Here is a 56,123-nt window from a genome sequence, read left to right on the forward strand (position 1 = left end):
CGAACTCAGCGTCGCCCAGACCGTGCTGCGGGTGCACTCACGCGTGGCCGACCTCTACAACGACCCGATGGACCAGATCGAGCAGCAGCTCCGGCTCACCATCGAGGCGCTGCGCGAACGCCAGGAACACGAGATCGTCAACAACCGCGAGTTCGGCCTGCTCGCCAACGCCGACCTCAAGCAGCGCACCCACACCCGGTCGGGCCCGCCGACCCCCGACGACGTCGACGAGCTGCTGTCGCTGGTGTGGCGGGAGCCGTCGTACATCCTGGCCCACCCGCTGGCCATCTCGGCCTTCGGGCGGGAGTGCAGCGCCCGCGGGGTCTACCCGACCAGCGTCGACGTCGGGGGGCACCACTTCCCGTCGTGGCGCGGGGTGCCGATCCTGCCCTGCAACAAAATCCCGGTGACCGAGACCCGCACCTCTTCGATGATGGTGGTGCGCCTCGGCGAGGAGAAGCAGGGGGTGGTCGGCCTCCACCAGGTCGGCATCCCCGACGAATACCAGCCGTCGCTGTCCGTGCGATTCATGGGCATCGATGAGAAGGCCATCATCAAATATCTGGTGAGCGCCTACTATTCGGCCGCGATCCTCGTCCCCGACGCCCTCGGAATTCTGGAGAACGTCGAAGTCGGTCATTGACGAATGGTTCCCCCAGGGCGGCCCGTGCGTGAATTCCTCGGGCCGCCCTTTTGTTTACCATCAGCAAGGGAGTGGCGTGAACGATCAACTGAGCCTGGGCACGGCGGCGGCCAGAAAACTGGCCACCACCACCAAAACCGTCCCCCAGATGCAGGGCATCAGCAGCCGCTGGCTGCTCAAGGTCCTGCCCTGGGTCCAGGTCTCCGGCGGCGCCTACCGCGTCAACCGCCGCCTGTCCTACGCCGTCGGAGACGGCCGGGTCACCTTCACCGTCCAGTCGGGCCAGGTCAGGGTCATCCCGGCCGAGCTCACCGAACTCCCCCTCCTACGCGGTTTCGACGACCCCGAGGCGCTCGACGCGCTCGCGGGCCGTTTCTCCCAGCGTGACTTCGCCGCCGGTGACGTCATCGCCGGGCAGGGCGACCAGGCCGACGAGGTGATCCTGGTCGCCCACGGCAAACTCACCAAGGTGGGCACCGGCGCCTACGGCGGGGAGACCGCGCTCGGCCTCCTCGCCGACGGCGACCACGTCGGCGATCACGCCCTGCTCGCCCCGGGAACGTGGGACTTCACCGTGAAGGCCACGACGGCGGGCACGGTGCTGACGCTGGGCCGGCGCGCGTTCGAGGAACTGACCGACCGCTTCGAGACGCTGCGGGCGCACGTGGAGGCGTACCGTAGCAGCCCGGAGAAACCGCAGGACCGGCACGGACAGGCGGAGATCGCGCTCGCGTCGGGCCACCACGGCGAGGCCGCGCTGCCGGGCACGTTCGTCGACTACGAGACCTCACCGCGCGAATACGAACTCAGCGTCGCCCAGACGGTCCTGCGGGTGCACTCACGCGTGGCCGACCTCTACAACGACCCGATGGACCAGATCGAGCAGCAGCTCCGCCTGACCATCGAGGCACTGCGCGAACGCCAGGAACACGAGATCGTCAACAACCGCGAGTTCGGCCTGCTCGCCAACGCCGACCTCAAGCAGCGCCTCCAGTCGCGGTCGGGCCCGCCCACCCCCGACGACATGGACGACCTGCTCAGCCGCCGCCGCAAGACGCAGTATTTCGTGGCCCACCCGCAGGCCATCGCCGCCTTCGGCCGCGAGTGCACCAAGCGCGGCATCTACCCGACGAACGTGGACGTCGAGGGGGTCCGCCTGACGGCCTGGCGGGGCGTCCCGATCCTGCCGTGCAACAAACTGCCGATCAGCGAGGCCCGCACCACCTCGATCATGGCCATGCGCCTGGGCGAGGACAACCAGGGCATCGTGGGCCTGCACCAGACCGGCATCCCCGACGAATACCAGCCCGGCCTCAACGTGAGGTTCATGGGCATCGACGACCGGGCGGTGATCAACTACCTGGTCAGCGCCTACTACTCGGCCGCCATCCTGATCCCCGACGCCTTGGGCGTCCTGGAGAACGTCGAGCTAGGGCACCGATGACGACGACCGAAGCGGGGGCTCGCGACGTCGCGGAGGTGCTCGCGTGGAGCCGGGAGCTGGTTCAGCCGGCGATCCGGGCGGCGGTCGACTCGCTGCCCGCGTCGATGCGGCACATCTCCGGCTATCACATGGGCTGGTGGGACGAACGGGGCCGTCCGATCACCGTCGGTTCCGGCAAGTCGGTGCGCCCGGCGCTGGCCCTGCTGGCGGCCGAGGCGGTGGGCGGGTCGGCCGAGGGGGCGCTGCCGGCGGCGGTGGCGGTCGAGCTCGTCCACGACTTCTCGCTGCTGCACGACGACGTGATGGACGGCGACGCGACGCGGCGGCACCGGCCGACGGCGTGGCGGGTGTTCGGGGTGAGCCAGGCGATCCTGGCCGGTGACGCACTGGTGTCGCTGGCGTTCGCCCGGCTGGCCGAGAGCGGTCATCCGCTGGCCCACGAGGGGGCCGGGCTGCTGAACTCGACGGTGCTCGACCTGCTCGACGGGCAGAGCGCCGACGTCGGGTTCGAAGACCGGGCCGACGTGACCCTGTCGGAGTGCATGCGGATGGCCGGGTCGAAGACCGGCGCGCTCATCGCGTGCGCCTGCGCGCTCGGCGCCCTCTACGGGGGCGCCGACGCGAGGGCCATCGAGCATCTGCGCGCCTTCGGGGCCGAGCTGGGGCTGGCGTTCCAGCTGGCCGACGACCTGCTCGGCATCTGGGGCGACCCGGCGGTCACCGGCAAGCCGGTGTTCTCCGATCTGGCCAACCGCAAGAAGTCGCTGCCGGTGGTGGCCGCGCTCACGTCCGCGACCGGGGAGGCCGCGGAACTGGCCGCGATCTACCGGTCGGGCACCGTCCTGTCGGACGGCGAGCTGGCCAGGGCCGCCGAGCTGGTGGAGCGGGCCGGTGGCCGCGACTGGTGCCGCGAGACCGCCGACGGCCTGCTCGCGCGGGCCGCCGGTCACCTGGCGGAGGCGGGCTGCGCGCCCCGCCCGGCGGCCGAGCTCACCGGGCTGTCCACGCTGATGGCCCGGCGAACTCTCTAGCGGGACGCGGACGGCCGCCGGTCGGCTGTGAACTGCCCGACGGACACGAGACGGTGGGGCTGGGCGGCGACGAGGGCGCCCAGCACCCCGAACGTGCCGATCAGCCAGGCGGCGCTGACGATCGTGCTGAAGGTGTCGCCCCCGAGGATCGAGGCGGCCATCGTGACCGGGAACCACGCCCCGGCCAGCAGCGGCAGCCAGCACAGTACCCCCTGCAACCGTCCCTGGACGGCCATGACGACGCCGAGCACCAGCAGCAGCAACTGGCTGAGCGGCCAGCAGGCGTCGATCGCGGCCAGCCAGAGCGGGAAGTCGTCGTGTGACTTGTAGCCGAACGAGAGGGCGTTCAGCACGAACGCGCCGGTCAGCGTGGCCATTAGGACGTACGGCAGGAAGCGGGTCACCCCGTCGCCCGCCAGGCGCTGCTGGGCCACGAGCACGATCCAGGCGAAGACGCCGACGACGAACAGCATGCCGGTGACGGTGTCGAGGGTCTGGATGCCCTCGTAGATCTTGTCGCCGACGATCAGCGTGCCGATCGCCCACGCGGTGGCGCCGAAGGTGAGCAGCAGGCCCGCCGGGCGGACCTGGGCGGTGCGGGTGGAGACCATGAGGCCCTCCTGGTTGGGGAACGTGCGAAGCGACTCCAAGAGTGGTGATCGCCCGTCCCGGGCGCCCAGGGAGCAGGAGTCCCGTCTTTTCCGGGACGCCGGCCCCTGCCGGGAATGTCCGGTCGTGTGGCACGCTTTCCGGATGCTCCCCTCCCTCTCGCGCCGCACCGTGGCCGCGCTGTCGATCGCGGCGTTCTGCCTGGTCGCGGCGGTGCTGGCGGCGTGGGCGGAGATCCTCACGGGAGCGGTGACCCGGCCGGGCCCGATCTCGTTCTCCTCGTGGTCGTCGACCGTGCCCGGGGTGGCTCTGGCGGTCGCGGGGGCGGTGCTGGCGCTGCGGCTGCCCCGCCACGCGGTGACCTGGATCCTGCTCGCGGGCGGGCTGACCACCGCGCTGAACGGGCTGGGGGCGGCGTACGCGGGCTATTCGATCACCCACCACGGCGGCGCGCTGCCGCTGACCGCGCCCGCCTTCTACGCGGGGGCGCGGCTCGGGCCGTTCATGAATTTGGTGCCGGTGCTCGTCCTGCTGTTCTTCCCGGACGGGCGGCTGCCGTCGGCGCGGTGGCGCCGGCCCGCCTGGCTGAGCCTGGGCGGGACCGGCTTCGCGGTGCTGGTGTTCCTGGCCGTGCCGTGGCACATCGTGGAGCCGGGTGAAGAGTGGCCGGGGCTCGACGTCGCGTTCGTGCGGCTGCCCGACGAGGTGTGGCGGGTGCTGTTCGGGGTCGCGCCGGTGCTGATCGCGGTGACCCTGGTGGTCTCGGTGGCGGCGTTCGTCGCCCGGTTCCGGGGTGCCGACCGGGTGCGGCGGGCGCAGCTGCGCTGGATGCTGCTGGCCGGGCTGCTCAATGTGGTCCTGCTGGCCGCTCCCCTGGTGGCCGACTGGCTGCCCGACGACGCGGTGTTCGTGGCGGCGATCGTGGCGCTGGCCGCTGCGGTGCTCATCGCGGTCGGCCGGTATCGCCTCTACGACATCGATCCGGTTCTCGGCTGGACGCTCGTCTACGGCGCCCTGGCCGCCGCCGTCGTCGGCATCGACGTGACGATCTTCGCGGGCATGAGCGCCCTGGTCGAGGAGCCCGCGGCGGCCGTGCTCGCGGCCGGGGTGGTCGCGGTGCTCTACGGCCCGCTGCGCACCTGGATCCAGAAGAAGGTCGGCGGGGTGCTGCGCGGCGAACCCTACGACGTGGTCTCGGCGCTGGCCCGGCGGCTGGAGGAGAGCGCGGGCCCGGAGGAACTCCTGCTCGCGGTGGCCACCGCCGTGGCGTCGGCTTTCCGATCTCCTTTCGTACGAGTGGAGCTCGACCGCCCCAGCGGAGGAGTGGTGGCCGTCGAACACGGCACCCGGCGCGACGACGGGGTGGTCGTGCTGCCGTTCGCCTACCGTGACGTGGAGATCGGCCGGCTGACCCTGGTCCCCCGGGCCGGCACGAGGCTGGCCGAGGCCGACCAGCGACTGCTGGCCGACGTGGTCAGGCAGGCGGCGGCCGCCGTGCGGGCCACCGCGCTCACCGAAGAACTGCAGCAGAGCCGCGAACGCCTGGTCGGCGGGGTCGAGGAGGAACGCAGGCGGCTCCGCCGCGACCTCCACGACGGCCTCGGCCCGACCCTCGCGGCGGCGGCGCTGAAGGTCGAGGCCGCCGGGAACCTGATGGACCGCGACCCGGCGCTGGCCCGGGAGGCGCTCGGCCAGGTGCGCGGCGACCTGTCGACGGTCCTCAACGACGTCCGGCGGCTGGTCCACGACCTGCGTCCCCCGGCGCTCGACCAGTTCGGCCTGGCCGGAGCCCTGCGTCAGGCGGCCGAGCGCTTCGGCGAGGGCACGGTGGCGATCGTGGTGTCCACCGCCGGAGACCTGACGGGCCTCCCGGCGGCGGCGGAGGTGGCGGCGTACCGGATCGGGTGCGAGGCGATGGTGAACGTGACCCGGCACGCGCGGGCGGCGCGCTGCGAGGTGCGGCTGACCGCGACCGGCGGCACGCTGGAGGTCGAGATCGTGGACGACGGGCGCGGGCTGCGTACCGGAGAAGGAGTGGGAGTGGGCCTGCTGGCGATGCGCGAACGCGCCGAGGAACTGGGCGGCCGGTGCACCGTCACCGGGGGCGCGACCGGGACGAGGGTGCACGCGGTGCTGCCGCTGGCGGTACCCGCGTGACCCGGGTGCTGATCGCCGACGACCACCCCGTCTATCGCGACGGGCTGCGCATGATGCTCGCCTCCACCGGCGAGGTCGACGTGGTCGGCACCGCCGCCGACGGCGGCGAGGCGGTGGAGAAGGCGCTGGACCTGCGCCCGGACGTCGTCGTGATGGACCTCCAGATGCCCGTCATGGACGGCGTGACGGCGACCCAGCGGATCGTGGCCGAACTGCCCGGCGTCGGCGTGCTGGCCCTGACCATGCACGACGACGACGAGACCGTCTTCTCGGCGGTGCGCGCCGGGGCCCGCGGCTACCTGGTCAAGGGCGCCGGGCAGACCGAGATCCTGCGCGCCATCAAGGCCGTCGCCGGCGGTGAGGTGATCTTCGGCCCGGCGCTGGCGTCCCGGGTGACCCGGTTCTTCGCCCGGCTGCCCTCGGAACCGTTCCCCCAGCTCACGGCACGTGAGCGGGAGGTGCTGGCGCTGATCGCGGCCGGTCTGTCGAACAGGCAGATCGCCGATCGTCTCTTCCTGGCCCCGAAGACGGTCCGCAACAACGTGTCGAACGTGTTCGCCAAACTCCAGGTCGCCGACCGCGCCCAGGCCATCATCCAGGCCCGCGAGGCCGGTCTCGGCCGTCAGGTGTAGGTGTCGAACGCGAGCTTGACCGCCACGACCAGCCCCGCGACGGCGGTCAGGATCCGCAGCGACTGCCCCGGCAGCCGCCGGGCGATGAAGGGCCCGATCCAACCGCCGACGATCATCCCGATGGCCAGCGGCACGACCACGTCCCACCGCACCGGCCCGAACAGCACGAACCCGATCGCCGCGACGCCGTTGGACCCCATGGCGATCACGTTCTTGACCGCGTTCACGTGGGCCGGACTCTGGTCGAGCGCCGCCGACAGGATGGCGAACATGATCACCCCACCGGCCGCCCCGAAATAGCCGGTGTAGATCGAGACGACGTACACCCCGATCCAGAGGTTGGGCCCGTGCAGAGCCGCGGATCTGGGCGCCCGCAGCAGCACCAGCGACGCGCCCGCGACCAGCACGGGCGCGACCAGCTCGAACGCCCTCGGCGGCGTGAGCAGGAGCAGCGCGGCCCCCGTGGCCCCGCCGAGCGCCGTCGCCGTCAGCAGGCGCAGCACCAGAGGCGACTGCCCCTTGAGCTCCGGCCGCGACGAGACCGCCGACCCGACCCCGGTGAAGGTGAGCGAGACGGTGTTGGTGACGTTGGCGGCCAGCGGCGGCAGGCCGAAGGCGAGCAGTGCGGGATAGGAGACGATCGACGCGAGTGAGACGACCGTGCTCACAATCCCCGTCGCCACCCCCACCAGGGCAAGGACGAGGATTTCCACGCACCGAACTCAATCACAAGATCATTTCAGTACGCGCTCGGGGAGGACGCGACCGCCTTCGGCGTCACCCGGTGGTCGGTGAGGTGCAGGTCGCCACCGAGATCGGCCCGCAGCTTGTCGAGCGTCTCCCTGGTCCCGAGCACGGTCCAGAGCCGCCCCACGAGATGGGGGTTGTACTCGGGCGCCTGATCCATCCAGGCGTCCTTCCCCTTCTCGGTGGCGAAGGTGTTGACGAAGAAGTCCCCGGCCTTGGTCGAGCAGGCGCCGGTGCGAAGCTCTTCGGCATCGACCTGGATGTTCACCTTGCACCCGACCTTCTTCGCGAGTTCTTCGACGGTCGGGGCGGGCCCGGCGTCGACCTTGGCGGCCGCGACCGGAGCCGGGTCGGATTCCTGATAAGCCACCCCTGCGGGCGAGTCGCCACCCGAACAGGCGGACAGCGACACGACGGCCAGGGCGGCGACGGCAAGGGCGGCATGGCGCGAAACAGTCAGCACGCTCGGGGATACGCGGGGGAAAGAACGGAGGTTCAATCCGGTGAACCGAAGTGACCCCTGGGGCGTCCTGTCTGGCAAGGGAGGCCCGAATGAACGTCCTGGAAAACCTCCTGGACGGGGATCTTCGTTTGGAGCTCGTCCTCGTGGAGGCCCTCCATTGGGAAGCCGATCGGCTGGCCGCCCCAGCCGATCACTGAAAGGCACCACCGTCCCGCCCCCCGGCATGTGGGGGGCGGGACTCGCGCATGTAGGGCCCGTTTACGGGAAGTTCCTTCTGACCTGGCACGCTTCGAAGGAGTTTCACTGATGACACAGCAGGCCGACGTTGTCGTGGTGGGTGGAGGCGTCGTCGGGCTGACGACGGCGATCGCCCTGAACGAGGCCGGGATGCGGACCCTCGTCTGGACCGCCGAACTCCCCCGGCGGACCACCTCCGCCGTAGCGGGAGCGTTGCTCGGCGGCCCCGTCATGACAGAGCCCCGGGCCGACGCGATGCGCTGGCAGACCACGGGACTGGAGATCTTCAACGAACTCGCCGCGCGCCCGCACACCGGCGTCACCTCCGCACGGGGCCGCCTGGTGTCGAAGCTGGGCCCCGGGACCCCTCCGTGGGCCCGCGACCTGCCGGGCTTCGCCGAGTGCTCCCCTGAGGAGCTGGCGGGGTTCCCCAGCGGGTTCTGGATCACCAGCCCGGTCGCCGACATGCCCTGTTACCTCGACTACCTGGTCGACCGGCTGTGCCAGTCGGGCGGGGACCTCGAGGTGTGCACGGTCGCCTCGCTCGAGCAGCCGACCGCCGTCGCACCGGTCGTGATCAACTGCGCCGGCGTGGCCGGGGGGACGCTCGCGTGCGACGACTCGGTGACACCTGTCCGAGGGCAGCACGTGGTCGTCGCGAACCCCGGGTTGACCGAGTTCTTCTACGAGGGCGGCGCGGACGACGACTGGACGGGGTTCTTCCCGCACGGGGACCACGTCGTGCTGGGCGGGAACGCGCGCCCCGGCGACTGGAGCCTGGAGCCCGACGAGCGGCAGACGGCCGACATCATCAAGCGCTGCGCCGAGGTGGAGCCGCGTCTGGCCGACGCCCGGGTGATCAAGGTGGACGTGGGGCTGCGCCCCGGGCGTCCGTCGATCCGCCTGGAGGAGGAGAACGCCGACCAGGGGCGGTTGATCCACAACTACGGGCACGCGGGCGTGGGGGTCAGCATGAGCTGGGGCTGCGCTCTTGACGTGGTGAAACTAGTCTCAGCCTGAATCTACCGGAACCTGGATTAAGCAACATTCTGGGACAAACGGGTAGATCGATTCTCATTGTCATGCAGGCAGCAATTTTGTCAACGATGCCCAGGAGCAGGCGATACCATCCCGGCCATGGGGATCGTCAAGTTCTACAGACATGCATGGACACCTACTCCAGGAAAGGCGCTAGATCGAATCTTCCAGCGCGAGGAGTTGGACATTGCGATCAGCCTCGCCCGCGTCATAGCCGTAAACGGTATTTCCTCTGTCGCCGGCAACCCCCACGGATCTTATGATTCTTTGAGGCTTGAAGCCGAATTGCTGGCGACAGCACTCGACAACACGCAGATGAATGGCAAATTCCCATTACGCAGGACAAAAGCCTTCGACTGCTCATCCCTGCACATCAAGTCGTTCATTATCACCGCTGCAGGTCTCGGCCTATTGACCGCAAGCCTAGAAAGCCTGATTGTCAAAAATAAATTCAATCCACTTCAAATCAAACAATTCGACTTGATACCGGCCACGACGCCGAGGAAATCAAGTGGCAGAAATTCCAGGCCAGACCTGCTGATCAATTTACCCGGCGACCGCCAGTTGGTAGGTGAAGCAAAAGGCCGAAGAGACCATTCTGGACACTTCACCCAAGAAAAGAGGACATATCTTACCAAGCTGCATGAGTGGGCATCAAATAACGAGTTCAAAGGGTGTCCACTCGCACTGAGCTGGGCTTCAATTCTCGAGGACAGGACAATCTTAAGTCTTTATCATACCGATCTCACCAAGGAAGTGGAGCCCATACACGAAGAGCCCCGATACCAATATCCAAATTATGAGCCTCTCCCACCAACCACGGAGGCCTATCCGACAGCTCCGCCGAGAATGGCTCCAGAAGAGCTTGAGTGGGAGAGGTTGGTCAGCTCTCTGATCGAGCCAACTTTAGAGGAATCTGACGCAGATTCGCTGTGGTGGACCGCCCCGAACCCCAATCCCGACGATTACTTCCTTGCCGGTCTTCCCATTCGTGGCGAGTGGACAGCTCTCAGCGCAACCAGACGCTCTCTATTCGTTGGCGTGTTCAGAGAAACTCCTGAGGGCAGCACCTTGGAGAGAATCCGAAGGGCCTACATTTCCAGGCTTGAACGCAATACCGTCGCCCCTCTCGACATCGCCATGGAAGGACGACTCTTTTTCGCCGTAGCCCAGAATGAAGACCTTGCCACCTGGAGTTCCCTTCGCCGCGCCCTCGACTGACGGATGGGCCGACGGGCAGCGCTACCTCATTGCGATGACGACCTCGTCAAGCAAGCTTTCCAGCCCACTGCGCTGCCAGCCCATAGTCACAGTCGGTTAGGCCAGGTGGCGTTCGATGGAGGCCACCTTCTCCGCCATCCGGCCCGGCTCGCCGGTGCGGATGTCGGCCTTCAGGACCAGGCTGACGCGGTCACACTTCGCCTCGACGGCGGCGACCGCCGCGTGGACGACGGCCATCACCTGCTCCCAGTTCTCGCCCTCGATCGTGGTGAACATCGAGTCGGTGCGGTTCGGGAGGCCGGAGGCGCGGACCACGCGGATGGCTTCCGCCACGTACTCGCCCACCTCCTCGCCCTTGCCGATCGGGGTGACGCTGAAGGCGACAAGTACTGACATGACCTGACCTGCTCTCTTGGTAGCGTGGACCAACGTGGGCGATCTTGGGCATGAGCTGTGGTTCGGAGTGGGGCCGGAGCCCCGGGCGGACAGTCCGGCGTGGCTGGTGGATTTCGCCGTTCTCGCGGAGGAAGCCGGGCTCGATCTCGTCGCCCTCCAGGATCATCCTTATCAGCCTCGCCATCTGGACACGCTGACGGCCCTGGGTCAGATCGGCGCCCGTACCGAGCGGATCAGGTTGCTGCCCAATGTGGCCAATCTGCCCCTGCGGCCGCCGCAGATGCTGGCCAAGGCCGTGGCCAGCCTCGATCTCCTCACTAAGGGGCGCGTCGAGTTCGGGTTGGGCGCGGGGTTCTTCTGGGACGGCGTCGCCGCCTACGGCGGGTCCCGCCGGTCTCCCCGGGAGGCGGTGGACGCCCTCTCGGAGGCCATCGACGTCATCCGGCTGCTGTGGACGCCGGGCGAGCCCGTGAGCTACGACGGCGACCACTACCGGCTGGACGCCGCCCCGACGGGGCCGTTTCCGGCGCATCCGGTGGGGATCTGGGTAGGGGCGTACAAGCCCAGACTGCTCGAAGTCACCGGGGCCAAGGCCGACGGGTGGATTCCGTCGAAGGGCTATGTCTCCCGGGAGGAGCTCCCCAAGCTGAGCCGGATCGTCGACGAGGCCGCCGGTGGGCGCGCCGTCACCAAGGCGTTCAACATCAGTGGGAGTTTCGACCCGAGAGGCACCGGGTGGTTCGAGGGGCCGCCGGAGCTGTGGGCCGAGCAGCTCGCCGAGCTGGTGCTCGACCTCGGGATGAGCGTTTTCGTTCTCGGTACGTCCGACGAACGCCAGCTCAAGATCTTCGCCGCCGAGGTGGCGCCGAAGGTGCGCGAGCTCGTCGCGGCCGAACGTCCGGCAGCGGCTTCCACGATCACGACGCTCATCGACGACGCCTCCCGGCCTCGGCTGCCCAAGCGGGACCCTGCCCAGCTCTCGCGCCGGCAGCGGGAGATCGGCAACCGGCTCGTGCTGATCCACAACCACCTCCGGCAGGAGCTGGCCCGCATCGGGGAGGCCGTGGGGCAGGTCGCGGAGGGGCGGGCCGAGGCGGCGATGGTGCGGTCGATGATCAACGATCTGACCATGCGGCAGAACTACTGGACCCTGGGCAGCTTCTGCGCCTCCTACTGCCGGGTCCTGACCGCCCACCACTCGATCGAGGACGCGCACATGTTCCCCGGCCTGGTGGCGGCGCAGGCCTCGCTCGCGCCGGTGATCCAGCGGCTGGAGGAGGAGCACGAGGTCATCGCGGACATCCTCACCGGGCTCGACTCCGCCCTGGTGGCGATGGTGGAGGATCCGTCGGGGCTCGACGTGGTGCGCCGCCAGGTCACGACGCTGACGGAGGCGCTGCTGTCTCACCTGGCATACGAGGAGGAGGAACTGGTCGAGCCGCTGTCGAGACTGGAACTCGACGTCTGACCCGTCGCCCACGCCGCCAGCAGCACCAGTGCCACCACCACCAGCACGACCGCGCCCGCCCGCTGCCAAGCCAGTCCGAGCCCGCGTGCGGGCCGGGCGATCCGGGCCAGCATCTCCTCCCGCATCCCCGGCAGGAGAACAGGGACCAGCGCGGGGAGGTAGGGCCGCACCGCCTCCTCGGCTGTCTTCTCGCACGCCTCACACGCCCGCACGTGCCGATCGACGGCCAGCCGCACGGACCGTGTCAGCACGAATCCGTCCCATCCGTCCACGGAGAGGCAGTCCGGCGTCTCCCGGGCCAGGACGAGGAGGCGGAACCCGCCGGTCACCGTCAGGCGCAGGTCGCGCAGCATCAGGCCGGCCCGGGGCAGGTCCACGCAGAAGGCCTCGGCGATGTCCCGGCGGTCGGCGCCGCGGCGGATGACCATGTCGTAGAGCCGCCGATCTCTGGACGGCAACCCGGCGGCCACCTGGTCGAGGAGACGGCGGACCTGATCGTCGGAAGGGCCCCGCAGCGGCGCGCAGCCCTCGTGGTCGGACCACGGCGCCCAGGGCGCGTGGTCGTGGTAGGCGGCGATCAGGCTCTCGTGGAGGTCCTCGATGTCCACCTGGCCGCAGCGGCATGCGGCGATCCCCCGGACCTGCCGGTCGTAGATCGCGGTGAACGCGCGCTCGCGCGGGGATCGGTCCATCCCCACCAGGGTGGCCCCGGTCGACCAGGGGTTTCCGTTTCCGTACGAATCTTTCCGGCCTCAGCCGTCTTGGAGGACCGACAGGATGTTCCCGGCCGGGTCGGTGAACCAGGCGATCAACGGGCCGCCCTTGCGGAAGATCCCCTTCTCGTCGGTTCCGCCGTACACGAGGAACTCCACGCCCCGCCGGCGCAGTTCGTCGACGGCGGCCTCGATGTCGTCGACGGGGAAGTTGAGCACGGTGAACTCGGCCGGGACATGGTTGGGTTTCGGGTAGACCAGGATGTCGTGGCCGTCGGCGATGTGCAGGCGCAGCATGCCGTTGCTCTCCGAGACGCGCAGGCCGAGGATCTCCTCGTAGAACTTCCTGGCGGCGTCGGTGTCGACCACGGAGAACCCGCTGAAAGCCCGGGTGTTCTCGAACATGTGGCCCCCTCCAGTTCGGTACGGGTCGGGTTTCCACCCTAACCCCGGTGCGAAAAGAGGAAGATTGCGTCATACGCGCATGAAAGGAGTCCCCATGGAGGTCACACTTCGCCCGGTCCGGGCCAAGGATCTCGATCTCTTCGAGCGGGAACGCGCCGACCGGGAGGGCACCGGCCAATACCAATGGTTCGGGCACCGGCCGCCGCAGCCGTTCCACCGCGAATACGCCGAGAACGGGTTCCTCGGCGCCGACTCGGGCCGTCTCACCATCGAGGGCGACGGCGTCCCGGTCGGGTGGGTGACGTGGTGGATGAACTCGTGGGGGCCCGATCTGACCTCGTGGTGCTGGTCGACGGGGATCTGCGTGTTCTCCGGCTACCGCGGCAAGGGCATCGGCACGCAGGCGCAGGTCCAGCTCGCCACCTACCTGTTCGCGCACACCCGCGCCGAGCGCGTCCAGTCGTTCACCGACGCCGAGAACGTCGCCGAGCAGCGGGCGCTGGAGAAGGCCGGGTTCGTCCGCGAGGGCGTGCTGCGCCGGGCGCAGTGGCGTGAGGGGGCCTGGCACGATCAGGTGCTCTTCTCGGCACTGCGGCCCTGAAAGGCTCCGATGATCGTGTACGGCACCGCGAGCACGACGAACAGCACCCACGACGGCGCCAGCTCCGACCCGAGACCGTAGAAGGCGAAGGTCAGCACCGCCATGACCTCGGTGCCCAGCCCGGACATCGAGGTCACGGTCGCGCGTGAGCGGTCGGACAGGCCGTCCTGCAGCCGGGCGTCGGCCGCGGTGATCGCCCACTGGATGATCCCGAAGGCGGCGGCGACGAACACGAACCCCCACGGGCTGCGGACGGCCGCGCCGGCGATCAGGAACAGGCCGCCGGCGGCCGTGATCGGGCCCGTCCACCTGAGCCCGCGTCCGGCCAGGAAGCCGCCGACGGCGAACCCGGCCGAGACGAGCACCATCAGCGGCGGGACCGTCTCGTCGCCCACGCCGGTGCCCTGGGCGAGCAGCGGCAGATACTCGTCGAACGCCGACAGCCCGGTCACGGCCGAGACCAGAATCAGCCGTCTCAGCAGCTTCTTCGAGCCTCTGACCTCGCGGAACCCCGCTTTCAGGACGTCGAGGTAGCCGTCGTCCTCGTCGGGGTCCTCCCGGGTTTCCGGGAGCGTGCGGGCGATCAGGGAGGCGGCGACGAGGGTGGCCATGGAGGCGACGCCGACGGCCTGGTAGCCGCCCCAGGCCATGGCCGGGCCCGCGATCGCGCTGGCGATCATCATGGCGGTGGTGCCGATGGCCTCGGCGCGGCCGGTGACGCGGGGATAGGCGTCGGAGGCGTCGAGGCGGGCCAGTTCCTCGTAGACGAGGGCTTCCGACGTGCCCGAACTGATCGCGGTCGCCACGCCCCAGAGCACGAACCCGGCCACGAACGACCAGTAGCCCGGCAGGAACGTCCACAGGCCGAAGCCGGTGGCTGTGAGCAGGGGTGACAGCACCAGGAGGCGACGGCGGGAGAACGCGTCGGCCCAGGCTCCTGACGGGATCTCCAACAGGAACGAGGTCAGCGACCAGATGACGAAGAGCGTGGAGATCTGGCCCGCTGAAAGCCCGTTGTCGGCGAAGAGAAGCGCGTACACGGGATAGAGGAGAACGAACTCCTCGAAGAACACCATGGCGTAGAGACGCCGGGCGAATCGGGACTCAGGTGAAGATCAATGTCGCCAGTTCATGGCCACACCATAACGGACCCCCACGAACCGGCGCGCGTTGTTTTTTCGCGCGCCGCCGAAGGCTGATGCCCGCTCCACATTTCCGCGCCGCTGGTGGATTCTTTCTTTCCGTTACGGCTCCGCCTGGCCGGCACCGCCCGCCGCCCCACTACTCGCCGCATCCGGCGCCAACCGGTCGCAGCGGGTTCACCCCCGTGACGTCGCGGAGCGCGGCGGAAGCGGATGACCGGCGCCGGATACGGCGCGGGGCGGAGACGGCGGGCGGGGCCAGGGTGGGCGGAGCCGTAACGGAAGAAGGATTTTCAGGGTTTCGGGCGGGGCCCCGGGGCCCGGCGGAAGGCGAAGGGTTCGGGTTCTCTGCCGGAGACGGCGAACCAGCACTCCCCCGTGCCCTCGCCGGCCAGGAGCTTTTCGAAGGCGTCGACCACGTCCTCCACATCCATGATCGGGAAGCCGCCCGCTTCGAGCATCACCCGGCTGTCGCCGAGGATCGCGGTGTCGGCGAAGGACGGGCAGAGGGCCTGGACCCTGATGTTGTCCGGCTCCAGGGACACGCCCAGCGAGCGGACCAGGCCGACGACCGCGTGTTTGTTGGCGGCGTAGATCGGGTCGAGGGGGATGCCGACGATGCCGGCCATCGAGGCGGTCGCGACGATGGTGCCGCCGCCGGAGGCCTTCAGCGCCGGGATGGCCGCGTGGGCGCCGAAGATGACGCCGTCGAGGTTGACTCCCATCGCGCGGCGGTAGAGGGCCAGGTCGAAGTCGTCGCCGATGCCGCAGCCCGAGGCCACGCCCGCGTTGAGGAAGGCCAGGTCGAGGCGGCCGTGTCTCGCCATCACGTAGTCGACGGCTCTGAGGTTGTCCTCCAGGTTCGAGACGTCGCACTTCACGTCGGCGGGGTCGGCGATATCGGCGACGACCACCGTCGTGCCGGATTCTCGGAGGCGGCGGGCGACCCCCGCGCCGATGCCGCTGCTTCCTCCGGTGACCAAAGCGACCTTCACAGTGGGATTCACAAGGGGATTCACAGGGGGAGTCCTCCCGTCGCGGCCCTGGTCGAGCCGGTGTCACGATAGGCGGCGATGGTGCGTTCGGCGATGCGCATCTGGTGGATCTCGTCGGCGCCGTCGGCGAATCTGGCCCAGCGGGCGTGCTGGAACATGCTCGCCAGAGGGGTGTCGGTCGAATAGCCGAGCGCCCCGTGGACCTGGATCGCCCGGTCGACGATGCGGTTGAGGCTGTTGGCCACGAAATGCTTGGCCATCGACACTTCGGTGCGGAAGTCCTCGCCCTTGTCGATCTTCGAGGCGGCGTGCAGGACCATGAGTTTGCACTGGTAGAGCTCCATCGCCGAGTCGGCGATCAGCCACTGGATGCCCTGTTTGTCGGCCAGCAGCGAGCCGTGGCTGTAGCGGTTGAGTGCACGGTCGACCATCATGTCGAGCGCCGTCTCGGCCTGCGATATCCACCGCATGCAATGCGCCAGCCGCGCCGGGCCCAGGCGATATTGGCCCAGGCGGTGGCCGTTGCCTCGCCCGCCCAGGATCTGGCTCTCCGCCAGGCGCAGGTCTTCGATGACGATCTCGCTGTGTCCGGTCGAGCCGTGCATGGTCTCGACCTCGCGCACGTCGGTCCAGCCGGGGCTGGGGATGTCGACCAGGAACGCCGTGGTGGCGCCGCGCTGCCCTTCCGGGATGTCGAGTTCGGTACGGGCGATGAGGATCGCGAAGTTCGCCCGGCGCGCGTTGGAGATGAACCACTTGTGGCCGTTGACGACCCATTCGTCGCCGTCCTGTACGGCTGTGGTCCGGATCAGCGTGGGGTCGGAGCCGGCCACCTCGGGTTCGGTCATCGCGAAGCACGACATGGCCCGGCCCTGGAGCAGCGGCTTGAGGTATTTCTCCTTCTGGTCCTCGTTCGCCCAGTGGTGCAGCGTGTGCATGTTGCCCTCGTCGGGGGCCTGGCAGTTGAGCACCCACGGGCCGAGCCGCGTCTTGGCCGCCTCCGACTGGACCATCGCCAGCGCGACGTGGCCGAGGCCCATGCCGCCGACGTCCTTCGGCATGTGGGGCAGCCACAGTCCTTCGGCCTTGGCCTTCTCGCGCAGGGCGAAGATCGTGCGGAGGTATTCGTCGCGCGGCAGGCCCTCGGTCGTCGCCGGGACGATGACGTCCTGGACGAACGCGCGGACCCGGCGGCGGATCTCCTCGTGCTCGGGATCGAGCGTGAAGTCGATGGCCATACGCATTACATTAATGCGGTCGCCTTAATTCTGAAAGAAGGAGCCGTGCCGTGGTCGCCGATGGCCGCCTTCGTCTCGTCCTGGCCGCCGAGAAGCTGTTCGCCGACCGGGGCATCGACGCGGTGTCGCTGCGGGAGATCAACGCCGCCGCCGGGCAGCGGAACGCGTCGGCGCTGCAGTATCACTTCGGTGATCGCGAAGGGCTGCTGAAGGCCGTGATGGCGCGGCACCTGCCGTCGGTGGAGGCCGCTCGCCACGAGTTGCTGGACGCCTTCGAGGCGGCGCCGCCTTCGGAGCCGCTACGGCCGCTGGCGGGGGCGTTCGTGCGGCCGCTCGCGGCGAAGCTGGCCGATGAGGAGGGCCGGCGGTATCTGCTGCTGCTGGATCAGGTGGTGCGCCGGGCTTCGCCTGGCGTTCTGAAGGCTTCCATTCATGAGCCGACGAGTGTCAATCGGTGGCGGGAGATCGTGGGGCCCCTGCTGCCCGAGATCGCCGTGACGCGACTGCATCGGCGGTTCACGGCGATCCGGGTGACGTACACGGAACTGGCCCGCAGGGCCGAAACGGGCTCGCGGGACGAGCGGCTCTTCACCAGCCACCTGGTCGACGTCGTCGCGTCGGTGCTGGCGACGCCGGTGTCCGAGGAGACAGCGGCCCTGCTGGTCACGCGACCGGGATGAAGACGATCTCCTTTCCGTCGGCGATGACCTGGCCCGACTGCGAGAAGGTGACGCTCTCGGTGAACGGCTGCGCGGTGTCGTAGAACCCATATGACCGGGTTCCGGAGATCGCCACCTCGCCCTCCTCGATGGTCTGCACGACGACGGAGCCCGTCTCGTCCTGCACCACGTTGTAGAGGGGATATTTGACGATCCGCCAATCGAGATCGTTGAGCGAGTAGTAGCCGGTCGAGTAGGCGAAGGGGCAGCCCGCCGGAGCCGCCTCGGCGCTCTTGGCGCAGGCGTCGAGATGGCCGCGCAGCTGCTTCCCCACCGCGGTCCACGCAGCCTCCTGGACCTGCGGGCTCAGGGTCGCCGTCGACGGGAGGCCGCCGGCGCCCGCGAAGACCGTCACCGGATCGAGCCGCCAGATCGGGTGGACAGGCAGGGTGACCTCATATCCGCCGGGATAGGCGCCGAAGACGAGCGCCCGGCGTCCCGGCACCGTCGATCCGCCCACCGTGACGGAGTCGACCGCCCCGGCGTCGACGTCGAGCTGGGACACGGCGCCACCCGTGATCAGCCAGCCGTGGAAGAGACCGGCGGTGGCCTGCTCGTTCCTGACGAGGGTCAGCAGGATCTCCTGTTCGCTCCCGCGAATCGTGTACGCCGCCGCCACCGTCGCCCGGTTCTCGTCGATCACGGCGTCGACGACGCGGACCGACTCCGGCGGTGTGTACGCCTTCCCCACCATGGCCGCCATCCCGTCGTCCGCCGTGGTGGACTCGACGACGAAGGCGGCCGCCGCCACGGGATCGCGCCCGGCGAGCCCGGCGAAGAACGAGCGCACGGTCTCCTCGGGCCCGAAGACCTGCCGTTCCACGATCTTGAGGACCGCCACGGTCAGGCACAGGGCCAGGAAGACGGCCACACCGACCATGAACGACCGCCGGCGTCCGGGGACGTGACGGACGAAGATGTCGGGCTGGGCGAGATCGGTCGTCATGGCCGGACCACCGGCTCGAACGGGGCGAAGTCGTCTTCCGGGAGCGGGTAGTCGCGGCCGGGTTCCTCGATGCGTTCGAGCCGGAACTCGTTGGGCGGATGCGAGGCGCGCATCGCCTCGACCCAGCCGTTCCGGCCGCCTTCGAACGACCGGCGGAACCGGGTCAGGATCCGCCGCATGCCGCCCCGGTATCCGGCGAGCACCGCCCCCTGGTCGGCGCGGTATTCGGCCCGCCGCGAGTCGGCCGCCTGCATGGGCACCACCAGATGGCGGACCGTCACGAACACCGGCCAGAACACCGTCCACACGAGGAAGCGCAGCACGGGGCTCTTCGCCTGGGCCAGCAGCCGGCCGCCCACCGCCTGGACGAGATAGAGCGGGAACGCGACCCCGCGGATGAATGCCCCGGAAACCGGATCGCCGTTGCGCCAGTGGACCAGTTCATGGGTCAGCACGGCTGCGATCGCGTCGCGGTTGTAGTCGAATTCCTCAAGGAATCCCCGATTGATCACGATATGCCGGGTATATGCGAAGGCGTTCGGTTCGCCGGAATCGTCCACGAGCAATATCGGATGATTGGCTAGTTTCAGCCGTGCGGCGGCTTCCGCGATCAGCGGAAACAGCAGATCCGCCTCTCGGCGGCTGAGTCTTCTCGCGCCGGTCAGAATAAGGATTCGGTGTTCGAATATCGTCCGGTAAAGCGTGTAGAGAAGACCGGCCATGACGCCCAGCGCCGTGGTGCCGAGCACGGCCGCCGCTCCGTCGAGGAAGCCGTCCTGGAACGGCCCCAGGAACACGGCGACGAGCCCGTAGGTGAACCCGATGATCGCCCCGGCGATCGCGCCCAGCAGCGTCGCCCCCACGCCACCGCCCTTCACCAGCCAGCCCTGCAGCGCGTCGCCCAGAACCGGCGCGTCGAGCAGCAGCGCGGGCAGCGCCGCGTCACCGGTGACCGCCGTGTACGCGAACGCGCCCAGGCCGCCGACGATCGCCAGCGTGACCGAGAATCCCAGCGCGGCCGGAAGGAACAGCCAGGCGGCGACGAGCGCGGTCACCGTTCCGCGCGGATTGCGGAGAATACAGGTTTCCAGCCACATTAGTGGAATGGGGAATTCGGCGGGCCACCCGGGAGCGAGCCTGGCCAGCAGAGACGGCCGTATCTCGACGGGATCGGCCACCGCACTTTCAACGTTCACGAGCCACTCTCGCATTCACCGTAAACCCCGAGCGAATGGACAGTATGTCGCTAGTTTGCGATTAATCCGTATTAGCCGGACAAATAACTGGAGTCCCAGGTTAAAAGGCCCGCTCGACCGGCTCCTCTTCACCGGAGCCGGTCGCCATCGAGTAGCTGCTAACCGCCGATCCAGGCCTTCAGCCAGGCCTGCTGGACCGGAAGGTGCGCCTCGGCGCCGCCTTCGTGGTTGTTGAACTCGTACTCCTCCATGTGCTTGGCCGCGCCTGCGTAGGCGTTGTAGGCGCCGTAGACGGTCGAGGGCAGGCAGATCTCGTCCATCAGCCCGACCGAGAACAGCGCAGGGGCGGCGGCCCGCCGGGCGAAGTTGACGCCGTCGAAGTAGGACAGGGTGCGCTCGACCCGCGCCACCTCCGACCGGTGGACCTTCAGATAACGGGAGATCTCCGTGTAAGGATCTTTGGGGGTCAGCCGGATCGAACGCGGGAAGTCGCAGAGGAACGGCACCTCGGGCATGGCCGCCACCACGTCGGGGAGCAGCCCCGACACCGCCAGGGTGATGCCGCCGCCCTGGCTGCCGCCGGTGACCGCGACCTTGGCCCGGTCGACGAGCGGGTGCTGCCTGACGGTCTCGACGGCCCGCACCGCGTCGCTGAACACGCGGCGGTAGTAATAGGTCGCCGGGTCGCCGATGCCCCGGGTCATGTAGCCCGGATGCGCGGGCGCCGAGCCTTCGGGGTCGGGCGTCTCGCCCACGGACCACCCGCTGCCCTGGCCACGGGTGTCCATGACGAGGTAGGCGTAACCGGCGCTCGGCCAGTAGAGCCACTGGTGCGGCAGGCCCCGGCCGCCGCCGTAGCCCTGATACTGCACGACACAAGGGAGCGGGCCCTCGGCGTTCGCCGGGACCAGGAACCACGCGCGGACCGGCTGCCCGGCCCAGCCTTGGAAGACCACGTCGTAGACGTCGACCGTGACCAGCCCGGTGACGACGGGCGAGAAGACCGGGGCGAGCTCATGGGAACGGGTCTCGGACAGCGTCGCGGCCCAGAAGTCGTCGAAGTCGTCGGGCTCCGAGACGGAGGAGACGTAGTGGCGCAGGTCGGGCAGCGGAAGATCTGAGTAGGGCATACAGCCCATCATCTTGGACGTCCCGCAGCACTGGCGATCAGCCCGCAGCGAAGCCTGAAATTTCAGAGACGGAGGCGCCGTTCACCGAGTCCGGCGCGCCTCGTCGTCGATACGCACCTCGCGCATGTACGGGGACCGCACGAGCGAGAATGGACAGTGCTGATCATTCGCCTCGGGCGGCTCGCATGATCGCGCGTTGGATGGGTTCGTAGCCCGTGCACCGGCAGAGGTTCGAGCGGACCAGATCGGCCACGCGCTCCGGGTGGTCGCCGATCGAGGGGTCGTTCTCCAGGGCCCCTGCGGCCATCATGAGGAATCCCGGGGTGCAGAAGCCGCACTGCAGAGCGCGTTCGGCGCTGAAGGCGCGTTGCAGCGGGTGCGGTTCGCCGTCGCGGCCCGCCAGGCCTTCGACGGTGTGGATGGGGTGGCCGTCGCACTGGACGGCCAGCATCAGGCACGACCGCACCGCCTCGCCGTCGACCAGCACTGTGCACGCGCCGCAGACGCCCTGTTCGCAGCCCAGGTGGGTGCCGGTCAGGGCGCAGTCGTCGCGCAGGACGTCGGCCAGGACGCGGCGGGGTTCGACGTCGAGCGGGTAGTCATCGCCGTTGACCGTCAGGGTGATCTTCATCGGATCGCGGCCTCTCTCAGTGTTCGGGCGACCAGGACGGCGATGACGTGGCGGCGGTACTCCACGTCGGCGTGGGGCTCGGGCACGGGGGCCGCGTCCTGGTCGGCGGCGGTGCGGCCGGCGCGGGTGAAGGGGTGGTCGGCGGGGACGCGGGGGCCTCCCGGGCAGGCGATCTCGGCGCCGATCAGGGACTGTTCCGCCGCTTCGGCCCTGATCGGGCGGTCGGCGCAGTTGGCCAGGCCGATCCTCGCCTCGGTGACCACGCCTTCGCGGATGGTGATGGCGGCCCCCACGGCCACCTGGGCGAAGGAGAAGCCCGTTCGGCGGTGTTCCAGGAAGCCCACGCCGGTGTCGGGGCTGAGGAGGGGGAAGCGGATGACGGTGATGAGTTCGTCCGGGCGGCGGGCTGTCCGGAAGGGGCCGAGGAAGTAGTCGCGGGCCGCGATCGTGCGGGTGCCGTGGGCTGCGGCCAGGTCGATCTCGGCGTCCAGGGCCATGGCGAGGGCGCACCACTCCGAGGCGGGGTGGGCCCAGGCGAGGCTGCCGACCATGGTTCCCCGGGTGCGGATGGGCGGGTGGGCGATGTTGACGACGGCTCGGGCGAACAGGCCGCCGAGCGGGCCGGGGACGGCTTCCGGCGACTCGAAGACCTTGTGACGCACCAGCGCGCCGACCTCCACCCTTCCGTCGGCCACGTCCAGGTGGTCGAGTCCGGGGACGTGGTTGACGTCCACGACCAGGGCCGGGTCCAGGCGCTTCAGGTGCATCTCCAGGAGGAGGCTCTGGCCGCCGGCGAGCACCTGGGCTCCCTCGCCGAGCGCGGCCAGGGCCTCGGGCAGGGTGCGCGGGGCGAGGTAGTCGAAGGTGGCGGGTTTCATCGGGCTGCCCTCCAGACGATGTCGGGGGTCAGGGGCATCTGGAGCACGTCGGCGTCGGTGAGTCGCAGGGCGTCGGCCACCGCGTTGACGATGGCGGGTGGGGTGCCGATGCAGCCGGACTCCCCCGCGCCCTTCGCGCCGAGCTGGGTCCTCGGGCTGGGGGTGCTGGTCTCCCTCAGGTCGATGGGCGGGATCTCGGCGTAGGTCGGCAGGAGGTAGTCGAGGAGGCCGCCCGGCAGCTGCGGGACGCCGTCTTCGCCGAAGGGGATGTCCTCGTAAAGTGCCTGGCCCAGGCCTTGGACGGCGGAACCGAAGGCCTGGCCTCGGACCACTCCGGGGTCGATGGGGTGGCCGCAGTCGTCCACGGCGACCAGGCGCAGGACCTCTACCGTGCCCAGGTCGGGGTCGACCTCCACGACGGCGATGTGGGTGCCGAACGGGAAGGCCATGCCGGCCTCGTAGCGTTCGTCGACCCGCAGCGGGCCGGTCAGTTTCACCAGTTCGGCCAGGTCGATGGTGGAAGGTCCCTGGATGACGCCTCCGGACCACTCCGTGTCGTCCACCGGGACCTCCCACAGCGTGGCCGCCCGTTCGCGGGCGCGGTCCATGAGGAGGGTCGCCGCGTGCTGGAGGCCCGCGCCGTCGATCTGGGCCGAGCGGCTGGCGAAGGAGCCCACGCCGTCCGGGGTCGCGGTGGTGTCGCCTTCGAGCAGGTGGACGCGGACCGCGTCCACTCCCAGGGTCTCGGCGACCAGCGCGGGGAAGACCGTCTCGTGGCTCTGGCCGCTGGGGGCCGCGCCGCAGCGGGCGGTGAAGGTGCCGTCGTCGCCCGCTTCGACGCCGACGTATTCGTACAGGCCGCCGGCCTCGCCGCCGGAGCGTTCGACGTAGCAGGACAGGCCGATGCCGATGGGGCGGGCGTCCGGGTCGGCGCGGCGGCGGGTCTGTTCGGCGCGCCAGGCGTCGTAGCCGAGGGTGCGCAGGGCCAGGTCGAGGGCGGCGGCGTGGTTCGCGCTGTCGTAGTCGCGGCCGGTGGGGGTCAGGTAGGGGAAGCGGTCCGGGGGGATGAAGTTGCGGCGGCGCAGGTCCACCGGGTCGATGTTCAGGCGGCGGGCCAGGGTGTCCATCGTGCGCTCCAGCGCGCTCGCCGCCTCCGGGCGGCCCGCGCCCCGGTAGGGGTAGGTGACCATCGTGTTGGTCAGGACCGAGCGGACGGTGGCGTGGACGCGGGGCGTCAGGTAGGGGCCCGTCGCCATCCACGCGGTCTGCATGGGGAGCGCGGCCCCCAGGTGGGGGTAGGCGCCCACGTCGGCGTCGATGATCAGCTCGTACGCGAGAAGCTTTCCCGAGGCGTCGGCGGCGAGCCTGACCCGCTGGTCCTGGCCCCGGCCACGGGTGGCGACCAGCATGGACTCCCGCCGGTCCTCCACCCACCGGACCGGACGGCCGAGCCGCAGGGCCAAGGCGACGACCGCGATGTACTCGGGGAACAGGGCGCTCTTGGAGCCGAACGTGCCGCCGGTGTCCCGCACCACCACGCGGATGCGGTCGACCGGCCAGCCGAGCAGACCGGCCAGTTCCCGGCGCAGCCGGTGCGGCGCCTGGTGTCCTGACCAGATGATCAGTCCGTCGCCCTTGGGCGCGCACAGGATGGTCCGGCACTCCATCGGCGAGGGCATCAGCAGCTGCTGGCGATAGTGGCCCTCGACCACGACCGCCGCCTGGTCCCACACGGAGTCGTCGATCGGCTCCCCGGCCTCGCCGTGGAAGGCGACGTCGGCCCGGTCCGTGGTCGACACCACCGCGGGCAGTTCGTCGATCTGGAATGCGACCTCGGCGGTGCCGTCCTCGGCACGGTAGCGGTCCTCGCCCAGGACCACCGCCAAGGCCTCGCCGGGATAGCGGATCTCGTCCTTCACCAGCGCCGGCCACTCCCAGCCGTCCGCGCCCATCGAGGCGACATGCGGAAGCGGCGGCAGGTCCGGCAGGTCGGCGGCGGACCACGCCCCGACAACCCCCGGCACGTCACGGGCGGCCGTGCAGTCCACCGACCGCAGGGCGCCGTGCGCGACGGGGCTGCGGACGAAAGCGGCTTCCAGGCAATCGGGCACGCGCAGGTCGGCGACGTAGCGGCCGGTGCCGCTGAGCAGCCGTTCGTCCTCGCGTCTCAACCAACGCTCCACCATTTGGACACTAGCTGTCCGTCCGGTGGGATCTCGATGGGCTTTGGTGAGGTTTGGGACGATTTTTCAGGCGGTGAGGGCAGCCGAGACGACCGTGCGGGCCTCCTGCTGGACCTCCGCCAGGTGGTCAGGGCCGAGGAACGACTCGGCGTAGATCTTGTAGACGTCCTCGGTGCCCGAGGGGCGGGCGGCGAACCAGGCCGAGGCCGTCTCCACCTTCAGGCCGCCCAGCGCCGCGCCGTTGCCGGGGGCGTGGGTCAGGACGTTGGTGATCGGCTCGCCGGCCAGGCTGTCGGCCGTGACCTGGCCCGGCGACAGCTTCGAAAGGATCGCCTTCTCCTCGCGGGAGGCGGGGGCGTCGACCCGGGCGTAGGCGGGGGCGCCGTAGCGTTCGGTCAACTCCCCGTACAACGCGCTCGGCGACTTGCCGGTCACGGCCGTGATCTCCGAGGCCAGCAGGGCCAGGATCAGGCCGTCCTTGTCGGTCGTCCAGACGTGCCCGTCACGGCGCAGGAACGACGCCCCCGCGCTCTCCTCGCCGCCGAAGCCGAGTGAGCCGTCGAGGAGGCCCGGCACGAACCACTTGAAGCCGACCGGGACCTCGACCAGGGTCCGCCCCAGGCCCGCCACCACGCGGTCGATCATGCTGCTGCTGACCAGGGTCTTGCCGACGCCGGCGTCGGGGCGCCAGCCGTCGCGGTGGGCGTAGAGGTAGGAGATGGCGACGGCCAGGTAGTGGTTGGGGTTCAACAGGCCGCCGTCGGGGGTGACGATGCCGTGGCGGTCGCTGTCGGCGTCGTTTCCGGTTGATATGTCGTATTTGTCGCGAGAGGCGATCAGGGACGCCATCGCGTACGGCGACGAGCAGTCCATGCGGATCTTGCCGTCCCAGTCGAGCGTCATGAAGCGCCACGTCGGGTCGGTCAGCGGGTTGACGACCGTCAGGTCCAGGTGGTGGCGCTCGGCGATCTCGCCCCAGTAGGCCACGCTCGCGCCGCCCAAGGGGTCCGCGCCGATGCGTACACCGGCACTCCGGATCGCGTCCAGGTCGACGACCGACGGGAGGTCGGCCACGTAGGAGCCCATGAAGTCGTAGCGGCCCGTGGTCTCCGCCTTCAGGGCGCGCTCGAACGGGATGCGGCGGACCTCTTTCATCCCGGCGGCGATCAGGTCGTTCGCCCGGTTCTGGATCCAGCCCGTCGCGTCGGTGTCGGCGGGACCGCCGTTGGGCGGGTTGTACTTGAAGCCGCCGTCCTGCGGGGGGTTGTGCGAGGGGGTCACGACGATGCCGTCGGCCAGGCCCGTGTCGCGGCCGCGGTTGTAGGTGAGGATCGCGTGCGACACCGACGGGGTGGGGGTGAAGCCGTCGTGGACGTCGATCAGCACCCGGACCTCGTTGGCGGCCAGCACCTCGAGCGCCGACACCCGCGCGGGCTCCGAGAGGGCGTGGGTGTCGATGCCGAGGAACAGCGGGCCGTCGATGCGCTGGGCTCGGCGGTATTCGCAGATGGCCTGGGTGGTGGCCAGGATGTGGTCTTCGTTGAAGGCCGTGTTCAGCGACGAGCCCCGGTGGCCCGAGGTGCCGAAGGCGACCCGCTGCGACGGCTGCTCCACGTCGGGGCGCAGGGCGTAGTAGGAGGTCAGGAGGCGGGGGACGTCGACCAGATCGGTCGGCAGTGCGGGCTGTCCCGCTCGCTGATGCACCATGCGCCTAAGTTTGCCGCACTATGCCCCACTAACGGATCACCGGGGCTCAGAAATGGTCCACGAGTTCGGTGAACGCCTTCAGCGTCAGAACCCCGTCGTCCGCAGGGTCGAGGTCGTGGTGCTCCAGGACCCAGGTGTGCTCGTGGGGGATGAAGACGGCGCCCATCCCGGCCTGACGGGCGGGCCAGATGTCCGACTTCGGGGAGTTGCCGATCATCCAGGTGCGGTCCACCGCCAAGCCCGAGTCGAGGGCGAGGCGCCGGTAGACGTCCACATCCTTCTCCCGCACGATGTGGGCCTGCCGGAACCAGCCCGCGAGGCCCGAGGCGTCGATCTTGCGCTGCTGCTCCTCCACGTCGCCCTTGGTCAGCAGGAACAGCTCATGGCGCGCGCCCAGTTCGGCCAATGTGTCGCTGACACCGGGGATGAGGTCGACCTCGCCCCTGATCAAACGGCCCGCCAACTGATCAATCCTCTTTCGTTCGACGAGAGAGGCGGGACGTTCCTGGAGCTTCTCGAAGGTCTCGTGCAGGTTCCGCAGGAAGACCGCGCTGCCATAGCCGAGAGAGACCGCGTTGGCGCGCTCGATGTCGTTCAGGATCCCCCGGATCTGGACCCGGTCGAGCGTCGGATGCGTCGCCCAGTCGAGGAAGTCGTCGATCACCCGCTCGAAGAAGACGTTGTTCTCCCACAAGGTGTCATCCGCGTCGAAAATCAACGTCTGTCCTGTACGTCGCATTGGCATAGCCTGCCATGACAGAGATACTTGCGGCGCGGAATAAGTTGGCGGCTGATCACGCTACAGCGCCCGTAACACGAGACCGAGGAGGATGAGCAGAGATGCAGTTCGGGATCTTCACCGTCGGTGACGTCACCACGGACCCGACCGACGGCACGACGCCGACCGAGGCCGAGCGGATCAAGGCCATGGTGACGATCGCGCTGAAGGCCGAGGAGGTCGGGCTCGACGTCTTCGCGATGGGCGAGCACCACAACCCGCCCTTCGTGCCCTCGTCGCCCACCACGATGCTCGGTTACATCGCCGCCAGGACCGACAAGCTCATCCTCTCGACGTCCACCACGCTGATCACCACCAACGACCCGGTGAAGATCGCCGAGGACTACGCGATGCTCCAGCACCTGGCCGACGGCCGGGTCGACCTGATGATGGGCCGCGGCAACACCGGCCCGGTCTACCCGTGGTTCGGGCAGGACATCCGCAACGGCATCGCCCTGGCGATCGAGAACTACGCGCTGCTGCACCGCCTGTGGCGCGAGGACGTCGTCGACTGGGAGGGCAACTTCCGCACCCCGCTCCAGGGTTTCGCCGCGACGCCCCGGCCGCTCGACGGCGTTCCGCCGTTCGTCTGGCACGGCTCGATCCGCAGCCCGGAGATCGCCGAGCAGGCCGCCTACTACGGTGACGGCTTCTTCGCCAACAACATCTTCTGGCCGAAGGAGCACTTCAGCCGTCTGATCGAGCTCTACCGCACCCGCTTCGCCTACTACGGGCACGGCACCCCCGACCAGGCGATCGTCGGTCTCGGTGGGCAGGCGTTCATCCGGAAGAACTCCCAGGACGCGGTCCGCGAGTTCCGCCCCTACTTCGACAAGGCCCCCGTCTACGGCAACGGCCCGTCGCTGGAGGACTTCACCGAGCAGACGCCGCTGACCGTGGGCAGCCCGCAGGAGGTCATCGACAAGACGCTGACCTTCCGTGACTCCTTCGGCGACTACCAGCGCCAGCTGTTCCTGATGGACCACGCGGGGCTGCCGCTGAAGACCGTGCTGGAGCAGCTCGACCTGCTCGGCGAGGAGGTCGTGCCGGTGCTGCGCAAGGAGTTCGCCGCCCGCCGCAAGGAGGGCGTGGCCGAGGCCCCCACCCACGCCGCACGCGTCGCTTCGCAAAGCGCGCTCGTCGCCTGAAAGGACCGGAAATGACCGTCATCGCCGTCGTCTCGGCCGGGCTCAGCCAGCCGTCGTCCACCCGGCTGCTGGCCGACCGCCTGGCCGAGGCCACCGGCCGTCACCTCGAAGGTGCGGACATCCGCGTCATCGAGCTGCGCGGCTTGGCCGTGGACATCGCCAACAACCTGGTGACCGGGTTCCCCCCGCCCGCTTTGAAGCAGGCGCTGGACACGGTCTCGGAGGCCGACGGCGTGATCGCGGTCACCCCGATCTTCACCGCGTCCTACAGCGGGCTGTTCAAGTCGTTCTTCGACGTGCTGGACAACACGGCCCTTCAGGGCACGCCGGTGCTGATCGCGGCGACCGGCGGCACCGCGCGGCACTCGCTGGCGCTGGAGCACGCGCTGCGGCCGATGTTCAGCTACCTGCGCGCCGTCGTCGTGCCGACCGCCGTCTACGCGGCGTCGGAGGACTGGGGCGCCACCTCGGGCGACGGGCTGGCATCCCGGGTCGACCGGGCGGCGGGCGAACTCGCCGCGCTGGTCAGCCGGATCCCGGCCAAGCCCAGGGCCGCGACCCAGATCATCCCGTTCGAGCAGCAACTGGCCGCACTGCGGCCGTTCACAACCGGGTGAAAGGCTCGGCGTAGCCGAACAGGCCTTTCTCTCCTCTGTACGAGGTCAGCGGCCGCGCCTGGAAATGCACTCCCCACTGCTCCTCCGGGGAGATGATCCCGAGGCCTGCGGCGGTGCGGAAGCCGTACCGGAAGTAGTAGGCGGGGTTCCCCAGCAGGACCACGACCGGTTCGCCCAGCGCGTCGGCGGCCCCGAGCATCGCGTGCATCAGCGCCAGGCCCACCCCCTGGCGCTGCCGGTCGGGCCGCACGCTCAGCGGACCGAGGCCGAGCGCCGGGGCCCCGCCCAGGTCGGCGCGGGTGCAGACGACGTGGCCGACCACCTCGCCGTCGATCTCGGCGACCATCGACAGGGCGGGTATCCAGCCCACGTCGGCGCGCAGCTCGTCGACCAGCGGCGACTCGATCGTGTCGGGGTTCTCCGGTGTGGCGAAGGCCAGCCGGACGACCTCACGGATGGCGGCCTCGTCGCCCGGAAGCTCACGTCGGATCAGCATCGCGCCAGTCTCATCACGCGCGCCGACAGCGGCAAGCCGTTTTCGCTCGACTACGCTCGGTACATGCCGTCCGACACGCCCTATGTGGTCGCCCACCTGGCCGTTTCGCTCGACGGCAACACCGACGGCTTCACCCTCGACGCCGCCCGGTTCCACCAGCTCGTCAGCACCACCTGGCACGAAGACGCCACCCTGGCCGGTTCGGAGACCGTCCTGTCCCTGGAACCGACCCTGATCGCCGGCCCCGGCCCGAAAGACCCCGGCCCTCTGCTCGCCGTGGTCGACGGCCGAGCCCGGGTGACCCACTGGCAGGAGCTCCGCGACGCCGGCCACTGGTCGGAGGTCCTGGCCCTGCACTGCCGCACCACCCCTCCCCGCCCCATCGGCCGCTTCGTCCCCGAAATCGTCGTCGGCACCGACCAGGTCGACCTGAGGGCGGCGCTGCGCTCGATCGGGCGGCGTCCGGGCGTCGAGGTGGTGCGGGTGGCGAGCGGCGGCAGGCTCGTCGGGCGGCTGCTGGCCGACGGTCTGGTCGACGAGATCAGCCTGCTGGTCCATCCGGTGATGGGCGTCGGGTCCCGCACCTGGTGGGGCGAGGGGCCGCCGCCGGCGCGCACGCTTCAGCCGATCGACACCGACACGTTCAGCGGAGGACTGGTCTGGCTGCGTTACCGTGTCGCATGAACGACCTCCTGGTTCTCGGGGTGCCGGTCCTGGACAAAGTGATCCGGACCGTCGCCGTCTATCTCTGCGTGGTGATCCTGCTCCGGCTCGTCGGTAAGCGGGACATGGCCCAGCTCAACACGTTCGACCTGGTGGTCATGCTGCTGCTGTCGAACGTCGTGCAGAACGCCATCATCGGACCTGACAACTCGGTGCTCGGCGGGATCATCGGCGCGGTGGTGCTGGTGACCGGGAACGCGATGCTGACGCGGGCCGCGGCCGAATGGGGCTGGCTGGCGAAACTCTTCGAGAGCAAACCGACCGTGCTCGCCCGGGACGGCGCCTACGACGACCACACCCTGAAGCGTCTCGGGTTGCGGCACTCCGATCTCGACGTGGCGATCAAACGGCAGGGCGGGACCCGGGTGGAGGACGTGTCGGAGGCGACCCTCGAACCCGGCGGGACCGTGGTGGTCCGGCTCCGGCCCGAGGAGGAGAACGCGACGCTGGCCGACATCGCGCGGCTGGAGGAACGGCTGGTGCGGATCGAGGCCCTGCTGATGGAACGGCGCAAGGGCGCTTTCGGGCCTTAGAGCCAGTTCAGCCAGGAGCCGTGGGGGTCGGTGAGGGCTTTCGGCACACCGTCCAGGGCGGTGACGAAGGCCAGCCGGTCTCCGTCCGGGACTTTCAGGTGCGGGAGACGTGCGGTTCCCTCGTTGGAGATCCACCTGACGTCGAGGCTCGTGACCAGGTCGACGAAACGGTCGCGGGCCCCGGGGGTCAGGTACGGGAGCAGCGCCGAGTGGTAGACGACGACCGTGCCGTGGTTCTTCGCCTCCGCGACCAGGCCGGGCAGGGTCGCGGTGGCGTCGCCCTCGACCAGGCGGGGCGGGTTCTCCGCGGCGATGGCGAGGGCTTGGCGGAGGCGGTCGCGGCGGGTGTCCTCGCCGGGCCAGACGAGGCATTCGAGCCAGCGGCGTTCGCCGGGGTCGGTGACGTCGACGGGGGCCAGGTCGATGCCGGCCCGCCAGGCGATGCCGGGGAGGGCGTCCGGGATGGGCGGGTCGCCTTCGGTCGCGCAGGTCAGGGTCACCGGGCCCCGGCCGATGGGCGGGCGGGCGTCGTAGACGTAGCGGTAGCGGTCGGGCTGGAGGCAGAGGCCCGCCGAGGCGCCCACCTCGATGAGGGCCAGCGGGCCTTCCACCTGGGCCAGCACGGGGAGCAGGCTGGCGCAGCGGCCGGCCTCGTTGGTCTGGGTGCGGCGGGTGAGGACGGTCCGTTCTACTTGGGGCCAGTGGTCTTTGGCCCAGGTCCTGAAGCCGTCTTGCTCGGTGGCGGGGCCGCCTTCGTAGCGGACCGAGGCCAGCAGGAGGTTGGGCTGGCGCTTCGGTTGCGGCAACGCGTCGATGAGCGCGATCAGGCCGGGGTCGGCGGCGATCGCGGCGGCGAGTTCCCGGTAGGGGCCCCGCGCTTCGCGGACGGCGAAGGTCCGGTAGACGTCGGCGGTGTCCATGGCCCGATTCTCGTCGCGGCGTCGGTGGTGCGGGGCCGGTCGGCGCCGGATACGGCGGGATGCCGCTCGGCGGGCGGTGCCGTGGTGGGCGGAGCCGTAACGGAAGGAAGTGCTGTTGACTGGGGGCGTGGAAGACCAGATCGTCATCGGCGCCCGGTTCAACGGGCCGCCCACGTCGGCCAACGGCGGTTACGTCAGCGGGCTGGCCGCCGCGTTCGTCGACGGGCCGGCGCGGGTGCTGCTGCGGACGCCGCCGCCGCTGGAGACCCCTCTTGACGTCACCCGCGACGGCGACACCGTCCGTGTCACGCACGACGGCGTGCTGGTGGTCGAAGCCGGGCCGTCGAGCGCGGTATTCCTCGATCCTCCGGTACGGCCGACGTTCGGCGAGGCCTCGGCCGCGCGCGACCGGCATCCGTGGATCGGCGCCGACAACCTGCTGACCGGCTGTTTCGTGTGCGGGCACGGCCGGGCCGACGGGCTGCGGGTCACCCCCGGGCGGCTGGCCGACGCCGACGTGTGCGCGTCGCCGTTCGAGCCCGACGAGACGGTCGCCGGCGACGGGATCGTGCGGCCGGAGATCGTGTGGGCCGCGCTCGACTGTGTCAGCTATCCGCCGTTCGCCCAGGGCACCGACACGATCGCCCTCCTCGGCACCTTCGAGGCCGAGATCGCGCGTTCCGTTGCGGCCGGGGAACGGCTGGTCGCCGTGGGGTGGCCGCTGGAGTCGTCCGGGCGGAAGCTGTTCAGCGCCTCGGCGCTGCTCGACGGTGACGAGGTGGTCGCCCGGGCCCGCGCGACCTGGATCACGCTTCCGGGTTGAGCCGTGGCCCGTAGTGTGGCGCCCATGGATGTCGTACCACTTGCGTGGAAAGAAGGCGGAACGCCGGGAGACATCCCGGTTGTCCTGATACATGGCCTGACGGGCAGTTCGGCCACGTGGGACCGGATCGCCCCGGCCCTCGGACGGCACTGGATCGCGCCCGATATGCGGGGCCACGGCGCCAGCCCGCGTCACCCCGACTACAGCCTCGAACTGATGGCCGCCGACACCCTCGCGTTCCTCGACGCCCGGGGCCTGACCCGGATCGACCTCGTCGGTCACTCGATGGGCGGCAGGGTCGCCGCGCTGGTCGCCCGCGACCGGCCGGGGCTGGTCCGGCGGCTGGTGCTGGAGGACTCGTTCCCCGCCGCGCACGAACCGCAGGTCATCGAGCCCTATGAGGTGATCGGCGACGAGGACTTCGACCCCGCCGTGGTCGACGTGATCCGGACCGACGTGCGCAGGGTCGACCCCACGTGGTGGGCCCGGCTGCCCGAACTGACCATGCCGGTGCTGGTCGTCGGGGGCGGGCTGAGCGAGCTCGTGCCGCAGGAGGCGCTGGTGGAGTTCGCCGAGGCGCTGCCCGACGGGCGGCGGGTGGTCCTCAAGGCCGGGCACAGCGTCCACAAGGAGGAGCCCGACGGTTACGTGAAGGAGGTCGCGGCTTTCCTCCGGTGACCTCGGCGGCGTTAATGGGGGCATGGACGTACCGGAGCACGAGGATCTGGTCCGTGATCTGCTGACCCTCCGCGAGCGCGGGCTGATCCGGTTACGGGACGCCGATCTGCCCCACCTGCGCCGCGCCGCCGCCCTGTGCCACCCCGCGACCGACCCCGTCGCCGCCGTGGAGAAGACGCTCAGAGACGCCGTCGGGCGGCTCGGCGAGGGCACGCTCGGCTCCGGGGCCGCGTACACGTTCGGGCTCGTCCAGGGCACCCGCGACTGGTCGGCCGCCGCGCGGCGCAAGCGGGCCGCCGACGTCTACCGGCTGAGCGTCGAGCGGTTCAGGAAGAACCAGGAGCGCATGCTGCTGGCCCAGGTCGCCGACCAGATCATCGCGCTCTGCGGCGCGGGCGGCGAGGCCGCGCTCCCCCGGATCGCCGTCGGCGCCCGCATCCCGGTCGAGTCGGACGGCGGGCGGGCGATCCTCCAGATCCGGCCGATCGAGCTGATCTCCGGGGTCGACGTGCTGGTCAACCCCGAGAACGTCTACCTGGAGATGGCGCGGGTCTTCTCGCCCAGCGTGTCGGGCGCGATCAGGAAGGCCGGGTCACGGCGCGGTCCGGCCGGGGAGCTGCTCGACGACACCGTCCAGCGCGAGCTGCACGAGTGGATGGCCAAGCACCACCGCCCCGGCCTCACCGTCGCCCCCGGCACGGTCGCGCCCACCGGGCCCGGGTCGCTGGCGTTCAACGGGGTCCGGCGGGTCTACCACGCCGCGGTCGCGGTCCCCCGGCCCGGGACCGACCATCAGGACGTCACGCCGTCGACGATCATGCTGGCCGTCCACCGGGTGTTCGCGCTGGCGGAGGAGGAGCGGGTGGCGTACCGACTGAAAACCATCTGTTTCCCCCTGTTGGGGACCGGCCACGGCCGCCTGGCGGTGCGGCCCGGACTGCACTGGCTGTGGTCGGCGATCAGCGAGAACCTGGCCCGCAGCCGGGGCTGGGAGGTGCATCTCAGCGTGCCGGAACCAGAGAAGGCCGACATCGTGCTGCGCCAGCTGTCGCCCTGACCCAGCGCGCCCGGAGGGGTTCCCGCAGTCGCGCCGGTACGCCCTCCGCACCGCCCCCCAGCAGTCTGAGCGCCCCCGTGACGTAGGTCGCGGCCAGCGTGGGGAGGCGCTGGAGCTCGGGGTTGTCCGCGCCGTTGCCGGGGATGCGGGCGATGCGTTCGAGGACGCCGTGCTTGAGTATGCGGCGCACCGCCGCGTCCCGGGTCTCCGCCAGAGCCACCAGCTCGACGGCCATGGCGTAGGTTTCGGCCGCGAGCAATCCCCGGCCGAATTCGATGTCCTCGCCGCAGGCCGCCAGGTGGTCGAGATGGGCGCCGTCGTGGATGCCGCGCCAGACCCGGCGGCGGAGCTCCGGCGCCCGGTGGGTGTGGTCGACCAGCACCGTGATCAGGCCCCGCTCGCCGGGCAGGCGCATCCAGGTGCGCCAGGCGAGCCCGGTGAACCGGGAGCCGTCGAGGATCGTGACGTCGCGGGTGGCGGCCGGGCGGTGCCGTTCGCCCCAGCGGAGGTGGTCGCGCACCGGCCTGACCGGGCCGTCGCGGTCGGGGATCGTCGCGCACCAGGCGGCCAGCGCCCGGCAGGCCTCGCGGGTCTCCTCTCCCGGGCCGTCCACCGGACCGGGGTCGTCGGACGACGGGTAGCCGCGCGGGACCGGGCCCGCACGACCTCGCAGGGCGCGCAGCCGGTCGGCGGCCGGACCGCCGCGCCGGATGCGCGTGGCCAGGATGACCGTGTCGAGCCCGTCGAAGGCCGCGGGGCCCAGCAGGGCGCAACCCAGGGCGATCTCGGCCCACCCGCGCACCGTCCAGGCGGCGTGCTCGGCCCCCGACGCCGGGACGTCCCTGGCGGCCAGGGCCCGGCCCGCCGCCCAGGCCCACATGCCCGACGCGCTCCGGGTCAGCGTCACCGCGACCACAGCCGGATCCGGAACATCAGCCGTTGGAGATCGGCGAACGATGTCCGGCCATGGAGGGTCCGGTGATTGTCGACCAGAAGGACGTCCCCGGGCGCGAGCCGCACCTCCACCGGCTCGACCCGAACCAGCACATCGGTGAACACCGAGGCGGCTGCCCGCCACGAAGATTCAGGAACCGGCACCAGGTTGTCAGGCCGCCAGCGCAGCGTCTCCCCGGCGAACACCGGCGCGGGCGGCGAACTCCTCCCCGGGTTCTCGGAGAAGACGGCCGGGGTGGTCCAGGACCACTGGGGGCGGCGTAGGGCGGCCTCGGCGCGGGCGCCCTCGGGGTGGCGGCGCAGGGCGGTGAGGGCCTGGTCTGCGGACAGCAGGAGCGAGTGGCCGCCGTCGACGGCCGGGCGGACGGCGAACAGGCAGACGACGTCTTCCGGGTCGGGGTGGTACTGGGCGTCGGTGTGCAGCGGCACGGGGCCACTCCGCTGCGAGAACGTGCCGCCGAGTGGGCGGGGGCGGACCTCCCAGACGGGCCGGCCGCCGTCGCGGGACGACGGGCGGCCGAACCGAGCGGCGAAACGGAGCGCCTGGGCGTGGGTGGGCACGTCCCAGGAGCCCCGTACGACCACCCATCCCCGCGTGGCCAGCCTGTCCTCCGCCTCGGTCATTTCGGTCACCCGCATTGGAAGCCTCCTGGTCCGCCGGTGAGTGGTGCCTCCAGGGAAGCGGCATCCTTGGTGCGGTAGCCGGTCGCGCAGCGGGCAAGACCCGGGCGTTTACGGGTTGACCCTTGCGAGAGTCAGCTCATCTCACTAAGGTTCGCCCAACCTTAGTGAGATATATTCGCAAGTAATGAGCTCATATAGGGGGAACCAAGCGGTGCTAGCCCAGGAGCGAAGGCTTGCCGCGATCGCCGCGGCCTCCGCCGCCGCCTTCCGGCACAGCGATTACCACCAGGTCCGCGCGGAGGACGTCGCCGAACGGGTCCGTCTGCCCCGGGGTGGCGAGAAGGACACCGGCCGCTCCGCCGTGTGGCTCTACAACGAGGTGCGCAGCCGCCGCGTCCTGGTCGCGCTCGCCGCCAAGCACGCCTTCGACGAGTTCACCACCGGCGAGAGCCCCTCAGAACCGGTCACCTCGATGCTCGGCGCGGCCGAGTCGGTGGCCGCCGCGCTGCGCCGCATCGCCCGCTTCCACCAGGTCGAACGCTTCCTGCTGGCCCAGGTCAGACTGGGCATCGGCGACATCTCGACCTCGGAGAAGCGCCCCTCGGCGGCCCAGACTCCCCCTGTCTGGCTCACCGGCACCTACGGCTCGGCCGCCGCGGCGGGCTGGGAGGGCCGGGTGACGGCGTACGCCGAATATCTCGCCCCCCGCCTCGACCAGGCCGCCCGCGCGGTCGCGGTCCCGACCGAGAGCTGGGCGAAGGAGAGCGCGGAGCGCCTCTCCGAACTGGCCTTCCGCGCGATGTCCGATGACCCCGACGCCCCCGCCGACCGCCAGGCCGAGGGCCTGGCGGCCTACTGGCTGGCCCGCGACCTGATCCCGCTGACCGGCGAGTGGGCCGACCGCCTCCACGCCGCCGAACGCACGGCCGAGCTGGTCGAGAAGATCGGCCCCAACGGCCGTTCCCGCGCGAACGCCCTGGTCGTGGTGTTCCAGGTGCTGCTCGACAGCAGCCCGCTGCTGGTCCGCGCGGCCGAGGTCGGCGCCGACCTGGTGCCCCTGCTGACCGGCTCCCCCGCCGACGGCCTGACGCTGTGCGACGTGACGTCGCGGCGCGGCCTGGCCCTCCTGCGGCTGGGCGACACCGCCGGCGCGCGGGCCTGTTTCGAGGAGTCCCGGCGGATCGCCGAGAAGCTGCCCGACTCGGCCGACCCGGCGTCCCTGATCGCCCGCGCCGAACACAACCTGGCCGAACTCCTCGTCGACGAGGGCAAGCCGGAGCGTGGCCGCGCGATCCTCGCCGACGTGGCCGCCCGCCGCGGCAACGGAGTCCCGCAGGCCGGCGCGGGCCCCGAATGGCGCCGGCACACCCTCACCCGCCAGGCGCTGGCCCGCGCGACCACGAAGGCGGGCCGGATCGTCGAGGGCGTGAGCCTGGCCGAGTCCACGCTGGCCGACCGCGAAGACCGCCTCGGCCCCGACAACGTGAACACCGCCTCGGCCCGGGTGACCCTGGCCGAGGCCCTGCTCGCCGCCGCCCACCCGGCCCAGGCCCGCCACCACCTGACCGAGGCGATGCGCCTGCGGTCGCTCTACCTCCCGAGCGAGGGTTTCTGGCCTCAGTACGACCTGGTGCGCCTCGCCGAGATAGAACTGCACGCCGGGTTCCCGGCGCAGACGGTCCGCCTCCTCGACGAGGCGACGGTGACGACGACGTGGTTCGCCGAGCGCGTCTCCCCCCGCCTCCACGAGGAGTCCGTCCTGGTGCGGTCACTGGGCATGATCCACTCCGGCGAGGCCCTGACCGCACTCAACGACCTGGCCGAGCTCACCCAGACCCGCGCGGTCCTCCGCGCCCAGGCCGAAGCCCGCCTGACCGTCGGCGACCCGGCGTCGGCCGCCCGCCTCCTCGACGACATCGAGGGCGACGGCTCCGTCACCGACCGGGCCGAGACGCTGCTGCTCTCCGCCCGCGTCTCCAGCGCGCTCGGCCGGGAGGCCGCCGCCGAGGAAGCGTGCCAGTCGGTCGTGGCGATGGGCGGCGACCAGATCGACGCCACCCACCCAACGGTGCTTGGCGCCCGGCTGGGCCTCGCCCTGCAGCGGGTGCGCTCGGATCGGGCGGCCGAGGTGGGCGATCTGCTCGCTCCGCTGCTTGACCGCCGGGCCCTCCCGCACGGGAAGCCCGCCCTGGGTGACGGGCATCCGCTGCTGGCAGAGGCCATGGCGCTGGCGGCCCGCGCGGGGTCCCCGCCGACGCGTGCGCCGGAAGACCAGCTGTGGGAGAACTTCTAGTTGAGCCAGCTAAAGGCAATGTTGTTGAGCTGACCAAAGAGAAGTAGCCGCGGAGCGCCCTTCGGGTAAGCCGGAATTCCTGACGTCGGCCCGGGAATGAGCCGACAAGAGACGATCAAATCAAACAACCGACCCTTACGCACACCACGGCCTCCAGGGCTCGGCGGCGTCGAAGGGCACCGGTTGAGCGTGACGACGCAAGCGATGTTCGCCAATGCCCGAAACCTGCGCGCGGGCCGGGCGATGCGGACCGGCGGCGCGAACTCGCCCCATTCCGACCCCGCCGCGCGTGCACCGCGCCGCACCAAACCGGTTCATAACACGCATAGGTGTCCGAAATACTGCTGAGCGTGGAATCCTCCTCCTTGATCGCGCTGACCCCGGCGCTCCCCCTGGCCCTGGTTCTGCTGGTCGCGGGCGGTGCCGGCGTGGCAGCGGCGGGTGGGCTGGGATATGGCTGGGCGGTGGTGCGGGCCTGTCTGCGGGGGGTGCTGCAGCTCGGCGTCGTCTCGCTGATCATCGCGTGGGTGGTCGCGAACGGTCTCGCCGTCGCCGGGTTCATCCTGGTCATGTACGCCTTCGCCACCCATACGGCCGCGAAGCGCATCGGCACCTACTGGGCGGCCCTTCCCGTCGCCGCGGGCAGCGCCCCCGTGCTCGGTGTCCTCACCGCCACCGGCGCGGTCACCCTCGACGGCATGGTGATCATCCCCGTCACCGGGATCGTCTTCGGCGGCTGCCTGATCGCCACCAGCCTGGCCGGTCGCCGTGCCGCCGACGAGCTCACGACCCGGCACGGGGAGGTGGAGGCCGCCATGTCGCTGGGCTTCACCCCGAGAGACGCCCGGCTGGAGATCTGCCGCCCCGCCGCCGCCCAGGCCCTGGTGCCCGCCCTCGACCAGACCAGAACGGTCGGCCTGGTCACCCTCCCCGGCGCCTTCGTCGGCATGCTCATCGGGGGCGCGACCCCGGTGGAGGCGGGCATCGTCCAGCTCGTCGTCCTGGTCGCGCTGCTCTCCGCGGAGGCCTTCGCCGTCGTGCTGACGATCGAGCTGGCCGCCCGAGGTCGGCTGATCAGGCCGTAAATTTCTCCCCCATATCGTGATATGTCCCGAATTTGGGGTCGCCGGAACGGGCACGCCCATCCCGAACCGAAGGGGGTACACCAGTGATCAAGAAGCTTCACAACATGGGCCTCAGGTCCTCGCACATGTACACCGCCGCCATGGCGTCGATCGGGCTGTCCTTCTGTACGTGGGTCGTCTCCAGGCAGATGGAGAGTGCCGGCATCGACCGGGCCGACCGATGGGGGATCTTCATCGGCCAGTGGGCGCCCACGCTCATGGCCATGGGCGTGGCACTCCGCGTCGAAGAGACCCACATGACGGACGACGAAATGCGGAAGATGGACTCCGACATGGAGATGGGCACCCGCACGTCGGGCAACTCCCGGGTCCACGCTCCCGCGAGGTAGACCCCAGGAGACCCCTGGGGCCGCCCCGGAACGCATCCGGCCGGGGCGGCTTCAGGCACCGAGGCTTCGAGGCCTTCGAGGCACGTTCAGGCTCGGGTGACCACGTAGGGCACCAGCTGGCCCACGCCCCGCACGACCTGACGGTCCTCCGCGTGCAACCCGAACCGCGGATGATCCTCCAGTTCCCGCGCGATCGCCGGATCAGCCAGCACACCTCCGGCGGGCGCCAGCGAGGTCAGCCGGGAGGCCAGGTTCACGGTCGTCCCGAAGACGTCGCCCATCCGCCCGATCACCGGCCCGATCGCCAGGCCGACCCTCAGCTCCGGCATCTCCCGCACCCGCGCGTGCGCCTGGATCAGGGAGAGCGCGATGTCGGCGGCCCGGGCCGCCGAGTCGCTGACCCACAGGACGGAGTCGCCCAGGGTCTTGATCATGCGTCCGCCCGACGAGGCCACGATGTCGGCCGAGCGGCTCTCGAAGCGCTCCACCAGGCGGGCCAGCTCCGTCTCGGAGATCTGGCGGCTGAGCCGGGTGAACCCCACCAGGTCGGCGAATCCGACGGCCATCCGGGCCGACGCGGTCTCCTGGTCGACGATGCGACCGGCCGAGGCGGCCAGGTGGCGGCGCCAGGCGTACACGAGAAGGCGTTCCAGGTCCGGGACGACCCGGTCGGCGCGGAGCTGCCAGGCGACGCTGCGCCGGGCTAGAGGCACGCCGGCCAGGTCGAGGGTCTCGGCGCCGAGTTCGGCCTGCGACTCGGCCAGGCGGGCGGAGGCGCGGCCCAGGGAGCGGGCCATCAGCATGATGTGCTCGTCGTCGTAGGTGCCGTCGGCGAGCAGGGCCATGAGGGTGCGCAGCGCCTCGACGTCGGCGTCGGTGAACTCGATCGCGTCGTCGGCGACGTTGGCGAAGCCCAGCGCGCGCCAGAACCGGCGGGCCCGGTGGAACGGCACGCCCGCCATTTGCGCGACCTGATGGCTGGTGTAGCGACGGGGCTGGCGAAGGAAGGCCTCCGTCAGGCCGTCGACCCGCGGGTCGTCAATCGACATACAAGAAGTGGGCCCGTCAGTGGGGGAAAAGTCTTGCCACCAGCCACTTTATCCGGCTATCGCGTCAAATGTTCAGGGTTTGCGGCCCACGCCCCCGTACTGACAGACCTCCCGGTCGATGTAGTCGGTCGCCGCGTCAGGACGCCACTTCGGCAGCGACACCACGCCGGGCTCCAGCAGTTCCAGCCCCTCGAAGAAGCGGGCCAGGTGGTCTGGGTCGCGCAGCACGATCGGGGTGCCGCCATGGGCGTGCCAGACCTCGGCCGCCCTGTCCATCTCCGCGCTCGGCGTACTGCTGGCGATGGCCACGTAGCTGCCCGGCGCGAGGGCGTCGACCAGGGTGTTCACCGCGTCGGACGCGAGGGTGTCGTCGGCGACGAAATCGACCACCCCCATCAGCATCAGCCCGATCGGCCGGGCGAAGTCCAGAATGTCGGAGGCGGCCTGGAGGACCGGGTCGGGGTCGCGCAGGTCGGCGTCGAGGTAGTCGGTGGCGCCCTCGGGCGTGCTGTCGAGCAGGTCCCGGGCGTGCACCAGCACCATCGGGTCGTTGTCGACGTACACGATCCTGGCGGCCGGATTGACCTTCTGGGCCACCAGATGGGTGTTTCCCGCGGTGGGGACGCCGGTGCCGATGTCGAGGAACTGGTCGACGCCGAGATCGCCGGCCAGCAGGGTGACCGACCGGCCGATGAACTGGCGCTCGGCGCGGGCGATGATCGGCAGCTGGGGGCAGACGGCGGTGATGGCGTCACCGACCGCGCGGTCGGGGGCGAAGTTGTCGGTGCCGCCGAGCCAGTAGTCCCAGACCCGGGCGGGGTGGGGTACGGAGGTGTCGAGGCGCCGCCGTGATGTGCCGGCCATCTCCACTCCCCCATCCGAACACCCTCTTAGGCCAACCTAACCTCCGCGTCCTTCGGGCATGGCGAAGCGGAGCCCGTGATCCGGTCACGAACTCCGCTCGCGGCGGGAAAAGGCCTAACGGGCGGCCCGGGGGCGTACCGCCGACGTGCCCAGGCCCGAGGGCAGCAGCCGCAGCAGAGGAAGCGGCGACAGCGACTCCCCGCGCAGCCGGAGCAGTTCGGGCTCCTGGTAGCGAACGCAGCGGCGGTGCCACTCCATGATCCCGGCCATCCAGTCCTTGAGCATGGCGGCGTGGCTCTCCAGCACCCGGCCGACCTCGGGATCGCCGATCATGGCGAGCAGGGCGGGGAGACCGTTGGCGAGGATGTGCTCGAACTGACGCATCCGCTCGTTCATCAGGTCGAGCACGATGGCCCGCGCGGTAACCCGGTCGACGTCGAGGAAGTTCTCCACGACCAGGACGATGTTGTGCAGCTCACCCTCGAACTCGATCTCCTTCTGGTAGGAGAACAGGTCGTTGGTGAAGCACGCGTAGTCCTGCGCCGCGGTCTCCAGTTCCCGCATGACGCGGGTCTGGTAGATCTCGTCCTGGACGACTTCAGCCGACGCCAGCCGGGCCAGGCTGGCCGTCATGTCGGAGCCGAAGGTCCGGCGGCGCATCTCGATGTATTCGATGGGGTCGGGGATCCGGTTGGCCGCCTGGTTCTCCAGCTCCCACACCCAGCTGTCGATCATGTCCTCGACCGACTTCCTGAACCCGGCCCGCGCCCGTTCGGGCAGATCTCCGGCGGTACGCCGCCACAGATCCGCCAGCCCCTTCTCCATCGGCTCGACGGGCACCGGCGGCGCGTCACCCATGAGCAGTTTGAGCCGCGCGTTCAGCGCCTTGGCCCTCGGAATGTCGCGGGTGGCGCCGAAGGCGACCGGGTAGTAGTCGTCGCCGTAGGTGCCCCAGCTCAGCCAGTCGGTGGTCAGGCAGACCTCGTCCAGCGTCCCGTCGGCGTTGATCATCGCGGCGCAGTGGGCCAGGTCGATGCCCTTGAAGCGGGGTTCGTCCCAGATCGTCCCATCGACGATCCCCATCTCCTTGACCCAGCCGATCGAATAGCGCCGGGCCGCGTCGAGGTGGGGGCTCATCCGCAGCACGTAGGGCAGGTGGAACTCCGGCACCGGCTGCGGCCCGACCCGCTCGAACGGCACGTGGGAGTGCTGCCGGACGCGCTTCTCCGCCCCGATCCTCAACGTGGACATCCCCAGGCCCTTGGGCTTGGAGACCATGCCCTCGTTCATGTAGCGGCTGGACCGCATGTGCCACTCGTGGCCGCCCGACTGCCAATCTTGCAGGCCCTTGGCGTAGAGGGCGACGGCGGCCTGCTCGTGGGGCGGGATGGCCTGGTCGGCCAGCAGCACCGGGACCTCGGTCAGCGCGGTCGTCTCGAACTGCTGCAACCGGGAGGTCAGCAGGTCGTTGACGCGTTCGGCGGCCTCCTGCGTGGTGATGCCGAGGAACCTCTCCAGCACCAGCACGGCGTTGGAGTTCTCGCCTTCCTCGGCCACTTCGCGCTGGTAGGAGAACAGGTCGTTGCGCAGGTGGACGGCGTCGGAGAAGGTGTCGCAGAGCACCTGGAGCGGCCGGGTGGCGGCCAGGTGGGCGGGGATCTCGGCCCCGGCGGCGAACTCGACGAGGTTGGCCGACCAGGGGGCCCCGCCGACGCGGCGGCGCATCTGGACGTATTCGATCGGGTTGGCGACCCGCCCCCGGTCGATGTTCTCCAGCTCCCACATCGACTCGACCATCAGGTTGCGGGTGGAGACGACGAACCGCTCGCGCCAGTCGTCGGACATCTGGGGAATCGTGCGTTCCCACAGGTTCTTGAGCCCGGCCTCGGCCGGGTTCTCCGGCTCGGGCGGGGTGGCGGTCATGAAGAGTTCGAGCCGGTCGAGATACTTCTGCGCGCCGGTGAAGTCGCGGGAGTGCTTGAACAGCTCCAGGAAGTGGTCGTCGAAGAAGAACACCCACACATACCAGTCGGTGACCAGGTCGAGGGCCGGGCCGTCACAGTCGGGATGGGTGTACGCGCACATCAGCGCGTAGTCCATGCGGTCGAGCTCTTCTGCGGTCCAGACGACGCCGCCCCCCGGTTTGGGGGCGTCGAGCATGCCCATCTCCTTCGCCCACGCCATCGTGTGGGCGTGGGAACGTTCCAGGTGCGGGTTGAGCCGGGCGGGATACGGGACGTAGAAGTCGGGCATGGTGAAGGCCTTCAAGAGCGTCCTCTCCTCGGGGGCGGGGCGGGTACTCGCCGTGACGACACTGGCACTTTCCGTGGGATCACCGCAAGCCCCTCACCCGTCACGATGAACCGGTCTCCGCCTCGCGGCGGAGGAGTCGGCTTTGTTCTGTTCTGTACGCTCCCCAGGTGACAATCAGGGTGCTCATCGCCGATGACCAGGCGATGATCCGCACAGGCCTGCGCCTGATGGCCGAGACCGAACCAGGCGTCGACGTGGTCGGCGAGGCGTCCGACGGCCGGACGGCGGTCGAGCTGAGCCGCTCCCTGCGGCCCGACGTCCTCCTCCTCGACATCGCGATGCCCGTCATGTCCGGCCTGGCGGCCGCCCGGATCCTCCTGGACGACGACGAGGCACCGCGCATCGTGATCCTCACGACGTTCGACACCGACGAGAACCTGCACACCGCGCTGCGCCTGGGCGTCAGCGGCTATCTGCTGAAGTCGTCCCCGCCCGAACAGCTCGTCGAGGCGATCAGGACGGCCGCCGCCGGAGACAGCCTGATCGACCCCGCCGTCACCCTCCGGGTGATCGCCGCCTTCGCCTCCACCGCCCGGCTGACCCTCCCACCCGAGATCGGCACCCTGTCCACCCGCGAACACGAGGTGCTCACCGGCCTGGCCAGGGGCCGCTCGAACCGCGAGATCGCCGACTCGCTCTTCGTCGGGGAGGCGACGGTACGCAGCCACGTCGCCCAGGTGCTGCGCAAGCTGGGCCTGCGCGACCGCGTGCAGGCGGTCGTGTTCGCCTACGAGACGGGCCTGATCCGGCCGGGAGGCCCCCAGTGAGATGGCTGCTGGCGGCGGCCGTGGTCGTGGCAGGCTTGGTCGAGGCATTCGGACGTCCGCTGCAGATCGCCCACCCGGCACCGCTGGCCCTGGGCGCGGTGGCGGCCGGGGTGATCCTGTTCTTCCGGTCGCGCTTCCCCGTCGTCGGGCTGCTGGCGCTGACCGTGCTCGGGATGGTGGTGGTCCAGGGCGCCTACTATCCGGCCTGGCACTTCTACTCGACGCTGATCCTGGCCCACACGATCGGGTGGGCCTACGAACTGCGCACCCGCGAGGGCCTGCTCGGCGTGGCGGCGGTCCTGCTGACCTGGGCCCATCTGAACACGCGCCAGTGGAGCGACCCCGCCGAGGTGCTGATCTCGGCCGTCTTCATCGGCGGCGCCTACCTGACCGGCGTGGCCCTGCGGCGGCAGATCGACCGGACCCGCCGGATGGCCGAGCACGCCGCCCGCCTGGAACTCGACCGCGAACGCGCCGTGGCGGAGGAACGCGCCCGGATCGCCAGGGAACTGCACGACATCGTGGCCCACAACGTGAGCCTGATGACGCTCCACACGGGCGGCGTCCGCCGGCTGCTCGGCACCGGCCACCCGCGCGAGGTCGACCTGCTGCACGGCGTGGAGAAGGCCGGCCGGGAGGCGATCGAGGAACTGCGCCTGATGCTCGGCATGCTCCGCGAACCCGGCGAGACCACACCGGCCGGAGACCTCGGGGACCTGGTCGACCAGGTCCGCGCGACCGGCCTGGAGGTGCGGCTCTCACAGGCCGGCGACCCGCGCGAGCTGCCTCCCGGGGTGGACATGTCGGTCTACCGGATCGTCCAGGAGGCCCTGACGAACGTCCGCAAACACGCGCCGGCCGCCACCCGCGCCGACGTGACCCTGACCTACGAACCGGACACCTTCACCGTCTCGATCACCGACGACGGCCCCGGCGGCGCCCCGGGCCCCGGCACCGGCCACGGCCTGATCGGCATGCGCGAACGCGTCACCATGCACGGCGGGACACTGACGACCAGCGGCTCCCCTGCGGGCTACCGGGTGATGGCGACATTCCCGGCGAAGCCTTAGGCCGACCGCGAGTCCACCGCAACCGGCCCCGTGCGGCTATCGGGCCGCCGTGAGCTTCCCGGCCGGGCCTGCCCATTCGGCGTCGCTCATCCGGAGCATCCGGAGCCCGATGACCCCCGCTCCGGCGAGGTAGGCGAGCCCGCCGACGACGGTCCCGATGGGGAAGATCGGCGTCCCGAGCATGCCGACCAGCATGGCCGGCCCCGCCCACCAGGGCGCTTTCTTCCCGTACGCCATCACCAGCGCCAGCACCATCACGAAGAGCATTCCGAGGAAGCCGGGGACGCGGAACCCCCACTCGGCGCCCGGATCGCCCAGGGCCAGATCGGCGAGCGCCGACCCCGCCTCGGGCTCCATCGCCCGCTCCAGCCGCGAGTAGACGAAGTCACCCAGCATCAGCGACGAGAAGTTGATGACCCCGAGCACCGCGATCGCCCCGGTGACGTGCGCCGCGACCGGCGTCCGCTCCCTGGCCAGGTGGATCATGCCGAGGATCCCCGGGACGAGCAGCACCCACGACCAGTGCAGCACCGAGGCGCTGATCGAGACCTGACCGGGATGGGCGCCGTAGTAGCCGATGCCCCCACCCGCCCGGATCGCGGGATCGATGAGGAGACCGGCGACATACAGGACCGGAACGACCAGGAGACTGGTTCCGGCGACGGTCCGGAAGAACCGGACGGGATCACGGAGCATTGCGGCACTACCTTCCAACGAATCTGCACTTGACGTGCGGGAAGGCTAGGGACCGGACACACGTGCGGGCGTCCCCCGCGACGAGGAGGCGATGTCCCCCACGACGCTGAACGCGAGGGCTTTCCACCCGGCATCCGCGCGAGGCCGTCCTGCTGCACGGACGCGAGGCCGACCCGCGAGACCGACCTGCCGCACGGACGCGAGACCGACCTGCTCCACGGACGCAAGACCGACCTGCCACACAGACGCGAGGCCGACCGACTGCACGGAGTGGAGAAGGCCAGCCCGGAGGCGATCGAGGAACCGCACCTGATGCTCGGCATGCTCCGCGAACCCGGCGAGACGACACCCCGCGACGCGGTCACATCGACCGTCGCTCCTCAGGACCGCGCCTGAACCTTGGGGGGCGCCGCAGCCCCTCCCACAGTTCCTCAAGGCGCTGGAGAAGGTCCAGGCGACCGGGAAGGTCCCGCTGGCCTCGGGTCGCAATGGGCACCGCTGGATGCCTCAGGAGGTCTGCCCGACTTTGACCGCTTCGTGGATGGTCTGGGGGACGCGGTAGCCGTAACCGAAAATGGCGGTTCGGGGGGCGGACCTGACCCGGGTACCGATCTTGCGATCCGCCCACAGCCGCCTATTCGGTGATCAGTTTCAGCAGTGACCTGGCCTCCATGTTCACCCGGCTGGACCCCTTCCGGGCCGCCAGCTCGGCCAGCCCCGGCACCTTCCCCTTCGCGCCGCAGACTCGGGCCGACTTCACCGCCACCCCCAGCAGGTCGCCCAGCCCCGAGCGCGGCTTGGCGCCCTCCTCGGGCAGCAGGCCGGGCAGCGCGATCGACAGCGCCTCCCACACCGCGGTGTGGGCGCCCGCGTCGGCCGACTGGCCGAGGACCTCGGTGATGCGGTTGAGCTTGAGGACGTCGCCCGTCACCAGCCGGCGGATCGCGTCACCGATGCCGTCGGCGGGGTAGTCGGGGCGGCCCGCCAGGGCGAGGAAGGCCTCGCCGGCCGCCGAGCGCTGGAGCGCGCGATGGTGGCCCATCGCGCCGACGACCGCGGCCGCCACCACCGGGCCGACCGGGCCGGGGCTCAGCGCGAGCGGGATGACCGCCTCGCCCGCCGGTTCGCTCTGTTCGGCCCAGTTGCAGACCCAGCGGAGCAGGTAGGCGGCCGTGGCCTCGGGGTGGTTGGGGAGCACGCCGGGCCAGATGTCGCGCGGGTGGATCCAGTAGACGTAGTCGTCGCGCGGGGACAGGCGGAGCAGCGGGTCGAGGTGGTCGGGGAGCCGGGTGGGCGGCTCCATCGTGACGGCCGGCTTGCGGTCGGTGTAACCGCGGTCGGTCGTGACCTTGACCGTCCATTCGATGACGGGGTCGGGCAGGCCGCCGCCGCGGATCCACTCGGCCACGGCGCGGCCGGCCGGGCCGCCGGTCTTCTCCGCGCGGTCGGCGACCGAGAGGTCGACGTCGCGGGGCAGCCTGAGGAGCGCCTGGGCGAGGTCGGCGGGCAGCGGTTCGCGGTCGCCGTAGTCCTCCAGCCGGCTGATCAGGGTGTCGGGGTCGACGAGGTGGCCGGGCAGAGTGGGAGTGGCCAGCAGGCAGGGCCGGGTCTCGCCGGCGGCGGCCAGGCAGAGGACCTCGGTGACCCGCTGCCGGAACATCCGGGTGTGGGGCGTGTTCGACCGCTCGTGGGGGTTGCGGGGCGGGAGCACCATGTCCTTGAACCGTTCGAGGAGCGACCGGTCGAGGCCGAGTAGCGTCCGGGCCCGGCGGCGGAACACCAGGTCGGCCTGGTCGCAGATGAGCAGGGCCGCCCAGGTCAGCATCCAGCCCATGTCCCAGGGGATGTCGGTGAACCGCTTCCAGTCGTCCCACTCGGCCCGCTGGAACTCGGCCTTGAACTCGGTGGCCAGGATGCCCCCGCCCTGGTGGCCCATCTCGGCCAGCGCGGCCATGACGCGTTCGAGGGCGTCGTGGTCGGAGGAGTATTGGATGTCTCGCAGCTCGATCGCGAGTTCCGGCGCGGTGCGGATCGGGGGCGCGACCGGTGGGGCGCTGACCAGGGGGACGCCGGTGAACACCTCTTCTTCGGCCGTGTCGGTCACGCCGAAGACGGCGGCCAGCGGCGCGCGTTCGTCGGCGGGCAGCCTGGCGGCCGCGTCGGCGACGGCCGCCCGGGTGGCGTCGTCGGGGGCGCCGAGCTTGACCGCGAGCCGGACCGCGCGGGTGCGGGTCGCGGGGGTCTCGGCGGCGAACACGTCGGCGATGGCGAGCAGGGCGCCCTCGGCCCGGACGGGGTCGGCCTTGGTGACCTTGAAGGTCTCGGAGATCCACTTGAGCGCGGCGGTGACGTGTTTCTTCTCCGCCCGCAGCGCCAGCGCGCCGACGGCCTCGCCGAACAGCCCGGCGTCGAGCCGCCCGGCCTGGTCGAGCGCGTAGAGCTCCTCGACGACGTGGTCGGCGACGTTGGCGGGCCCGGCGGGCAGGCAGCGGACGAGGTCGCGGGCGGGCATCTCGTCGAGGCCCGGGGCGAGGCGGCGGCGGAGGTCGACGAAGACGGCGGTGTCGCGGGCGTCGCCGCCGATCAGGAACCGGCCGATCGTGCCGTCGAGGATCATGGCCCGGTCGAACCGGCCCCGCTCCACCTCGGCGCACAGCCGGTCGATGAACTTCCCGGTGCCGTCGAAATTGCTGCGGAAGGCGGCCGCCGCCGCTTCGACGTCGAACAGGCGCGGCACCATCGTCGTGGCCATCGGGTCGTTCCGCAGATCGCCCTTCAGGTAGACGTGCCACGCCCAGCAGACGACGAACACGTCGCCGTCGGGCTCGACGCCGGTCTCCAGCGCCATGGACCTGGCCAGCGCGTATCCGGGCGGGCCGTTCTCCCGCCCGCGCCACGACCAGTTGGCGTCGCGCGGCGCCCGGAGGGCGGCCACCAGACGCCGCGCCAGGTCGGCCCGCCATTCGAGCGGACGCTCGCCGAGCGCGGCGACGACGGCCCGCGCGTCGGCCCACGCGTCGGCGGGGTCGCGTAACTCGCGCCGGTTGAGCCAGGTGGCGACCTGGGCGGCGCCGCCGTGGCAGAGCGCGCCCGCGAGCCGCAGCCCGGTGATCTCGTGTCTGTGGTCGCTCGCGAACCGCCAGTCGGCGAACTGGCGCAGCCGCGCGGTCAGCTCGGCCAGGAGTTCCTTCCGCCCGGCCGCGTCGAGGGCGGCGACGGCGGCGGGGATGTCGTCGAGACGAGTCTGCGTGACGAGGTTGAGCACGGGGTTCATGCCGACACCGTCACCAGGGACGCGACCTTCTGGGCGGCCAGTACGTGTTTGCACGGCCCCCGCGACCCTCGGTAGTCGATCCACCAGGGACAGGTGCAGGTGGGCGTCGAGCCGATGACGAATCGGACGGTCCGTTCGCCGACCCGGGCCACGTCGGGCCCGGTGAAGTGGACGGCGCCCTGTTCGACCAGGCCGAGGGCCGACTTGAGGCGGGGGTTCATGGCCAGCACGCGGCCGGCGTCGTAGGGCAGTTCGCGGTGGAAGTGGGCGGCCTCGGCGACGTCGTAGCCGACCCGGCCGCCGGTGCCGAGCCGGGTGAGGGCGGCGCCGACGCGGGCGCGGGTCAGGCCCGACTGCTCGGCGAGCAGGTCGGCGTCGAGGCGGGGCTCGAAGCGCAGCAGCGCGCCCACCAGGTCGGCGTCGTCGCCCACGGTGTCGCCGGTCAGGTCGTCGAGGACTGCCCCCTCGCCGGAGAATCCTCGCCTCAGCTCGGGTGACAGGGTGAGCGTGAACCGCATGCCGGGCAGCTCCAGCTCCCACGCCGACGCCATCGGCAGGGCGCCCTCGACGACCGGGCCGTAGGCGCGCAGGCCGGTCGCGAAGCGCAGCAGCGGCGCGAGCACGGCCAGCCGCTCGGGCCCGGCCAGGCAGACCGCGCCGGGCGCCGGACGCGCCGTCAGCCGCAGCGACCGCCCGGCGGGCACCGCCCACAGCACGCCCTTCTTGGGCAGGTCGCGCACGAACTTCACGGCCTCGGCCCGGCCCAGCGAGGCGCGCAGGTCGAACCGGGAGGCGATCACCTGGACCTCGGCGAAGCCGCGTAACCAGCGCTCGGGCAGCGGCACCTTCTTCTCGACCACGGCGCCGTCGAGCGTGGTGGCGACCACCTCGTCGTCGCCCACGGCCAGGTGGAGGGGGTCGTTGCCGCCGACGCGGGCCAGCGCCTTGCGCAGCGGCACGTTCACGTCGACGTTGGTGGTGCCGAGTTCGACCACGTCACCGTCGAGCGCCTCCTGCAGCACGTCGAGCCGCGCGTAGACGCCGCCGCAGGCCGAGAACGACTCGAACCGCAGCCGGTCGCCGTTGCAGGTCACCACCGGGTCGCGCATGAACGTCACGGCGCGCGCGTCGTAGTAGCGCGTCTTGGCCACGTCGGCGAGCCCGATCAGGGCGGCCGCGGCGGGCGCGGCACGGGTCAGCAGCCCGCTGAAGAAATGGGGCCGGGCGACCAGGCCGGACGAGGTGAGCCCGCCGGAGGTGGACAGGCCCAGTAAGCCGGCGGCCAGGTCGAGTTCGGAAGCTCGCGAATAGGAGTACGCGATCTGCGCGTCAGACATGGCCAGGACCCTAGCGGCGGCGACCGACATTCCAAGAACACGCTAGAATCGAACACATGAGCGATCTTCAGCAGGTCGTACAGACCGCGATCGACGAACTCGTCGAGAAGGGCACCGAACGTGGTGTCCAGGTGGTGGTCTACGTCGGCGGTGAGCCCGTGGTCGACGCGGTGGCGGGGGTGGCCGATCCGGTGACCGGGCGCGCGGTGACTCCCGGCACGCCGTTCTACAACTACTCCGTGGGCAAGGGCGCCACCTCGGCCGTGCTCCACGTCCTGGCCGAACGGGGTCTGATCGGCTACGACACGCCGATCGCCGAGGTGTGGCCCGAGTTCGCCGCCCACGGCAAGGAGCGCGCGACGGTCCGCATGGCGCTCAACCACACGGTGGGCGTGCCCGGCATCCCGCTCACCACGACAGAAGAGGATCTCTGCGACTGGGACCGCATGTGCGCGGCGATCGCGGCGGCCGAGCCGTGGTGGGAGCCGGGCACCGAGATCGGCTACCACGCCTACAGCTTCGGCTACATCGTGGGTGAGATCGTCCGGCGGGTCACCGGCAAGAAGATCTCCCAGGTCCTGCTCGAAGAGGTCGCGGGGCCGCTCGGCGTCGCCGACGAGCTCTACTTCGGCATGCCGGCCGATCAGCAGCCCCGGCTGGCCGTCCTCGAAGACGCGTTCTCCGAGCCGTCCCCCGAGCCGCCTGCGGGGCTGCCCACCGAGCTGCCCGACCTGCCGATGTTCAGGGCCGGCCCGATGTCGCTGATGCCGACCGCCGCGCTCGGCAACCGGCCCGACATCCTGGCCGCCGACATCCCCGCCGGGGGCAAGATGACGGCCCGCGCGATGGCCCGGCTCTACTCGGCGCTGATGTTCGAGGTCGACGGCGTCCGGCTGATCTCGCCGGAGCGGCTGAAAGAGATCTCCGCGATCTCCGCGGAGGGCACCGACGCGGTCTTCGGGAACCCCGTCAGGTGGAGCCTCGGCTTCGGCATCGGTCACCCGGGCGGTTTCGCCGAGCCGAACCCGACCACGTTCGGCGTCCCCGGCGCGGGCGGCGGCAGCGCCTACGCCGACACGAAGACGGGCATGGCCTTCGCCCTGATGAAGAACGTCCTCAGCCCCGACTTCACCACGGCGGCCACGATCAGCGACCTGGTGCGGCGGGAACTCGCCACCTGACGGGGAGCGGCTCGCAGGTGGATTTGGGCGACCAGGTTGGAGAGACTGCCCCTTATGACATTTCTTCTGGCGATCAGCGATGTGCACGTCGGTTACCCGGAGAACCGCGGCATCGTCGAACGCATCCGGCCCCGGTCGCAGACCGACTGGCTGCTGCTGCCCGGAGACGTGTCCGAGAAGGTCGCCGACTTCGAATGGGTGCTGGGCACCCTCGCGCGCCGCTTCGCCAAGGTCGTCTGGGCGCCGGGCAACCACGACCTGTGGACCCACCCGAGCGAGACGGTCCAGCTCCGCGGCGTCGAGCGCTACGAACACCTCGTGAAGGTGGCCCGTGACCTGGGCGTCGTCACCCCCGAAGACCCCTACCCGACGTGGGAGGGCCCCGACGGCCCGGTGACGGTCGCGCCACTGATGGTCCTCTACGACTACTCCTACCGCATGCCCGGCATCACCACGAAAGAGGCGGCCCTGAAGGTCGCCTACGACAAGGGCGTGGTGTGCACCGACGAGATGGTCCTGCACCCCGACCCCTACGACAGCATCGACGAGTGGTGCGCCGCCAGGGTCGAGGAGACCGAACGCCGCCTGGCCGACCGCCCGGGCGGCCTCCCGACGGTGCTGGTCAACCACTATCCGCTGGTCCGCGACCCCACGTTCGTGCTGCGCCACCCGGAGTTCGCGATCTGGTGCGGCACCGACCGCACCGCCGACTGGCACGTCAGGTTCGGCGCGCTCGCCATGGTCTACGGCCATCTCCACATCCCGCGCACGACCTGGCACGACGGCGTCCGCTTCGAAGAGGTCTCCCTGGGCTACCCGCGAGAGTGGCGCCCCAGGGCGGCGTCTCCGGGCGAGCTCCGGCAGATCCTCCCGGCCCACTGATCGCCGCGCATGATCGACACCGCACAGTTCGACACCGTGCTGTTCGACGTCGGCGGGGTCCTGACGGTCGACCCGTGGCAGGCGCTGTGGCTGACCCCGGGAGACGGCATCGCCGACCGGCTCGGCCTCGACCATGACCAGGTCGACAGGGTCGGCGAGGACCTGTGGCCGCAATACTCCCTGCGGGCGCGGGAGGAGGCGGACTACTGGCGCGACTTCGGCGCCGCTCTCGGCCGCGACATCCCGGCCGACGTCGTCACCGCGGCGGAGGGCTCGACGCTGAGAACCGATCCGGCGGCGTCGCGGGTGGTCAGCCTGCTCGTCAGCCGGCAGATCTCGGTCGGCTTCATCAGTGACAACACCTCGTTCTGGTTTCCCAAACAGATGAGTCTTCTCGGTGAAGTGGTGCGCACCTGGCCGACTCACCGATACTTGTCCTATCTTCTCGGTGTGTCCAAACAGAGCACCGGAACGGGCCTCTACGAAATCGCCGCCCGATCACTCGACCCGTCGCGCACCCTGGTCGTCGACGACCGGGCGCACAATATCGACAGGGCCGCGAGCGCGGGTTTCCAGACGCGGTTCTACACGTTGGGCGGCGATTCCCGGCTGCTCGACGCGATCGCGGAGAGCACGGACCGGTAGCGTGCGATTCTTACGCCGCGATCCTCCACCTCCCCCGCTGGAGATTCAGGAGCTCGGCCGCGGGACCCAGGCCTTCCAGGCCATGCTGGTCGAATACAACTGGCTCCGCCAGGAGAGCCTCAACGCGATCAGCAACCGCGTCACCATCGCCAACTTCATGTTCGGCGCGATGGCCCTGATCCTGGCCGCGCTCATCGGCCAGCCGACCCCCACCACGGGGACCGCGCTGATCAGCCTGATCGGCGTCCCCCAGATCGCCAAAGTCGGCCTGATGATCTGGCTCGGCGAATACAACCGCTCCCAGCGCGCGGGGAAATGGCTCGCCGAACTCGAGCTGCGCATCAACGCGGCCGTCGGCCACAAGAACGCCATGTCCTGGGAAAGCACACTGCTGAGCAATTCGCTACATATGTCCTATCCCTATTCGTCCGTTCTGCTGCTGTTGCTGGGCGCGGGCTGGGCCGGGATATTCGTCGGAATCATGCAGTTGCGCACCACCACCGGACTGCCCGCCGACCAGTTGGTCTGGCTGCTCGGCGGGGTGCTGCTGGTCGCGTCCGCTATGGAACTGTGGTTTCTGCTGTCGTTCCGCAAGAAGTGGCTGCAGATCAAGAGGAACTACTCGAAGTCCGGCCCGTCCATGTGGACCGTCTGACTACGAAGTGACTCCTCTTGGTCACACTTTGCGCTCGGCGGTTTGCGGGGTCGTGGTCTGGACCATGACAAACAGGGACGCCGACGTGAAGCGGAGGACCTCATGCATCCGAGCCCGGTGACGTGGCGTGACCAGTTCCTCTACTTCCTGCTCCCCGACCGGTTCAGCGACGGCCGGGAGCAATCCCGCCCGAAGTATGACCACACCGACACCCACCGGGCGCCCGACCCGATCCCCTGGGCCGACTCGGGGTCGCGGTTCCAGGGCGGCACGATCGCCGGCATCACGAGCAAACTGGGCTACCTGCGCGACCTCGGCGTCACCACGCTCTGGCTCGGCCCGATCTGGAAACAGCGCGCCGACCTGGAGACCTACCACGGCTACGGCATCCAGGACTTCATGGATGTCGACCCGAGGTTCGGCAGCGCCGAGGAGTTACGCGCGCTCGTCAGCCGGGCCCACGACCTGGGCATGTACGTGCTGCTCGACGTGATCTACAACCACACCGGCGACAACTGGTTCTACGACGACGACGGCGTCCCGGTCTCCCAGGTCCCCTACCGCCACAGCCCGCCCCACCCGATGCACGGCTGGCGGTCCGCCCAGGGCGCGAGCATCCCGGCCATCGCCGGCCGCGACGACGGTGTCTGGCCGGAGCCGTTCCAGGACCCCGAGTGGTACACCCGCGCCGGCAGCATCGGCCGCTGGGACCCCGAACCGTGGGAGGACCCGCGGAGCCCCGACGTCGAGTTCCGGCGGGGCGACTTCCAGACGCTGAAGGATCTGAACCTCGGCCGCGAGGGCGTCCTGTCGGCGATCGTCGACGTCTACAAGCACTGGATCTCGTTCACCGACTGCGACGGGTTCCGGATCGACACGGTCAAGCACGTGCCGTGGGAGGTGTCGCGGAACTTCTGCGGCGCGATCCGCGAATACGCCGAATCGATCGGCAAGGAGAACTTCCTGCTGCTCGGCGAGGTGACCGGCGGGGCCGCGATGGCGCGCGACTACCTCGACATCTTCGGCCGCAACGTCGACGCCGTGCTCGACATCGGCCGGCCCGCCGCTCTGATCGCGGGGCTGGTCAAGGGGTTCGCCGACCCGCGGGCGTTCTTCGACCAGTACCAGGGCCACGACATACTCGGCGGCCACCGCGAGACCGGGCGCTACCACGTCACGATGTTCGACGACCACGACATGGTGGGCCGCGAGCGGCGGCGGTTCTCCGCCGGGAACACCGGCCCCCACGTCGCCGCGCAGGTCGCCCACGCGGTCGGCGTGCAGCTGACCACGCTGGGCATCCCGTGTGTCTACTACGGCACCGAGCAGGCCTTCGACGGCGCGTCCCCGGCGGGCGGCGACGATCGGTACATCCGGGAGTCGATGTTCGGCGGCTCGTTCGGGGCGTTCGGCACCGCGGGGTGTCATTTCTTCGATCCGGAGCATCCGGCGTACACGAGGATCAAGGCGCTGGCGGCGGTGCGGAACCGCACCGACGGCGTGGGGCTGGCGCTGCGGCGCGGGCGGATGTACCTGCGGGAGATCTCCACCGGCGGGGCGTTCCGGCTCCCGGCGACGGGCGAGATGACCGCGTGGTCGCGCATCCTGCACGACCGCGAGGTGCTGGTAGCGCTGAATCCGACGCTCAACCCGATGACGGCGCTCGTCACCGTGCACCGGCCGTTCCATCCGGAAGGGTCGG

Annotated in this window: 55 protein-coding genes (2 of these 55 cut by a window edge); 28 read left to right on the top strand and 27 right to left on the bottom strand. The window is 70.3% G+C overall.

The features are described from left to right. The 3 genes from AW272_RS37095 to AW272_RS37105 form a co-directional block, all read left to right on the top strand. Window positions 1-643 carry the 3' end of a family 2B encapsulin nanocompartment shell protein gene (locus AW272_RS37095; RefSeq protein ID WP_245657910.1) on the top strand. Its footprint begins 734 nt before the window's first position, so the window shows 643 of its 1,377 coding nt (coding positions 735-1,377); its start codon lies off the left edge, out of view; the stop codon is at window positions 641-643. Window positions 644-719: 76 nt separating this feature from the next. Further along, window positions 720-2,087, top strand: coding sequence for a family 2B encapsulin nanocompartment shell protein (locus AW272_RS37100; protein ID WP_245657912.1), 1,368 nt, complete (start codon window positions 720-722; stop codon window positions 2,085-2,087). Continuing rightward, window positions 2,084-3,118, top strand: a complete 1,035-nt coding sequence (locus tag AW272_RS37105; RefSeq protein ID WP_066375059.1) for a family 2 encapsulin nanocompartment cargo protein polyprenyl transferase — start codon at window positions 2,084-2,086, stop codon at window positions 3,116-3,118. Before AW272_RS37100 ends, AW272_RS37105 begins: the two co-directional genes overlap by 4 nt. Here the strand turns inward: AW272_RS37105 and AW272_RS37110 are convergent. Beyond that, window positions 3,115-3,729, bottom strand: a complete 615-nt coding sequence (locus tag AW272_RS37110) for a hypothetical protein (protein WP_157519204.1) — start codon at window positions 3,727-3,729, stop codon at window positions 3,115-3,117. The genes AW272_RS37105 and AW272_RS37110 overlap by 4 nt on opposite strands. Before the next feature lie 142 nt (window positions 3,730-3,871). Here AW272_RS37110 and AW272_RS37115 point away from each other — a divergent pair, with 142 nt between their 5' ends. Both AW272_RS37115 and AW272_RS37120 read left to right on the top strand, forming a co-directional pair. Continuing rightward, window positions 3,872-5,884 (top strand): sensor histidine kinase, encoded by a 2,013-nt coding sequence (locus tag AW272_RS37115; RefSeq protein ID WP_066375061.1) that lies wholly within the window; start codon window positions 3,872-3,874, stop codon window positions 5,882-5,884. Continuing rightward, window positions 5,881-6,516 (top strand): response regulator transcription factor, encoded by a 636-nt coding sequence (locus AW272_RS37120; RefSeq protein WP_218011192.1) that lies wholly within the window; start codon window positions 5,881-5,883, stop codon window positions 6,514-6,516. Before AW272_RS37115 ends, AW272_RS37120 begins: the two co-directional genes overlap by 4 nt. Here the strand turns inward: AW272_RS37120 and AW272_RS37125 are convergent. Then, window positions 6,507-7,229, bottom strand: a complete 723-nt coding sequence (locus AW272_RS37125) for a sulfite exporter TauE/SafE family protein (protein WP_245657914.1) — start codon at window positions 7,227-7,229, stop codon at window positions 6,507-6,509. The genes AW272_RS37120 and AW272_RS37125 overlap by 10 nt on opposite strands. A 26-nt stretch (window positions 7,230-7,255) precedes the next feature. Continuing rightward, a complete protein-coding gene (locus AW272_RS37130; RefSeq protein ID WP_083959095.1) occupies window positions 7,256-7,726 on the bottom strand; it encodes a hypothetical protein in 471 nt (156 codons plus the stop codon). 306 nt (window positions 7,727-8,032) lie between these two features. Between AW272_RS37130 and AW272_RS37135 the strand changes: the two genes are divergently transcribed. Then, window positions 8,033-8,983 (top strand): FAD-dependent oxidoreductase, encoded by a 951-nt coding sequence (locus AW272_RS37135; RefSeq protein WP_066375064.1) that lies wholly within the window; start codon window positions 8,033-8,035, stop codon window positions 8,981-8,983. Between the two features lie 117 nt (window positions 8,984-9,100). Beyond that, entirely contained in the window at window positions 9,101-10,222 is a 1,122-nt protein-coding gene (locus tag AW272_RS42855) for a hypothetical protein (RefSeq protein WP_157519206.1), read from the top strand. Between the two features lie 96 nt (window positions 10,223-10,318). Here the strand turns inward: AW272_RS42855 and AW272_RS37140 are convergent, their stop codons facing one another. Beyond that, the gene (locus AW272_RS37140) at window positions 10,319-10,618 is read right to left on the bottom strand and encodes an MTH1187 family thiamine-binding protein (protein WP_066375065.1); all 300 of its coding nucleotides are present in this window, start codon (window positions 10,616-10,618) and stop codon (window positions 10,319-10,321) included. A 34-nt stretch (window positions 10,619-10,652) separates the two neighbouring features. On the opposite strand from AW272_RS37140, the gene AW272_RS37145 reads away from it, so the two are divergent. Beyond that, entirely contained in the window at window positions 10,653-12,086 is a 1,434-nt protein-coding gene (locus AW272_RS37145) for an LLM class flavin-dependent oxidoreductase (RefSeq protein WP_066375067.1), read from the top strand. On the opposite strand, the gene AW272_RS37150 is transcribed toward AW272_RS37145, so the two are convergent. Further along, window positions 12,023-12,778: a hypothetical protein gene (locus AW272_RS37150; protein ID WP_066375069.1), complete on the bottom strand. Its 756-nt coding sequence runs from the start codon at window positions 12,776-12,778 to the stop codon at window positions 12,023-12,025. The two genes, AW272_RS37145 and AW272_RS37150, sit on opposite strands and share 64 nt — an antisense overlap. A gap of 60 nt (window positions 12,779-12,838) precedes the next feature. Further along, window positions 12,839-13,204, bottom strand: coding sequence for a VOC family protein (locus AW272_RS37155; protein WP_066375071.1), 366 nt, complete (start codon window positions 13,202-13,204; stop codon window positions 12,839-12,841). A 94-nt stretch (window positions 13,205-13,298) separates the two neighbouring features. On the opposite strand from AW272_RS37155, the gene AW272_RS37160 reads away from it, so the two are divergent. Next, the gene (locus AW272_RS37160; RefSeq protein ID WP_066375073.1) at window positions 13,299-13,805 is read left to right on the top strand and encodes a GNAT family N-acetyltransferase; all 507 of its coding nucleotides are present in this window, start codon (window positions 13,299-13,301) and stop codon (window positions 13,803-13,805) included. Here AW272_RS37160 and AW272_RS37165 read toward each other — a convergent pair. The 3 genes from AW272_RS37165 to AW272_RS37175 all read right to left on the bottom strand — a co-directional run bounded on the left by AW272_RS37165 (window position 13,775) and on the right by AW272_RS37175 (window position 17,180). Further along, window positions 13,775-14,881 (bottom strand): MFS transporter, encoded by a 1,107-nt coding sequence (locus tag AW272_RS37165; RefSeq protein ID WP_157519210.1) that lies wholly within the window; start codon window positions 14,879-14,881, stop codon window positions 13,775-13,777. The genes AW272_RS37160 and AW272_RS37165 overlap by 31 nt on opposite strands. A gap of 359 nt (window positions 14,882-15,240) precedes the next feature. Beyond that, window positions 15,241-15,942: an SDR family oxidoreductase gene (locus AW272_RS37170; protein WP_157519212.1), complete on the bottom strand. Its 702-nt coding sequence runs from the start codon at window positions 15,940-15,942 to the stop codon at window positions 15,241-15,243. A 20-nt stretch (window positions 15,943-15,962) separates the two neighbouring features. Beyond that, a complete protein-coding gene (locus AW272_RS37175) occupies window positions 15,963-17,180 on the bottom strand; it encodes an acyl-CoA dehydrogenase family protein (protein WP_066375077.1) in 1,218 nt (405 codons plus the stop codon). A 50-nt stretch (window positions 17,181-17,230) separates the two neighbouring features. Here AW272_RS37175 and AW272_RS37180 point away from each other — a divergent pair, with 50 nt between their 5' ends. Further along, window positions 17,231-17,860: a TetR/AcrR family transcriptional regulator gene (locus tag AW272_RS37180; protein ID WP_066375080.1), complete on the top strand. Its 630-nt coding sequence runs from the start codon at window positions 17,231-17,233 to the stop codon at window positions 17,858-17,860. Here AW272_RS37180 and AW272_RS37185 read toward each other — a convergent pair. The 8 genes from AW272_RS37185 to AW272_RS37220 all read right to left on the bottom strand — a co-directional run bounded on the left by AW272_RS37185 (window position 17,844) and on the right by AW272_RS37220 (window position 27,309). Continuing rightward, complete coding sequence (locus AW272_RS37185) at window positions 17,844-18,845, bottom strand: hypothetical protein (RefSeq protein WP_066375083.1); 1,002 nt, start codon at window positions 18,843-18,845, stop codon at window positions 17,844-17,846. The two genes, AW272_RS37180 and AW272_RS37185, sit on opposite strands and share 17 nt — an antisense overlap. After that, entirely contained in the window at window positions 18,842-20,041 is a 1,200-nt protein-coding gene (locus AW272_RS37190; RefSeq protein WP_169807710.1) for a M48 family metalloprotease, read from the bottom strand. The genes AW272_RS37185 and AW272_RS37190 overlap by 4 nt, the downstream gene beginning before the upstream one ends. Window positions 20,042-20,199: 158 nt before the next feature. Next, complete coding sequence (locus tag AW272_RS37195; RefSeq protein ID WP_066375085.1) at window positions 20,200-21,171, bottom strand: acetylxylan esterase; 972 nt, start codon at window positions 21,169-21,171, stop codon at window positions 20,200-20,202. 163 nt (window positions 21,172-21,334) lie between these two features. Then, window positions 21,335-21,802, bottom strand: a complete 468-nt coding sequence (locus tag AW272_RS37200; protein WP_066375086.1) for a (2Fe-2S)-binding protein — start codon at window positions 21,800-21,802, stop codon at window positions 21,335-21,337. Beyond that, window positions 21,799-22,680, bottom strand: coding sequence for an FAD binding domain-containing protein (locus AW272_RS37205; RefSeq protein ID WP_066375089.1), 882 nt, complete (start codon window positions 22,678-22,680; stop codon window positions 21,799-21,801). The genes AW272_RS37200 and AW272_RS37205 overlap by 4 nt, the downstream gene beginning before the upstream one ends. After that, the gene (locus AW272_RS37210; protein ID WP_218011193.1) at window positions 22,677-24,851 is read right to left on the bottom strand and encodes a xanthine dehydrogenase family protein molybdopterin-binding subunit; all 2,175 of its coding nucleotides are present in this window, start codon (window positions 24,849-24,851) and stop codon (window positions 22,677-22,679) included. Before AW272_RS37210 ends, AW272_RS37205 begins: the two co-directional genes overlap by 4 nt. Before the next feature lie 78 nt (window positions 24,852-24,929). After that, window positions 24,930-26,570: a phosphoglucomutase (alpha-D-glucose-1,6-bisphosphate-dependent) gene (gene pgm, locus AW272_RS37215; protein ID WP_066375091.1), complete on the bottom strand. Its 1,641-nt coding sequence runs from the start codon at window positions 26,568-26,570 to the stop codon at window positions 24,930-24,932. Between the two features lie 46 nt (window positions 26,571-26,616). Continuing rightward, window positions 26,617-27,309: an HAD family hydrolase gene (locus tag AW272_RS37220; RefSeq protein ID WP_157519214.1), complete on the bottom strand. Its 693-nt coding sequence runs from the start codon at window positions 27,307-27,309 to the stop codon at window positions 26,617-26,619. 101 nt (window positions 27,310-27,410) lie between these two features. On the opposite strand from AW272_RS37220, the gene AW272_RS37225 reads away from it, so the two are divergent. Together AW272_RS37225 and AW272_RS37230 are read left to right on the top strand one after the other, a co-directional pair. Continuing rightward, on the top strand, window positions 27,411-28,496 hold the full coding sequence (locus tag AW272_RS37225; RefSeq protein ID WP_066375095.1) for an LLM class flavin-dependent oxidoreductase: 1,086 nt from the start codon (window positions 27,411-27,413) through the stop codon (window positions 28,494-28,496). Window positions 28,497-28,507: 11 nt separating this feature from the next. Then, a complete protein-coding gene (locus tag AW272_RS37230; RefSeq protein WP_066375096.1) occupies window positions 28,508-29,113 on the top strand; it encodes an FMN reductase in 606 nt (201 codons plus the stop codon). On the opposite strand, the gene AW272_RS37235 is transcribed toward AW272_RS37230, so the two are convergent. Further along, window positions 29,100-29,609 (bottom strand): GNAT family N-acetyltransferase, encoded by a 510-nt coding sequence (locus tag AW272_RS37235; RefSeq protein ID WP_066375098.1) that lies wholly within the window; start codon window positions 29,607-29,609, stop codon window positions 29,100-29,102. The genes AW272_RS37230 and AW272_RS37235 overlap by 14 nt on opposite strands. Before the next feature lie 63 nt (window positions 29,610-29,672). On the opposite strand from AW272_RS37235, the gene AW272_RS37240 reads away from it, so the two are divergent. Continuing rightward, window positions 29,673-30,293 (top strand): RibD family protein, encoded by a 621-nt coding sequence (locus tag AW272_RS37240; protein ID WP_066375101.1) that lies wholly within the window; start codon window positions 29,673-29,675, stop codon window positions 30,291-30,293. Then, a complete protein-coding gene (locus tag AW272_RS37245; RefSeq protein WP_066375103.1) occupies window positions 30,290-30,865 on the top strand; it encodes a DUF421 domain-containing protein in 576 nt (191 codons plus the stop codon). Before AW272_RS37240 ends, AW272_RS37245 begins: the two co-directional genes overlap by 4 nt. Here AW272_RS37245 and AW272_RS37250 read toward each other — a convergent pair. Then, entirely contained in the window at window positions 30,862-31,785 is a 924-nt protein-coding gene (locus AW272_RS37250) for a DUF2332 domain-containing protein (RefSeq protein WP_066375111.1), read from the bottom strand. The two genes, AW272_RS37245 and AW272_RS37250, sit on opposite strands and share 4 nt — an antisense overlap. Window positions 31,786-31,912: 127 nt before the next feature. Here AW272_RS37250 and AW272_RS37255 point away from each other — a divergent pair, with 127 nt between their 5' ends. Genes AW272_RS37255 through AW272_RS37265 form a run of 3 tightly spaced genes read left to right on the top strand, consistent with a single transcriptional unit; the run spans window position 31,913 to window position 34,343 of the window. After that, window positions 31,913-32,608 carry a hypothetical protein gene (locus tag AW272_RS37255; RefSeq protein WP_083959098.1) on the top strand — a complete coding sequence of 232 codons (696 nt, stop codon included), beginning with the start codon at window positions 31,913-31,915 and terminating at the stop codon, window positions 32,606-32,608. A gap of 24 nt (window positions 32,609-32,632) precedes the next feature. Continuing rightward, window positions 32,633-33,286 carry an alpha/beta fold hydrolase gene (locus AW272_RS37260; RefSeq protein WP_066375116.1) on the top strand — a complete coding sequence of 218 codons (654 nt, stop codon included), beginning with the start codon at window positions 32,633-32,635 and terminating at the stop codon, window positions 33,284-33,286. 22 nt (window positions 33,287-33,308) lie between these two features. After that, window positions 33,309-34,343, top strand: coding sequence for a macro domain-containing protein (locus tag AW272_RS37265; RefSeq protein ID WP_066375118.1), 1,035 nt, complete (start codon window positions 33,309-33,311; stop codon window positions 34,341-34,343). Here the strand turns inward: AW272_RS37265 and AW272_RS37270 are convergent. Together AW272_RS37270 and AW272_RS37275 are read right to left on the bottom strand one after the other, a co-directional pair. Beyond that, the gene (locus AW272_RS37270) at window positions 34,288-35,259 is read right to left on the bottom strand and encodes a hypothetical protein (RefSeq protein ID WP_066375120.1); all 972 of its coding nucleotides are present in this window, start codon (window positions 35,257-35,259) and stop codon (window positions 34,288-34,290) included. The two genes, AW272_RS37265 and AW272_RS37270, sit on opposite strands and share 56 nt — an antisense overlap. Beyond that, a complete protein-coding gene (locus tag AW272_RS37275; protein WP_066375121.1) occupies window positions 35,247-35,936 on the bottom strand; it encodes a TauD/TfdA family dioxygenase in 690 nt (229 codons plus the stop codon). The genes AW272_RS37270 and AW272_RS37275 overlap by 13 nt, the downstream gene beginning before the upstream one ends. A gap of 169 nt (window positions 35,937-36,105) precedes the next feature. On the opposite strand from AW272_RS37275, the gene AW272_RS37280 reads away from it, so the two are divergent. From AW272_RS37280 to AW272_RS37290, 3 genes are all read left to right on the top strand, one after another. Further along, complete coding sequence (locus tag AW272_RS37280) at window positions 36,106-38,214, top strand: hypothetical protein (protein ID WP_157519216.1); 2,109 nt, start codon at window positions 36,106-36,108, stop codon at window positions 38,212-38,214. 350 nt (window positions 38,215-38,564) lie between these two features. After that, the gene (locus AW272_RS37285; RefSeq protein ID WP_174551889.1) at window positions 38,565-39,299 is read left to right on the top strand and encodes an ABC transporter permease; all 735 of its coding nucleotides are present in this window, start codon (window positions 38,565-38,567) and stop codon (window positions 39,297-39,299) included. A gap of 83 nt (window positions 39,300-39,382) precedes the next feature. Beyond that, a complete protein-coding gene (locus AW272_RS37290) occupies window positions 39,383-39,688 on the top strand; it encodes a hypothetical protein (RefSeq protein ID WP_066375127.1) in 306 nt (101 codons plus the stop codon). 86 nt (window positions 39,689-39,774) lie between these two features. Here the strand turns inward: AW272_RS37290 and AW272_RS37295 are convergent, their stop codons facing one another. The 3 genes from AW272_RS37295 to AW272_RS37305 form a co-directional block, all read right to left on the bottom strand. After that, entirely contained in the window at window positions 39,775-40,737 is a 963-nt protein-coding gene (locus AW272_RS37295) for an adenylate/guanylate cyclase domain-containing protein (RefSeq protein ID WP_066375130.1), read from the bottom strand. Between the two features lie 72 nt (window positions 40,738-40,809). Next, entirely contained in the window at window positions 40,810-41,601 is a 792-nt protein-coding gene (locus AW272_RS37300) for an SAM-dependent methyltransferase (protein WP_066375220.1), read from the bottom strand. Between the two features lie 114 nt (window positions 41,602-41,715). Next, window positions 41,716-43,869, bottom strand: coding sequence for a terpene synthase family protein (locus tag AW272_RS37305; protein WP_066375134.1), 2,154 nt, complete (start codon window positions 43,867-43,869; stop codon window positions 41,716-41,718). Window positions 43,870-44,021: 152 nt separating this feature from the next. Here AW272_RS37305 and AW272_RS37310 point away from each other — a divergent pair, with 152 nt between their 5' ends. Together AW272_RS37310 and AW272_RS37315 are read left to right on the top strand one after the other, a co-directional pair. Next, a complete protein-coding gene (locus tag AW272_RS37310) occupies window positions 44,022-44,681 on the top strand; it encodes a response regulator (RefSeq protein WP_083959099.1) in 660 nt (219 codons plus the stop codon). Continuing rightward, a complete protein-coding gene (locus AW272_RS37315) occupies window positions 44,678-45,751 on the top strand; it encodes a sensor histidine kinase (protein WP_066375138.1) in 1,074 nt (357 codons plus the stop codon). Before AW272_RS37310 ends, AW272_RS37315 begins: the two co-directional genes overlap by 4 nt. A gap of 36 nt (window positions 45,752-45,787) precedes the next feature. Here AW272_RS37315 and AW272_RS37320 read toward each other — a convergent pair whose 3' ends face one another. After that, entirely contained in the window at window positions 45,788-46,447 is a 660-nt protein-coding gene (locus AW272_RS37320; RefSeq protein ID WP_066375141.1) for a hypothetical protein, read from the bottom strand. 270 nt (window positions 46,448-46,717) lie between these two features. On the opposite strand from AW272_RS37320, the gene AW272_RS45820 reads away from it, so the two are divergent. Beyond that, entirely contained in the window at window positions 46,718-46,843 is a 126-nt protein-coding gene (locus AW272_RS45820) for a hypothetical protein (protein WP_275527346.1), read from the top strand. A gap of 238 nt (window positions 46,844-47,081) precedes the next feature. Here AW272_RS45820 and AW272_RS37325 read toward each other — a convergent pair whose 3' ends face one another. After that, the gene (locus AW272_RS37325) at window positions 47,082-49,721 is read right to left on the bottom strand and encodes a DUF6493 family protein (protein ID WP_066375143.1); all 2,640 of its coding nucleotides are present in this window, start codon (window positions 49,719-49,721) and stop codon (window positions 47,082-47,084) included. Further along, window positions 49,718-51,058 (bottom strand): SWIM zinc finger family protein, encoded by a 1,341-nt coding sequence (locus AW272_RS37330; protein WP_066375225.1) that lies wholly within the window; start codon window positions 51,056-51,058, stop codon window positions 49,718-49,720. Before AW272_RS37330 ends, AW272_RS37325 begins: the two co-directional genes overlap by 4 nt. Window positions 51,059-51,114: 56 nt before the next feature. Here AW272_RS37330 and AW272_RS37335 point away from each other — a divergent pair, with 56 nt between their 5' ends. The 5 genes from AW272_RS37335 to AW272_RS37355 all read left to right on the top strand — a co-directional run. Next, window positions 51,115-52,239, top strand: a complete 1,125-nt coding sequence (locus AW272_RS37335) for a serine hydrolase domain-containing protein (RefSeq protein WP_066375145.1) — start codon at window positions 51,115-51,117, stop codon at window positions 52,237-52,239. A gap of 54 nt (window positions 52,240-52,293) precedes the next feature. Further along, window positions 52,294-53,121, top strand: a complete 828-nt coding sequence (locus AW272_RS37340) for a metallophosphoesterase family protein (RefSeq protein ID WP_066375147.1) — start codon at window positions 52,294-52,296, stop codon at window positions 53,119-53,121. Window positions 53,122-53,130: 9 nt separating this feature from the next. Beyond that, on the top strand, window positions 53,131-53,766 hold the full coding sequence (locus tag AW272_RS37345) for an HAD family hydrolase (RefSeq protein WP_066375155.1): 636 nt from the start codon (window positions 53,131-53,133) through the stop codon (window positions 53,764-53,766). A 1-nt stretch (window position 53,767) separates the two neighbouring features. After that, the gene (locus tag AW272_RS37350) at window positions 53,768-54,421 is read left to right on the top strand and encodes a hypothetical protein (RefSeq protein WP_066375158.1); all 654 of its coding nucleotides are present in this window, start codon (window positions 53,768-53,770) and stop codon (window positions 54,419-54,421) included. Between the two features lie 102 nt (window positions 54,422-54,523). Further along, window positions 54,524-56,123, top strand: partial view of an alpha-amylase family glycosyl hydrolase gene (locus AW272_RS37355; RefSeq protein WP_066375160.1) — the 5' portion only. It continues 110 nt past the right edge of the window; only the first 1,600 of its 1,710 coding nucleotides appear in the window; it begins with the start codon at window positions 54,524-54,526; its stop codon lies off the right edge, out of view.

Origin of the sequence: Herbidospora mongoliensis (assembly GCF_001570545.1) — a bacterium.
Taxonomy (GTDB): Bacteria; Actinomycetota; Actinomycetes; order Streptosporangiales; family Streptosporangiaceae; genus Herbidospora; species Herbidospora mongoliensis.

Coding starts and splice junctions, on each gene's coding strand:
- AW272_RS37105 (WP_066375059.1), top strand. CDS start 2,084: ATGACGACGACCGAAGCGGGGGCTCGCGACGTCGCGGAGGTGCTCGCG.
- AW272_RS37110 (WP_157519204.1), bottom strand. CDS start 3,729: ATGGTCTCCACCCGCACCGCCCAGGTCCGCCCGGCGGGCCTGCTGCTC.
- AW272_RS37115 (WP_066375061.1), top strand. CDS start 3,872: ATGCTCCCCTCCCTCTCGCGCCGCACCGTGGCCGCGCTGTCGATCGCG.
- AW272_RS37135 (WP_066375064.1), top strand. CDS start 8,033: ATGACACAGCAGGCCGACGTTGTCGTGGTGGGTGGAGGCGTCGTCGGG.
- AW272_RS42855 (WP_157519206.1), top strand. CDS start 9,101: ATGGGGATCGTCAAGTTCTACAGACATGCATGGACACCTACTCCAGGA.
- AW272_RS37140 (WP_066375065.1), bottom strand. CDS start 10,618: ATGTCAGTACTTGTCGCCTTCAGCGTCACCCCGATCGGCAAGGGCGAG.
- AW272_RS37150 (WP_066375069.1), bottom strand. CDS start 12,778: ATGGACCGATCCCCGCGCGAGCGCGCGTTCACCGCGATCTACGACCGG.
- AW272_RS37155 (WP_066375071.1), bottom strand. CDS start 13,204: ATGTTCGAGAACACCCGGGCTTTCAGCGGGTTCTCCGTGGTCGACACC.
- AW272_RS37160 (WP_066375073.1), top strand. CDS start 13,299: ATGGAGGTCACACTTCGCCCGGTCCGGGCCAAGGATCTCGATCTCTTC.
- AW272_RS37165 (WP_157519210.1), bottom strand. CDS start 14,881: ATGGTGTTCTTCGAGGAGTTCGTTCTCCTCTATCCCGTGTACGCGCTT.
- AW272_RS37175 (WP_066375077.1), bottom strand. CDS start 17,180: ATGGCCATCGACTTCACGCTCGATCCCGAGCACGAGGAGATCCGCCGC.
- AW272_RS37185 (WP_066375083.1), bottom strand. CDS start 18,845: ATGACGACCGATCTCGCCCAGCCCGACATCTTCGTCCGTCACGTCCCC.
- AW272_RS37195 (WP_066375085.1), bottom strand. CDS start 21,171: ATGCCCTACTCAGATCTTCCGCTGCCCGACCTGCGCCACTACGTCTCC.
- AW272_RS37200 (WP_066375086.1), bottom strand. CDS start 21,802: ATGAAGATCACCCTGACGGTCAACGGCGATGACTACCCGCTCGACGTC.
- AW272_RS37205 (WP_066375089.1), bottom strand. CDS start 22,680: ATGAAACCCGCCACCTTCGACTACCTCGCCCCGCGCACCCTGCCCGAG.
- pgm (WP_066375091.1), bottom strand. CDS start 26,570: ATGGTGCATCAGCGAGCGGGACAGCCCGCACTGCCGACCGATCTGGTC.
- AW272_RS37220 (WP_157519214.1), bottom strand. CDS start 27,309: ATGCGACGTACAGGACAGACGTTGATTTTCGACGCGGATGACACCTTG.
- AW272_RS37225 (WP_066375095.1), top strand. CDS start 27,411: ATGCAGTTCGGGATCTTCACCGTCGGTGACGTCACCACGGACCCGACC.
- AW272_RS37230 (WP_066375096.1), top strand. CDS start 28,508: ATGACCGTCATCGCCGTCGTCTCGGCCGGGCTCAGCCAGCCGTCGTCC.
- AW272_RS37235 (WP_066375098.1), bottom strand. CDS start 29,609: ATGCTGATCCGACGTGAGCTTCCGGGCGACGAGGCCGCCATCCGTGAG.
- AW272_RS37240 (WP_066375101.1), top strand. CDS start 29,673: ATGCCGTCCGACACGCCCTATGTGGTCGCCCACCTGGCCGTTTCGCTC.
- AW272_RS37245 (WP_066375103.1), top strand. CDS start 30,290: ATGAACGACCTCCTGGTTCTCGGGGTGCCGGTCCTGGACAAAGTGATC.
- AW272_RS37250 (WP_066375111.1), bottom strand. CDS start 31,785: ATGGACACCGCCGACGTCTACCGGACCTTCGCCGTCCGCGAAGCGCGG.
- AW272_RS37260 (WP_066375116.1), top strand. CDS start 32,633: ATGGATGTCGTACCACTTGCGTGGAAAGAAGGCGGAACGCCGGGAGAC.
- AW272_RS37265 (WP_066375118.1), top strand. CDS start 33,309: ATGGACGTACCGGAGCACGAGGATCTGGTCCGTGATCTGCTGACCCTC.
- AW272_RS37275 (WP_066375121.1), bottom strand. CDS start 35,936: ATGCGGGTGACCGAAATGACCGAGGCGGAGGACAGGCTGGCCACGCGG.
- AW272_RS37280 (WP_157519216.1), top strand. CDS start 36,106: ATGAGCTCATATAGGGGGAACCAAGCGGTGCTAGCCCAGGAGCGAAGG.
- AW272_RS37295 (WP_066375130.1), bottom strand. CDS start 40,737: ATGTCGATTGACGACCCGCGGGTCGACGGCCTGACGGAGGCCTTCCTT.
- AW272_RS37300 (WP_066375220.1), bottom strand. CDS start 41,601: ATGGCCGGCACATCACGGCGGCGCCTCGACACCTCCGTACCCCACCCC.
- AW272_RS37320 (WP_066375141.1), bottom strand. CDS start 46,447: ATGCTCCGTGATCCCGTCCGGTTCTTCCGGACCGTCGCCGGAACCAGT.
- AW272_RS37325 (WP_066375143.1), bottom strand. CDS start 49,721: ATGAACCCCGTGCTCAACCTCGTCACGCAGACTCGTCTCGACGACATC.
- AW272_RS37330 (WP_066375225.1), bottom strand. CDS start 51,058: ATGTCTGACGCGCAGATCGCGTACTCCTATTCGCGAGCTTCCGAACTC.
- AW272_RS37335 (WP_066375145.1), top strand. CDS start 51,115: ATGAGCGATCTTCAGCAGGTCGTACAGACCGCGATCGACGAACTCGTC.
- AW272_RS37340 (WP_066375147.1), top strand. CDS start 52,294: ATGACATTTCTTCTGGCGATCAGCGATGTGCACGTCGGTTACCCGGAG.
- AW272_RS37345 (WP_066375155.1), top strand. CDS start 53,131: ATGATCGACACCGCACAGTTCGACACCGTGCTGTTCGACGTCGGCGGG.